General features: G+C 58.6%; 47 protein-coding genes, 1 tRNA gene and 1 pseudogene (1 of these 49 running past the window's edge). 17 read left to right on the top strand and 32 right to left on the bottom strand.

The genetic code is table 11. The features are described from left to right. From pepN to CLH61_RS00220, 6 genes are all read right to left on the bottom strand, one after another. Nucleotides 1-865: the 5' end (the start) of an aminopeptidase N gene (gene pepN, locus CLH61_RS00245; RefSeq protein WP_099612711.1), read on the bottom strand. It extends 1,775 nt beyond the left edge of the window; 865 of the gene's 2,640 nt are visible here — the first part of the coding sequence; it begins with the start codon at nt 863-865; its stop codon lies off the left edge, out of view. Nucleotides 866-912: 47 nt separating this feature from the next. Beyond that, entirely contained in the window at nt 913-1,755 is an 843-nt protein-coding gene (locus CLH61_RS00240; RefSeq protein ID WP_099612710.1) for a DUF2797 domain-containing protein, read from the bottom strand. A gap of 8 nt (nt 1,756-1,763) precedes the next feature. Further along, nucleotides 1,764-2,024, bottom strand: a complete 261-nt coding sequence (locus tag CLH61_RS00235) for a YeaC family protein (protein ID WP_099612709.1) — start codon at nt 2,022-2,024, stop codon at nt 1,764-1,766. 137 nt (nt 2,025-2,161) lie between these two features. Next, on the bottom strand, nt 2,162-3,040 hold the full coding sequence (locus tag CLH61_RS00230) for a rhomboid family intramembrane serine protease (protein ID WP_099612708.1): 879 nt from the start codon (nt 3,038-3,040) through the stop codon (nt 2,162-2,164). Nucleotides 3,041-3,043: 3 nt separating this feature from the next. Next, the gene (locus tag CLH61_RS00225) at nt 3,044-4,057 is read right to left on the bottom strand and encodes a metallophosphoesterase (RefSeq protein ID WP_099612707.1); all 1,014 of its coding nucleotides are present in this window, start codon (nt 4,055-4,057) and stop codon (nt 3,044-3,046) included. 2 nt (nt 4,058-4,059) lie between these two features. Then, the gene (locus CLH61_RS00220) at nt 4,060-4,944 is read right to left on the bottom strand and encodes an NAD(+) kinase (protein WP_099612706.1); all 885 of its coding nucleotides are present in this window, start codon (nt 4,942-4,944) and stop codon (nt 4,060-4,062) included. Nucleotides 4,945-5,161: 217 nt separating this feature from the next. On the opposite strand from CLH61_RS00220, the gene CLH61_RS00215 reads away from it, so the two are divergent. Continuing rightward, complete coding sequence (locus CLH61_RS00215) at nt 5,162-6,079, top strand: DUF1853 family protein (protein WP_099612705.1); 918 nt, start codon at nt 5,162-5,164, stop codon at nt 6,077-6,079. 33 nt (nt 6,080-6,112) lie between these two features. Here the strand turns inward: CLH61_RS00215 and CLH61_RS00210 are convergent, their stop codons facing one another. After that, nucleotides 6,113-7,372: a DNA repair protein gene (locus tag CLH61_RS00210; RefSeq protein WP_099612704.1), complete on the bottom strand. Its 1,260-nt coding sequence runs from the start codon at nt 7,370-7,372 to the stop codon at nt 6,113-6,115. A gap of 166 nt (nt 7,373-7,538) precedes the next feature. After that, nucleotides 7,539-9,611: an NADPH-dependent 2,4-dienoyl-CoA reductase gene (locus CLH61_RS00205; RefSeq protein ID WP_099612703.1), complete on the bottom strand. Its 2,073-nt coding sequence runs from the start codon at nt 9,609-9,611 to the stop codon at nt 7,539-7,541. Nucleotides 9,612-9,753: 142 nt separating this feature from the next. Here CLH61_RS00205 and CLH61_RS00200 point away from each other — a divergent pair, with 142 nt between their 5' ends. Further along, nucleotides 9,754-10,806 (top strand): AraC family transcriptional regulator, encoded by a 1,053-nt coding sequence (locus CLH61_RS00200; RefSeq protein ID WP_099612702.1) that lies wholly within the window; start codon nt 9,754-9,756, stop codon nt 10,804-10,806. Between the two features lie 335 nt (nt 10,807-11,141). Here the strand turns inward: CLH61_RS00200 and CLH61_RS00195 are convergent. Beyond that, nucleotides 11,142-11,218 (bottom strand) — tRNA-Asp (locus CLH61_RS00195). Between the two features lie 139 nt (nt 11,219-11,357). Further along, entirely contained in the window at nt 11,358-12,389 is a 1,032-nt protein-coding gene (locus tag CLH61_RS00190) for an AraC family transcriptional regulator (RefSeq protein ID WP_099612701.1), read from the bottom strand. Nucleotides 12,390-12,576: 187 nt separating this feature from the next. Between CLH61_RS00190 and CLH61_RS00185 the strand changes: the two genes are divergently transcribed. Then, complete coding sequence (locus CLH61_RS00185; RefSeq protein WP_099612700.1) at nt 12,577-13,455, top strand: MaoC family dehydratase; 879 nt, start codon at nt 12,577-12,579, stop codon at nt 13,453-13,455. 28 nt (nt 13,456-13,483) lie between these two features. Here the strand turns inward: CLH61_RS00185 and CLH61_RS00180 are convergent, their stop codons facing one another. The 3 genes from CLH61_RS00180 to CLH61_RS00170 are packed head-to-tail and all read right to left on the bottom strand — an operon-like array spanning nt 13,484 to nt 18,195. Next, nucleotides 13,484-15,079 (bottom strand): ATP-binding response regulator, encoded by a 1,596-nt coding sequence (locus tag CLH61_RS00180; protein WP_099613201.1) that lies wholly within the window; start codon nt 15,077-15,079, stop codon nt 13,484-13,486. Between the two features lie 45 nt (nt 15,080-15,124). Then, entirely contained in the window at nt 15,125-15,751 is a 627-nt protein-coding gene (gene fixJ / locus CLH61_RS00175; protein ID WP_099612699.1) for a response regulator FixJ, read from the bottom strand. A 35-nt stretch (nt 15,752-15,786) separates the two neighbouring features. Further along, the gene (locus CLH61_RS00170; RefSeq protein WP_099612698.1) at nt 15,787-18,195 is read right to left on the bottom strand and encodes an ATP-binding protein; all 2,409 of its coding nucleotides are present in this window, start codon (nt 18,193-18,195) and stop codon (nt 15,787-15,789) included. 309 nt (nt 18,196-18,504) lie between these two features. On the opposite strand from CLH61_RS00170, the gene CLH61_RS00165 reads away from it, so the two are divergent. Beyond that, nucleotides 18,505-18,879 (top strand): PilZ domain-containing protein, encoded by a 375-nt coding sequence (locus tag CLH61_RS00165; protein WP_099612697.1) that lies wholly within the window; start codon nt 18,505-18,507, stop codon nt 18,877-18,879. Between the two features lie 15 nt (nt 18,880-18,894). Here the strand turns inward: CLH61_RS00165 and CLH61_RS00160 are convergent, their stop codons facing one another. From CLH61_RS00160 to CLH61_RS00150, 3 genes are all read right to left on the bottom strand, one after another. Next, nucleotides 18,895-19,365, bottom strand: a complete 471-nt coding sequence (locus tag CLH61_RS00160) for a flavodoxin family protein (protein ID WP_099612696.1) — start codon at nt 19,363-19,365, stop codon at nt 18,895-18,897. Nucleotides 19,366-19,391: 26 nt separating this feature from the next. Next, complete coding sequence (gene recA, locus CLH61_RS00155; RefSeq protein ID WP_099613200.1) at nt 19,392-20,450, bottom strand: recombinase RecA; 1,059 nt, start codon at nt 20,448-20,450, stop codon at nt 19,392-19,394. Nucleotides 20,451-20,604: 154 nt separating this feature from the next. Continuing rightward, on the bottom strand, nt 20,605-21,102 hold the full coding sequence (locus CLH61_RS00150) for a CinA family protein (protein WP_099613199.1): 498 nt from the start codon (nt 21,100-21,102) through the stop codon (nt 20,605-20,607). 82 nt (nt 21,103-21,184) lie between these two features. On the opposite strand from CLH61_RS00150, the gene mutS reads away from it, so the two are divergent. Both mutS and fdxA read left to right on the top strand, forming a co-directional pair. Continuing rightward, nucleotides 21,185-23,821 carry a DNA mismatch repair protein MutS gene (gene mutS / locus CLH61_RS00145; RefSeq protein WP_099612695.1) on the top strand — a complete coding sequence of 879 codons (2,637 nt, stop codon included), beginning with the start codon at nt 21,185-21,187 and terminating at the stop codon, nt 23,819-23,821. A gap of 173 nt (nt 23,822-23,994) precedes the next feature. Next, nucleotides 23,995-24,318, top strand: a complete 324-nt coding sequence (gene fdxA / locus CLH61_RS00140) for a ferredoxin FdxA (protein WP_099612694.1) — start codon at nt 23,995-23,997, stop codon at nt 24,316-24,318. An 83-nt stretch (nt 24,319-24,401) separates the two neighbouring features. Here fdxA and CLH61_RS00135 read toward each other — a convergent pair whose 3' ends face one another. The 7 genes from CLH61_RS00135 to CLH61_RS00105 form a co-directional block, all read right to left on the bottom strand. Then, nucleotides 24,402-25,436, bottom strand: coding sequence for a hypothetical protein (locus CLH61_RS00135; RefSeq protein WP_099612693.1), 1,035 nt, complete (start codon nt 25,434-25,436; stop codon nt 24,402-24,404). Nucleotides 25,437-25,566: 130 nt separating this feature from the next. Next, nucleotides 25,567-26,517: a DegV family protein gene (locus tag CLH61_RS00130; RefSeq protein WP_099613198.1), complete on the bottom strand. Its 951-nt coding sequence runs from the start codon at nt 26,515-26,517 to the stop codon at nt 25,567-25,569. Nucleotides 26,518-26,675: 158 nt separating this feature from the next. Then, nucleotides 26,676-27,509 carry a metal-dependent hydrolase gene (locus tag CLH61_RS00125; protein ID WP_099612692.1) on the bottom strand — a complete coding sequence of 278 codons (834 nt, stop codon included), beginning with the start codon at nt 27,507-27,509 and terminating at the stop codon, nt 26,676-26,678. Nucleotides 27,510-27,723: 214 nt separating this feature from the next. Continuing rightward, the gene (locus CLH61_RS00120; protein WP_099612691.1) at nt 27,724-29,949 is read right to left on the bottom strand and encodes a PepSY domain-containing protein; all 2,226 of its coding nucleotides are present in this window, start codon (nt 29,947-29,949) and stop codon (nt 27,724-27,726) included. Nucleotides 29,950-29,971: 22 nt separating this feature from the next. Next, a complete protein-coding gene (locus CLH61_RS00115; protein ID WP_099613197.1) occupies nt 29,972-30,442 on the bottom strand; it encodes a DUF2271 domain-containing protein in 471 nt (156 codons plus the stop codon). A 72-nt stretch (nt 30,443-30,514) separates the two neighbouring features. Beyond that, complete coding sequence (locus CLH61_RS00110; RefSeq protein ID WP_099612690.1) at nt 30,515-30,916, bottom strand: PepSY domain-containing protein; 402 nt, start codon at nt 30,914-30,916, stop codon at nt 30,515-30,517. 76 nt (nt 30,917-30,992) lie between these two features. After that, a complete protein-coding gene (locus tag CLH61_RS00105; protein ID WP_099612689.1) occupies nt 30,993-32,297 on the bottom strand; it encodes a ferredoxin reductase family protein in 1,305 nt (434 codons plus the stop codon). 164 nt (nt 32,298-32,461) lie between these two features. Here CLH61_RS00105 and CLH61_RS00100 point away from each other — a divergent pair, with 164 nt between their 5' ends. Together CLH61_RS00100 and CLH61_RS00095 are read left to right on the top strand one after the other, a co-directional pair. Further along, complete coding sequence (locus CLH61_RS00100) at nt 32,462-33,127, top strand: response regulator (RefSeq protein WP_099612688.1); 666 nt, start codon at nt 32,462-32,464, stop codon at nt 33,125-33,127. Then, nucleotides 33,117-34,463, top strand: coding sequence for an ATP-binding protein (locus CLH61_RS00095; RefSeq protein WP_099612687.1), 1,347 nt, complete (start codon nt 33,117-33,119; stop codon nt 34,461-34,463). Before CLH61_RS00100 ends, CLH61_RS00095 begins: the two co-directional genes overlap by 11 nt. A gap of 93 nt (nt 34,464-34,556) precedes the next feature. Here CLH61_RS00095 and CLH61_RS00090 read toward each other — a convergent pair whose 3' ends face one another. Both CLH61_RS00090 and CLH61_RS00085 read right to left on the bottom strand, forming a co-directional pair. Continuing rightward, nucleotides 34,557-35,933 (bottom strand): solute carrier family 23 protein, encoded by a 1,377-nt coding sequence (locus tag CLH61_RS00090; RefSeq protein WP_099612686.1) that lies wholly within the window; start codon nt 35,931-35,933, stop codon nt 34,557-34,559. A gap of 134 nt (nt 35,934-36,067) precedes the next feature. Further along, nucleotides 36,068-37,696 (bottom strand): acyl-CoA synthetase, encoded by a 1,629-nt coding sequence (locus CLH61_RS00085; protein WP_099612685.1) that lies wholly within the window; start codon nt 37,694-37,696, stop codon nt 36,068-36,070. A gap of 157 nt (nt 37,697-37,853) precedes the next feature. Here CLH61_RS00085 and CLH61_RS00080 point away from each other — a divergent pair, with 157 nt between their 5' ends. Both CLH61_RS00080 and CLH61_RS00075 read left to right on the top strand, forming a co-directional pair. Next, nucleotides 37,854-39,344 carry a sensor histidine kinase gene (locus tag CLH61_RS00080; RefSeq protein WP_099612684.1) on the top strand — a complete coding sequence of 497 codons (1,491 nt, stop codon included), beginning with the start codon at nt 37,854-37,856 and terminating at the stop codon, nt 39,342-39,344. A gap of 1 nt (nt 39,345) precedes the next feature. Continuing rightward, the gene (locus CLH61_RS00075) at nt 39,346-40,008 is read left to right on the top strand and encodes a response regulator transcription factor (protein ID WP_099612683.1); all 663 of its coding nucleotides are present in this window, start codon (nt 39,346-39,348) and stop codon (nt 40,006-40,008) included. A gap of 36 nt (nt 40,009-40,044) precedes the next feature. Here CLH61_RS00075 and CLH61_RS00070 read toward each other — a convergent pair whose 3' ends face one another. After that, the gene (locus tag CLH61_RS00070) at nt 40,045-41,457 is read right to left on the bottom strand and encodes an aminotransferase-like domain-containing protein (RefSeq protein WP_099612682.1); all 1,413 of its coding nucleotides are present in this window, start codon (nt 41,455-41,457) and stop codon (nt 40,045-40,047) included. 184 nt (nt 41,458-41,641) lie between these two features. Between CLH61_RS00070 and CLH61_RS00065 the strand changes: the two genes are divergently transcribed. Genes CLH61_RS00065 through CLH61_RS00055 form a run of 3 tightly spaced genes read left to right on the top strand, consistent with a single transcriptional unit; the run spans nt 41,642 to nt 44,005 of the window. Continuing rightward, nucleotides 41,642-41,950 carry a hypothetical protein gene (locus CLH61_RS00065; RefSeq protein ID WP_099612681.1) on the top strand — a complete coding sequence of 103 codons (309 nt, stop codon included), beginning with the start codon at nt 41,642-41,644 and terminating at the stop codon, nt 41,948-41,950. Beyond that, nucleotides 41,950-42,756 (top strand): PhzF family phenazine biosynthesis protein, encoded by an 807-nt coding sequence (locus CLH61_RS00060; protein ID WP_099612680.1) that lies wholly within the window; start codon nt 41,950-41,952, stop codon nt 42,754-42,756. Before CLH61_RS00065 ends, CLH61_RS00060 begins: the two co-directional genes overlap by 1 nt. A gap of 52 nt (nt 42,757-42,808) precedes the next feature. Beyond that, on the top strand, nt 42,809-44,005 hold the full coding sequence (locus CLH61_RS00055; RefSeq protein ID WP_099612679.1) for a BaiN/RdsA family NAD(P)/FAD-dependent oxidoreductase: 1,197 nt from the start codon (nt 42,809-42,811) through the stop codon (nt 44,003-44,005). A 235-nt stretch (nt 44,006-44,240) separates the two neighbouring features. Here CLH61_RS00055 and CLH61_RS00050 read toward each other — a convergent pair whose 3' ends face one another. Then, on the bottom strand, nt 44,241-45,320 hold the full coding sequence (locus tag CLH61_RS00050) for a TolC family protein (RefSeq protein WP_133005111.1): 1,080 nt from the start codon (nt 45,318-45,320) through the stop codon (nt 44,241-44,243). 68 nt (nt 45,321-45,388) lie between these two features. Between CLH61_RS00050 and CLH61_RS00045 the strand changes: the two genes are divergently transcribed. Beyond that, on the top strand, nt 45,389-46,669 hold the full coding sequence (locus CLH61_RS00045; RefSeq protein ID WP_226595800.1) for an ATP-binding protein: 1,281 nt from the start codon (nt 45,389-45,391) through the stop codon (nt 46,667-46,669). Nucleotides 46,670-46,878: 209 nt separating this feature from the next. Beyond that, complete coding sequence (locus CLH61_RS00040; protein ID WP_004581714.1) at nt 46,879-47,565, top strand: response regulator transcription factor; 687 nt, start codon at nt 46,879-46,881, stop codon at nt 47,563-47,565. Nucleotides 47,566-47,688: 123 nt separating this feature from the next. Here the strand turns inward: CLH61_RS00040 and CLH61_RS00035 are convergent, their stop codons facing one another. Further along, nucleotides 47,689-48,417, bottom strand: coding sequence for a TorF family putative porin (locus tag CLH61_RS00035; protein WP_004581713.1), 729 nt, complete (start codon nt 48,415-48,417; stop codon nt 47,689-47,691). A 528-nt stretch (nt 48,418-48,945) separates the two neighbouring features. Then, nucleotides 48,946-49,176: a hypothetical protein gene (locus tag CLH61_RS00030; RefSeq protein WP_004581712.1), complete on the bottom strand. Its 231-nt coding sequence runs from the start codon at nt 49,174-49,176 to the stop codon at nt 48,946-48,948. A gap of 311 nt (nt 49,177-49,487) precedes the next feature. Here CLH61_RS00030 and CLH61_RS00025 point away from each other — a divergent pair, with 311 nt between their 5' ends. Next, entirely contained in the window at nt 49,488-50,855 is a 1,368-nt protein-coding gene (locus tag CLH61_RS00025) for a sensor histidine kinase (RefSeq protein WP_228152482.1), read from the top strand. An 87-nt stretch (nt 50,856-50,942) separates the two neighbouring features. Here CLH61_RS00025 and CLH61_RS00020 read toward each other — a convergent pair whose 3' ends face one another. From CLH61_RS00020 to CLH61_RS00010, 3 genes are read right to left on the bottom strand one after another with little or no spacing between them, the layout of a single operon-like run. Continuing rightward, entirely contained in the window at nt 50,943-54,140 is a 3,198-nt protein-coding gene (locus CLH61_RS00020; protein ID WP_099612677.1) for an efflux RND transporter permease subunit, read from the bottom strand. Between the two features lie 14 nt (nt 54,141-54,154). Continuing rightward, nucleotides 54,155-55,405 carry an efflux RND transporter periplasmic adaptor subunit gene (locus CLH61_RS00015; protein WP_004581709.1) on the bottom strand — a complete coding sequence of 417 codons (1,251 nt, stop codon included), beginning with the start codon at nt 55,403-55,405 and terminating at the stop codon, nt 54,155-54,157. Nucleotides 55,406-55,429: 24 nt separating this feature from the next. Beyond that, nucleotides 55,430-56,647: a TolC family protein gene (locus CLH61_RS00010; protein ID WP_099612676.1), complete on the bottom strand. Its 1,218-nt coding sequence runs from the start codon at nt 56,645-56,647 to the stop codon at nt 55,430-55,432. A gap of 275 nt (nt 56,648-56,922) precedes the next feature. Between CLH61_RS00010 and CLH61_RS00005 the strand changes: the two are divergent. Continuing rightward, nucleotides 56,923-57,671 (top strand): annotated as a pseudogene (locus tag CLH61_RS00005) (IS3 family transposase); the annotation flags it as partial.

The following is a 57,671-nucleotide window of genomic DNA, read 5'->3' as shown; positions in this document are numbered from 1 at the left end:
CGGTGTCCTGGCTGGCCAGCACGCAGGACGAATTGAAAATGTTGAGACCCTTGTTCTCCATCGCCCCCATATTGAAGTCGTCCACCGCAACGATCATGAAAATATCCAGGTCGTACTCGCGGCCGTAGATGTCTTCGTCCCAGCGCATGGAACGCTTGAGGGAATCCATGGCGTGGTCACACTTGTCTGCATTGCGCGGCTCGACGTACATCCGCAGGTCGATCTCACGTCCCGTGCAGGTGCGGAAGCTGTCCCGTTTCTCGACCAGATCACCAGCCACCAGGGCAAACAGGTAACAGGGTTTCGGGAACGGGTCCTCCCAGGTCACGAAATGACGGCCACCTTCCAGGTCGCCACGCTCAACGTCGTTACCGTTGGATAACAGTACCGGGTAGCCTGCCCTGTCCGCCTCGATCCGGGTGCGGAAGCGCGCCATCACATCCGGGCGATCCGGGAAGAACGTGATGCAGCGGAAGCCCTCCGCCTCGCACTGGGTGCAGAACATACCGGAAGACTTGTAGAGCCCCTCCAGGCGGGTGTTGTTCTGGGGCTCAATCCAGGTCACCACAGTCAGACCGAACTGCTCCGGGACTTCGGGGATGACCAGACGGTCACCCTGATTCTCGTACTGCCCGGGCTCCAGGTCCCGGCCATCCAGCTGCAGGCCTTCGAGTACCAGGCTGTCACCATCCAGTTCGAGGCGCCCGCTGGTATCCTCGGATTCCGGATTACGCCGCACGGCCAGGGTACTGTGAACCCTGGCCCCCTCCTCAAACAGCTCAAAGCGCAGATCCACATGGTCCACCAGGTAGGCCGGGACACGGTACTCGCTGAGATAAACAGTCTGCGGCTGATTGGTACGCATTAAACCTCTCCAGAAAACGGGATGATCGGGCTGTGCTGCCGGGCCGGTCAGGCTCTGGCGAAGACCTGCAGGCGAACCTGGTAGGCCGTGAACTTGCGGATGTTGATAACGCCGGTGTCGAGGATCAGGTACTGTCCCTTGACGCCCTGCAAGACCCCCTCCACCGACGGTTCCTTGTCCAGATTATGGGTTTTGATCTTGGCGGGCCAGACCTCGACGGGATAACTGAGACTCAGTGCCTCTTCCCTCACTTCACGCAAAGCGTCGGCACCGTGCTCCGCCCGCAGGTCCGCCAGCTCACCGGCGATCAGTCCGAGCAACCGGCTGCGCTCCGCGGGCAGGTCCAGCTCTGGAACGTCGCCTTTCAGCATTGCCCGCCAATTGGTGCGGTCCGCCACGTGTTGCTTGCAGGCAACTTCAACCAGTCCGGCCAGTTGCCGGGTGGCCACCCGCAACATCGGGATCGCCTCAACGGCACCTTGGTCAATCCAGCGGGTCGGCACCTGGGATGCCCGGGTAATGCCCACCTTCAGGCCCGAGGAATTGGCGAGATAGACCACATGCTCCGTCATGCAGTGGGTTTCGCCCCACTCGGGCTCACGGCAGGTGCCCAGATGGTAATGGCATTTTTCCGGGCTCATGATGCAGCTGTCACAGGCTGCCAGTTTGCGAAAGCAGGGAAAACAGTAACCCTGATTGAAACTTTTTTTGGTGGTGCGATCGCAATGGATACAACGGATCACACCGTCGTAATCCAGCCGCAGCGGATGACCGATCAGGTCATTCAGGGGGATCCGGGTATCACCTACCTTCAGGGTATAGTCCACCGGCTCTGCCGCGGATGCCGGCATCTTGCAGAGCCGGCCGGATACGTCAATTACAGCAGTCAAAAGTCACCTCAACCCCAGGTCTGGACAACAGGACCGTCACTGCCCTTGTCCTCGTCGGATCCACAGGACTTGCGCCGTCCGATATAGCCCACCCGCTCTTCCTCAGGAATCTGGTGCAGGTTTTCGTAGTAGATGACGGCTTCCATGCAGATTGCCCGCTGTTCCTCGGTCACCTGGCGGCCATCCGGCCATTTGCCCAGGGCAACGGCCTGGCGCAGGCTCTGGTACACCGCGGGGTCCAGACGCTGGATCAGTTCTTCGTAGGTCATTACGTTCTCCCGGAATAAACCGTCAAAATAAAATAGTTCAGACGGAGGTTGACACACTCAAATGATAATGATTATCATTGCCTCACCAAATGAAAACGGTCGTTTGCATTTGGTCTCTCTCATCAGGAGCTATACGCTCATTTATGCCCCGCCGCCCGGCGGGGTCTTTTTTTTGCGGGCAGTAATGCCCCAAGCAGCAATCCCGCCAGGAAGCCGCCCAGGTGCGCCTCGTTGGCCATCCGGCCGAGTCCCAGCCATTCGGTCAGCGGCGTAAAGCCGATCACCATCCAGACCACCGCAAACGTCACCAGCGCCGGAGGAAACTGGAACCGTGGCAGGCGACGCTGGCTGAGCCAGCAGTATCCCAGAATCCCGTACACCACACCGGACAAACCGCCAAACAGCGGGCCGGAAACCAGGTATTGCAGGCCGTTAGACAGCAGGCTGGTGACCAGGAACAGGGTCACCAGGCGGGCGCGGCCGTCAAACCACTCGACCTGACTGCCCAGAAACCACAGCATCACCCCGTTGAAGATGATATGGGTCCAGCTGAAGTGCAGGAAATCCGGCGTAATCAGCCGCCACAGCTGACCGGCGGCCAGGGTCTGCTCCAGGGCATCCAGGCGCTCTGCAAAGGTCTGCCAGCCAAACACCTGGGGGTCAACGAACATCAGCGCCGCCGCCAGCGGACTTCGACCGAGCGCGGTCAGCCAGGCCAGCACCACCGCCACCAGCAGAATGCCCAGCACCAACGGGGCATGGCGAGGTGCCGGTTGCCAGCGGCCACTGACGTAGACCGGGGACTCGTTAACCTCGTCCACAGCCTGCTGGACTTGCGGGTCGTTCAGATATTGCTCTAATGCCGCCAGAACCGCATCCGTATATTCCGGACTATCCAGCCACAGGACCTGAAACCCGCTTTCTTCGGTAATCCGGTGCCCAACCCCCTGGTCACGCAGCCAGTGACTGAAGCCCGCCAGGTTGATGGTGGTATCGATCTGCTTGACCCGGTACACAGATTACCTCGCGACGCTGTCTTCGGTATTCGGGCCGCCAGCCTGCTCGGGGCGGTCAACGTCTACCCAGACAAATTTGTCGCGGGATAGTTCGCGCTCGTCGTCCATCCGATAGGCTACCAGCTTGCCGTATTTCACCGCACTGTAGTCGATACAGGCCACATTGGGGGTGATCGGTGCCGGCTTACCTTCCATCCAGTAATGTCCGACAAAAACCGGCGGCTCGCTCAGCGGATAGCTGATCAGCTGGGCCCGCTCATGAGGCTCAAGTGGCCTGCGGGCAACTTCCGCCGGCAGCGGATCGGGCTGGAACACCACATCGGCATAGGTCCGTGGCTCGTCTGCCCAGAACTTGGTGCGGAAAAACTGCCGGACATAGCCGTCACGACCGGTGATGGCCATGCCCTCGGGCAGTCGCAGATCGGTACCCCGCAGCAGCGTATCCATCACCTGCCCGGCGAACGACTCGAGGGCCGCAGATGCGTGCAGGAAGTCCTCGTCAATGCAGGCGCCGCCCTGGGACTGTTTGAACTTGCTGATCAGATCTCCGTCCCAGCAGGCATGTACCACCCGGAAGTTCGCTTCCTCGATGAACAGCGGCACTGTATAGAACCACTCCAGGAAATCATTCCACTCATGGGGATAATGCTCGAACTGCTCGAGGGTCTCGCGGATCAGCCGGTCGTGACGGGCATTATGTTCCCTCAGCCACTTCTTGCCGCTGCCGGGGCGGGCGCGCGTGCAGTAACCCAGGGCATTGTATTCGTGGTTGCCCATGACCATCCGGGCAGAGCCATGCTCCACCATGTCCCGCACCAGGTGCAGGGCCTCGCGGATACGGGGACCACGATCGATGATATCCCCGATAAAAATGGCCTGCCGTCGACGGTGCTGGTAAACCCCGTTGATCTTGCGATACCCCATTTGCTCAAGCAGATGGGCCAGGGTATTGGCGCACCCGTGAATGTCGCCGATGATGTCGAAACCGCGGCTTGCGGCTCTGGTTGTTCCTGACATGCTCAACTCGCTGCTATTTCACTGGCCCAGCCCAGCTTGTCCCGGCATGTGGCGTAAAAATTATGGTCAGTCGGATGGATCAGACGGATTTTGAATGGCTTTTTGGTGATCCGGATAATGTCACCCGGGGCACAAGCCACGTTCATCTGTCCGTCAAAACTGATCTGCGGATAGGTTTCGTTGGTGTCCCCGATCACCAGTTTGATTTCGCTCTTGCCGTCCACCACGATGGGGCGACTGCTCAGGGTATGGGGAAACATCGGGACCAGCACCACCGCGTCCAGCTTGGGATGCATGATCGGCCCCCCTGCCGACAGCGAGTAGGCGGTTGAGCCGGTGGGTGTGGCCACAATCAGGCCATCGGAACGCTGGCTGTAGACAAAGTGACCGTCAATAAACAGGTCGAAGCCGATCATCCGGGTGGATTTGCCAGGGTGCAGCACGACATCGTTGAGCGCAGTACCGAAAGCCAGCGGCTGTCCGTCACGCTCCACGTTGCCGTCCAGCAGAAAGCGGGTCTCCTCGATGTACTCACCTTCCAGCACCTTGCTCAGCCGCTCCTCCAGATCCGCCGGAGAAATATCGGTCAGGAAGCCGAGCCGCCCACGGTTGACGCCCAGCAACGGTGTTTTGGACTTGGCCAGCTCACGGGCCGCCCCCAGCAGGCTGCCGTCACCGCCGACCACAATCACCAGGTCGCATATCTCGCCCAGCAGTTTCTTGCTGGCAACCTGCAGGCCATGGCCCGGCAGCATGGTGGCGGTTTCTTCCTCGATGATGACGTGATAATTGTTATCGATGAGATAGCGCTTGAGCTGGCGAAGGGATTCCACCACCTTCACACTGCCCATTCGGCCGATCACGCCAATGTTCCTGAACTGGTCCATGAAAATTCCTGTGGTAACTGGGTCCGGGGTAACTGGGTCCGGGGTAACTGGGCCCGGGGTAAAAGGGAGTGGTGCGCCCAACCCCGCTCCATAATGTATTCTTGCGACTCACAAGGTGGCATCTTAACGAATTACGGTGGCTTTCTGAAAACGAACCCGCCCATTTCACCCATCAATAACCACAGCTTAACCCAGGCAGCGGAGAAATACCCACACCATGGCAGCCGTCAAACCCCGCCACTGGCGCACTCCCGCGGTCAGGCACCTGGCCTGGCTGTGCCGAGCCCGCAACCTGGTGTCGCGGGGGCCGGTCTTTGCGCCCGCCGAGGTGTTGCCGCGCGACACACCGGCGCGGCTGGCCCTGCTCGACCGCTCACCGGCTCCACTGCTGAACCAGCTGGCCAGCGTGAAAAGCCGCAGGCTTGGCCACTACTTTGAGGCGCTGTACCGCTTCCTGCTGACCGATCTGCTGCACTGGCCGGTGCTAATGCACAATACGGCGGTGCGTTCTGCCGACGGCCGTACCCTGGGAGAGCTGGATTTTGTGGTGCGAAACATGGCCAGCGGCGAGGTGGAGCACCACGAGATCGCCGTCAAGTATTACCTGGGCCTTGCCCTGTCCTCACCTGATGACGGCCCGCACAGCCGTTGGTATGGCCCGAACGCGCGGGACCGGCTGGACCTGAAGTTCCATCGCATGTTCGACCATCAGTGCCGTATGACCGAGCGCCCGGAAACCCTGACCATGCTCCGCGCTGCCGGTATCCACGAGACCGTAGCGCCACGACTGTTCATGCCAGGCAACCTGTTCTATCCGGTAGCACCGCGCACGCAACCGGACCTGCCCGAGTGGGTCAGCAAGGATCACGAACGGGGACAGTGGCTCTATTTCAGTGAGCTGCCGGCGGCCACGCCGGCAAGCTGGACAGCGCTCACCAAACCGGACTGGCTGGGGCCCTTTCAGTCCCGGGAGATACCTGACCACGGAGTAACCCGCGAGATCCTCACGGCAGCTGAGCGCAATCACCGGCCGGTGCTGCTGGCCAGAATGGAACGGGGTTACGATGGGTACTATCGGGAGGTTAACCGCCATTTTGTCGTACCCGACAGCTGGCCGGGACCCAGCGTAAACTGAGCCCGGCTGCCCGCAGCATGACAACCGGGAAGGTCAGGAGGTTACGGCAACACTCTGGTGCGCCTCACACCGGTCATCCTGCCCGGGCCGGAACTCGGCAGGCTGGCTGACCCGCATAACGGGCTCATTGCATTCACCGCCATCATCCCCGGCATGGCGGCACACCGGATTCTCATAATGCTCCAGCCACTCCCGATAAGCCGGTTCATTCAGGCCACACTTTTCCGCAGCATAGCTCACCGGATTACCGAAATAGCGCTCGATATCGTCAAACGGCAGTGTCAGGTGACCGACACCCGGGTGATAAGCCACCAGGAAGACGGATTGCTCCTGCAACTGGCGCATTAACGAGTCTTCGGCTGGCTCACGGCTGCGCAGATCGTGATTTTCCTGCTCCAGCAAGGCGATCCGGTCGCCGCGCATTTCCAGCTCACGCTCCTTGCGTTCCAGCTGCTCCTGCAGCAACACCAGCTCGGCGCTGCTGGTTTGCTGATCCCGTCCGGACGTTTCTTCATTACCGGCCATCTGCTCCTGGATGGCAAGGTACTGCTCGTTACGCTCGGAGAGACGCTCCTTGAGTTGCTCGTTAGTCAGTCTCTGGCGCTCGTATTTCTGCTCCAGATCAGACATTTCGCTGCGCAGGGCCTGCATTTCCACGCGATGCTCGCGCTGGATATCGGCCAGGGCATCACGATGGACACTCTGCAGGGTTTTAATGCGAAGCCGCTGTTCCCGGATCATCTGGGCGAGACGGGCGCGCTCGCCGGAGCTATCCGGTTCGACAGGGGCTGGCGCGGGTACGGCCAGCACTGGAATGGCTTCCTCGACTGCCGGCGCTGGCTCGATTTTGCGGAACTTGAGCTTGTTGGCCTGAACAGCTTTGCGAATGGACTGGAAGTGGTTGCTGCCCGGTGTCATGTCCGGGTCCCACAACTCCTCGGCATAGCGTGGCTCCGGACACTGGCTGCGGCACACCAGGCGAATCGGGCCACCGCCAAGATCCGGGCCTTTGGCCCCCTCGGTGGCAAACCGCTCCACCGGGATATTCCAGTGGCTGTCTGCCCGACCCTCGTCATCGAAATAGATTCTGAAGAACACCAGGGACTGAACCAGCAGATCACCGCTCAGGGCAACGTAAACTGCCCGCACATCGGTTTCAGCCAGGTCCGACAACCCCACGTAACCATCCAGGAAAGCGCCAAACTCGCTGGCCGTCATCTGACGGGCAACTTTAACGCCCTCCATAAAGAATACCGCCTGGTACCCGTCATTTGCCTGGTCGGCAGGTCCCATTGTTCACTCCCGCTCTCTTGCTTCGCCGGGCCTCTGCCACGGTCGCCGAGATCGCTCCGGATCATCGGATTATTTATCGGGGTTCCGGCCGGGTGCAGCCGGAACCTCGTTCTCATTGTAGTCACAGGAGATTTAACGGGTAGAGAAAATCTGAAACGTTTTGTGATCAGATCTCCGCCGCCAACCGGCTGCCCTGGTCGATGGCGCGTTTGGCATCCAGCTCAGCGGCTACATCAGCACCGCCAATCAGGTGAACCGCCCTGCCCGCCTGCTCGAGTTCTGCCTGCATGGCCCGCAGTGGCTCCTGGCCGGCGCAAACAATCACGGTATCCACCGCCAGTACCCGATCCTCGCCGGCCGTGGCGCCTTTCGGAGTAACCGTGATGTGCAGGCCCTGGTCGTCAATCTTACGATAGCTGACGCCGGGAATCATCTGCACCTTGCGATTCTTCAGTGATGTCCGGTGAATCCAGCCCGTGGTTTTGCCCAGGCCATTACCGACTTTGGAGGCCTTGCGCTGCAACAGGTAAACCTCCCGCGCCGGCGCAGGGACTTCCGCCTCCACGCCCTGGATGCCACCACGGTGGGCAACGGTCAGGTCCACACCCCACTCCCGCATGAATTCATGGGCATCGAGGGCAGCAGAAGTACCCTGGTGGACAATGAATTCGGACACGTCAAAACCGATGCCGCCGGCACCAATGACCGCCACTCGCTGGCCGACAGGTTTGCGCCCAAGCAGTGCGTCCAGGTAGCCGATCACTTTCGGATGGTCAATGCCTTCAATCTCCGGAGTCCGAGGCACAACGCCTGTTGCCAGCACAACATCGTCAAAGCCACCGGCGAGCAGGTCGCTCGCATTTACCCGGGTATTGAGTCTCACCTCCACCCCGTGCTTGTCGAGCATGACACGGAAATAGCGCAGGGTTTCGTAGAACTCCTCCTTGCCGGGAATCCGCTTAGCGACGTTGAACTGACCGCCCACCTCGCTGCCATCGTCAAACAGGGTGACCCGGTGACCCCGCTCGGCAGCAACCGTTGCGAACGCCAGACCGGCAGGGCCGGCGCCCACGACCGCGATGGATTTGGGCGTTGCAGTCTTCACGTAGGCAAGCTCGGTTTCGTGGCAGGCCCGGGGATTGACCAGGCAGGACGTCAGCTTGCCGCTGAAGGTGTGATCCAGGCAGGCCTGGTTGCAACCGATACAGGTATTGATTTCATCGGCGCGATCTTCCTCTGCCTTGAGTACCAGCTCGGCATCGGCGAGGAAGGGACGGGCCATGGAGACCATATCCGCATCGCCGTCTGCAAGGATCTTTTCTGCCACCTCCGGCATGTTGATGCGATTGGTCGTCACCAGCGGGATACTGACCTCGCCCTTCAACCGCGCAGTGACTTTGGAGAAGGCAGCTCGTGGTACCGAAGTGGCAATGGTTGGCACCCGGGCTTCGTGCCAGCCGATTCCGGTGTTGATGATGGTGGCACCGGCTTTCTCGATTTCTTTCGCTAACCGGACAATCTCTTCCCAGGTACTACCATCCTCGATCAGGTCCAGCATGGACAACCGGTAAATCAGAATGAAGTTTGCCCCGACCCGCTCACGAACACGGCGGACAATCTCGATTGGCAGACGGATGCGGTTCTCGTAACTGCCACCCCAGCGATCGGTGCGATGGTTGGTATGGGCTACGATGAACTGGTTGATGAAGTAGCCTTCCGAGCCCATGATTTCGACACCGTCATAGCCGGCACGCTGCGCCAGGGCAGCACAGGCTGCATAATCCTCGATCTGCTTCTCGATGCCGGCTTCATCCAGCTCCCGGGGGGTAAACGGGTTGATGGGAGCCTGGATGGCCGAGGGCGCAACCAGTTGCGGCGAATAGGCATAGCGCCCGGCATGGAGAATCTGCATGCAGATCTTGCCATCCGCCTCATGCACGGCGCGGGTGATCACCTTGTGCCGATCCGACTCTTCTTCGGTGGTCATCTTGGCGGCGTGCTGAAAAACCCCGCCTTCCACATTGGGCGCGATACCTCCCGTCACGATGAGCCCGGCCCCGCCGCGGGCACGCTCGCCGTAGAATGCCGCCAGCCGCTCGAATCCGTTCTTCGCCTCTTCCAGCCCGGTGTGCATGGACCCCATCAGGGTACGGTTGCGCAGCCGGGTGAAGCCGAGGTCCAGTGGTTCCAGGAGATTGGGATAGCGGGCTACGCCCGGTTTCGGTGCCACAGTCGTCATAAGGTCTCCTCGCATGATCGGTCCGGGGCCATCGGCCCCGCAGTTATGGCCTCTAAATTAACCATCCCCGGCACCGCTAACAATATCCTCAGATAACAGTGTATTATCTCTGCATGACAAAACTGGCAAGGAACCCGGATCCATGACCGCCAGCCCGCGCCCTCAACGCAACAGCCTCGGCGATATCAGCGTACTCTACGTCGCCGTGATGGCCCGCGCTGTGGCGGCAATGCAGCACGACCCCGCCCCCTGGCTCGGCCAGTTCGGCCTGGACGACAGCTTCCTCGCCACGCCCCAGGCACGGATCAGCATTCCCCGCTACATGCGGCTGGGACAGGCGGCCATCGAGCTGACCGGGAACCGGGCACTGGGGCTGATGATCGCGGAACTGACCCGGCCAGTCGATGCCGGTCTGGCCGGGCTCGCCGCCCAGTGCGCAGCAAGCGCCGGCGAGGCCCTGGCCACCCTGATCCGTTACTCGCCACTGACCAGCCGAAACAGCCGCGGCATCCCGGTTATCAGCGACAACCGCTTACAGGCGGACTTCTACTCCATTCGGCCTTACAACCAGTACAATTTTTTTGTGGTCGACTCGGTACTGTCGGCCTGGACACAGTTATTGAGGATTTTCACCGGGCAGCAGCAGGTACTTGAACGGGTGCTGATCGAGTACCCTGCCCAGGGTCTGGAAACCAGGTTTGAGGAATGGTTCCAGTGCCCGGTCACCTTCGGGGCTGATCGCAATGGTCTGCTGCTGGCTCCCCGGGTTGCCGACCTGCCATCGCTGCAGGCACAACCTGCGATGTTCACTGAACTGTGCGCGCAATGTGATCGGGAACTGAAGAAAATTCGCCGTGGCTGGACCACCGGAGATCGGATCAAGGACATGCTGCCACCCCTGCTGCAAGGCGAGACGCCGGAACTGGCAACCGTGGCGGCAAAACTGGGGCTTGCGCCCTGGACCCTGCAACGGCAACTGGCCGCGGAAAACACCGGATTCAGGGAGCTTCTGGACGAAGCAAGGAGGGATCTGGCAATTGCCTATATCCGGGAAACCGGAAGCTCGCTGAGCGAAATTGCCTGGTTACTGGGATTTTCCGGCCCGGCGGCGTTTCATAAGGCATACCGGCGCTGGTTCGGGCTCAGCCCGGGAGAACATCGCAGGGTGCTTTCTATTAACTTTCCAGGCGCTTAACCGGATAATCCGGCACCGCAACTGTCAGTGCCCCGCGAATCGGGTGGTAGCCGCTATTACAGCTCCATCCCGTCGTCATAACCTTCATCGTCATCGAAATCTTCCAACTGGAACTCGATGAGTTCTTCTTCGTAATCAAGCATCACACACTATCCCTATCAAAATCACACGGATAGTGTGCAACCGGAACATGTCCCACGGGTGACAGTTTGGTGACAGGTTGATGACAACGATTTCCCGACCGGGATGACAGCTTGAAATAACGGGCTAGAAGGTGTTCAGAGCGAAAAGATTCGAAGAGAAACTGTTCAGGGATTGGCAAAGAAGGGAGGAAATGGCGGAGCGGACGGGACTCGAACCCGCGACCCCCGGCGTGACAGGCCGGTATTCTAACCAACTGAACTACCGCTCCGCGCGGGTCATCACCTTTTTGCGAGCAACCTGTCGTTGATTGCTCGGTGACAACGAGGGCGCATTATAAAGAGGACTGCGGGCATGTCAACGCTTTTTTCAAAGTTATTTGCCGCAGGCGCCAATCGTGGTGGGCGCGATTACATCGCGTCCACCACGGCGTCCTTACCCTGGGAGGTTTTCCGATACTCGATCGGTGTCATCCCCGACCACCGTTTGAATGCACGGTAGAAGGTACTGGGCTCGGAGAACCCGGTCAGATACACAATCTCGTCAATAGACTCATCGGTGGTGGCCAGCAACTGCCGGGCCAGGCGATAGCGGAAATCTGCCAGCACCTGGTTAAAGCTGGTTTCCGCCTCCGTCAGCCGCGTCCGGAGCGTGCGGGGCTTGATGTCGAGCCGCTCAGCCACCGCATCCAGGGTCACTTCCCCGCTGTCCAGCAGCTCGGCAACGATCCGCTCTACCTGGCCGACAATGTCTTTCTTCTCCAGCCGGGCGACCTGTTCGCTGGCAAAGCGCTCGTGAAGGTCGAGAAGCTCCGGCTCAGCGTGGGGCGATGGATGGGACAACAGACTGGCCGGGAAATACAGCCGGTTCTCAGGCGCATCAAAAACCACGTCACAGCCAAGAACCTCGGCCACATGCTCCCGGTTCTGCTCACGACTGTGCTCGAACTCGACCCGGGAAGGATGGAATTCCTCTTCAGTGATGGACTTGAAGAAGGTTACCAGCCCTTGCACAAAGCATTCGTTGAAATGGCGAAGCCGACTGACTTCCTCGGAGGCAGCGTCAAGAATCATGCACGCTTCGTCACCCTCGATCACGAAATCGGTATTGGCAGCATCACTCAGCAAGCGCTGATAGTTCTGCGCACGGCGTAACCCCTCACCGAAGGTGGGGCTGCTGAGAAACAGGTATTCCAGTACCTGTCCCTTGTAGGTAGGGAGCAGCTGGCCCAGGTGCAGGCCGATATCCGGGTCACCGGACACGTCTTCAACCACCTGCCAGAAATACAGCTGCGCGCTGTGGGGAGTGCGCAACTGATCCATGTACACGTAGCTTTCATCAACGCCCAACCGGGCAAAAATTGCGTCTGTATCAATTCCCTTGCGTTTCATGGCCTGGTAGATCAGGCGCAACATCACTCCCGCATCGCGAAGTTCCTGCATAACGTCCCGCTTATAGTTGTTTACAGATCCAACTGGCTTTCCGGACCTCAAGGCCGGTTAACCAAGTCAATGCCCAGCCCGGCCGGGTTTGCCAGACTGTTTTACTTTCGTCGTATATTAGAGCATATCGGGCCACGCTCGCACAGACGTACCAGAATCCGATCCTCAATAACCCGGAGAGACTGCGATGACAGCCGAGCTTAGCTACCATAACCAGCCCCCGGGGCTCTGGTCACTTTACGGTAAGGCATTATTACCAAAAGGCCAGCCCCCCGCCAAAGACCTTGTCCTGCCGGACCTGAAAGCCGAACTGACCGGCGTCAGCACCACCAATCGCCACCTGTCACGCTACCAGGAAATTTGCAGTTTCGAAGCTGGCACCAATGTCCCCATCACCTGGCCCCACATTCTGGCATTCCCGCTTCATCTCAAGCTGCTGACCGAAAAAACCTTCCCCCTGCCGTTGCTGGGGCTGGTTCACCTGCGCAATACCATTTGCCAGTACCGCCCGATCGGCGCCGGCGAGGTACTGGATATCGAAGTAAGGCTTGAAGGCCAGCAACACACCGGACGGGGGCTTGAGTTTGACCTGGTAACCGAGGTCAGGTCTGCAGGAAAACGGGTGTGGGAGGAAACCAGCACCAACCTGTACCGGCAATCGTCCGGCACTAGCCCGGACCGCAAGCAAGGTGCCGGTAAGCCCGAACTGGTGCGCTATCCGAATACCCTCGACATCAAGGCCGGGGAATCCATCGGGCGGCAGTACGGGCGGGTTTCCGGGGATCTCAACCCCATCCATGTGCATGCGCTGACCGCAAAGGCGTTCGGCTTCCCGCGGGCCATCGCCCACGGCATGTGGAGCAAGGCCCGGGTGCTGGCCCTACTGGAACAACAGGGCAGCTGGCAGGATGGTTCGGTGACGGTGACCTGCCAGTTCAAGAAGCCGTTCTTTCTGCCGGGCAGTGCCCAGCTCAATTGGCGGGAGAATGAGAGTTGCTGGGACTACCAACTGCTGAATGCCCGTGGCGACGCCCCGCACCTCAGTGGCGAGATCCGCTGGGGCTGAGGAAGCGCCAGGGCTGAACATGGGCCGGTCAGTCGTCCTGGCTGGCCGGCACACAGCTGGCGCCGGAGCCTGCGGCAACCGGCAAGGTGAAGAAGAAGCGGGCGCCGCCCTCTGGCTGGCGCTCAAAGCCGATATCACCGCCCTGGGCCTGAACCAGGGACCGACACATCGGCAGACCAATGCCCATGCCGTCTTCCTTGGTGGTGTAAAACGGCAGGAACAGCTTCTCTTCCGCGTCTTCCGGCAGGCCGATGCCATGATCGGTCACTTCAATCCGGACACAGTTCTCACCCATCATGGTGGCAGACACCTGCACAGGATCGGCCGCACCGGCACTGCGAGTCGCCTCGAGAGCATTGCGGATCAGGTTGAGGGCCACCTGCTGGACCTGGACCGGATCTGCCAGCACCTCCGGCACATCGTCAGCGACGGTGATCTCGATGCCACCCTCGTTGTTACGCATATCCACTTCGGCAAACTGCCGGGTATCTTCCAGAAGCGCCGGAATGGACAGGACTTCCTTGCCGGCGGCGGGCTTCTTCATGAACCGGCGGATACGGCGAATCACCTCGCTGGCCCTATGGGACTGGGCCTCGATCTTGCCCAGCGTTTCCGCGAGCAGTTCCTTATCAAGGGTTTCCGCAGCCATCATGCGCCTGGCCACGCGGGCATAATTGGTAATGGCGGTCAGGGGCTGGTTCACCTCGTGGGCCACACCGGCAGCCATTTCACCCATGGTGGACAGACGGGAAGCGTGAGCCAGCTGGTCGCGCTGCTCCTGGACCAGCTCCCGGGCCTCGTCCAGCGCCCGCTCGTTCTCCAGCTCCGCGGTAATATCCCGGAACACCACTACCGCGCCCCGCAACTTGCCGTTGTCACCTTCAAGCTTGGGGGTGGCGCGGTATTCGGCCGCAAAGGTCGAGCCGTCTGCGCGATGCATGGTGACACCGCGCTCATGCTCGGCGACTCCCTGATGGCAGGTCATCCACACCGGCAGGGATTCCTCGCCGGAATCCGCCGGATTCGGGGCGTCCACAAAATGCAGTTTGAAGAAATTCTGGCCGACCAGGTCATCCGCGTGATAGCCGGTAATCAGGGCCGCGGCGGGGTTGGCAAAGATGATGTTGCCCCGGGCATCCAGACCATAGATACCCTCACTGATGGCATTGAGAATTCGACTTTGATCGCTTTCCAGCTGCCGGTTACGCTTCTGCAGCTGCCGCTCGAGCTTGATGACCCGGGCATGGGTACGGACCCGGGCAATCACTTCCTGGGCCTGGAACGGCTTGGAAATATAGTCGGCACCACCAAGGGCAAACCCCTTCACCTTGGCGTCGACATCATCAAGCGCAGACAGGAACACCACGGCACTGTCGGCAGTCACCGGATCGGCCTTGAGCTGCTCACACACCTGCCAGCCGTCCATCTCCGGCATCATGATGTCGAGGAGGATGACTTCCGGGTGATTGCGGTGAGCAAGCTCCAGGGCTTTCTCGCCATCGTTGGCGATCAGCAGGCGATAACCTTTGTCTTTCAGTGTCTCATAGAGGACTTTCAGGTTCTGTGGATTGTCATCCACAAGCAGAACCGTCGCCTCTGTGGGCGCGCTGACAGTCTCAGTCATAATTCCATGGCCGGTTAAAAACATTACTGCATGATGCCGGCCGGATTAACGGGCGTCGATAAGGTCCTTTACGGACAGCACCATGCGAACAAGGTGCGCCAGGGAGTGAGTGCCCATCTTGTGCATCACCCGGGAGCGGTGAATCTCAACGGTCCGCTGGCTGATGTCCAGTTCAATGGCGATCACCTTGTTGGCCTGGCCGGCGATCATCCGGTCCATGATCTCGGCCTCACGGGGGGTGAGCGTCTTGATCCGGCGAACAATCTCCTGCTTCTCACCCAGTGACTTGCGCTGCTCACGGTCCTGGGCAAGGGCCGCCTCGATCTTCTCCAGCAGGGCTTCCTCGCGATAGGGCTTCTGGATGAAGTCCACGGCGCCCTCTTTCATGGCATCAACGGCCATCGGCACGTCGCCATGACCGGTCACAAATATGATCGGCAACAGCGAATGACGCTCGTTGAGCTTCTTCTGCAGCTCCATGCCATCCATACCGGGCATGCGGATATCCAGCACAATGCAACCGGCCATGGCATCCGAGAACTCGCGCAGGAACGCGGTGGCGCTCTCATAGGTTTTCACCGTCTTGCCATCGGATTTCAGCAGCAATTCCAGTGAATCACGAACCGCTTCATCGTCTTCCACTACATACACAGTTTGCTGGATATCAGTCATCAGTTCCCTCGCTTTTCCGGTGCCATTGCTTGTTGTTAATGGATGGACGGATCTTTGCCTTCAAATTTTGCGTGTTCCTGGCGCTCATGCTCGCGCATGCTGTCAAGCCGTTGCTGAATCATGCCAAACACGGACTGTTTGGGGTAGCGGCCGCGCTCATCGGCCTTGCCGGCCGGTTTGCCCAGCAGCAGGGTGACCGCTTCCTCAACCTTGCTTACAGCATAGACTGAAAACTTGCCCTGCCGGACAGCCTGCAGCACCTCGTTGTCCAGCATCAGGTTCTTGACGTTGGTCTGGGGCACGATCACCCCCTGGGTTCCGGTCAGCCCGCCGGTCAGCCGACAGGTCTCGAAGAAACCTTCCACTTTCTCGTTGGCACCGCCGATCGGCTGCACCTCGCCAAACTGGTTGACCGACCCGGTAATCGCCAGGTCCTGCCGTACCGGCACCCCGGACAGGGAGGATATCAGCGCACACAGCTCGGCCAGGGATGCGCTGTCCCCATCAACCTCACCATAGTTCTGCTCGAAGGTGAGGCTCGCCGAGAGGTGCATGGGATCCATCAGCGCAAATCGTGACGACAGCCAGGAACTGAGGATCATCACCCCCTTGGAGTGGATATTGCCACCGAGCTTGACGTCCCGCTCGATGTCCATCACCGCGCCATCGCCGTAATAACAGGTGGCGGTGATCCGGTTGGCCATGCCGAACTCGAAGCCGCCCGTGGACATGACAGACAGTGCGTTTACCTGGCCGACACAGGTGCCGGACGTGGAAACCAGGGTTGTGCCATCGCGGATGGAATCGTAGAACTGGTCACGAATACGGCTGCTGCGGTAACGGGCACTGGCCAGGGCCTGCTCCACGTGACTGTCCTGGATGAGCTTGGCGCCGGCCTGGCGGGCCCAGTAATCGGACTCCCGCAGCAGATTGGCGATGTCGGCAGCGTGGAGCGACAACCGGTCCTGATGCTCGGCCATGCGGGAACTGTGTTCGATGACCCGTGCCACCGCCTTGTTGCTGCAGTGCAACAGGCTCTTTTCCCGTACCAGGCTGGAGATAAACTTGGCGTAGAGCAACTGACTGTCATCGTTACGCCACATTTCATTCTCGAAGTCCGCCGTTACCCGAAACAGCTCGGCAAACTCGGCGTCGTACTCCTGCAGCAGCATCCAGGTGTCGCGATCACCGAACAGCACGATTTTGACATCCAGGGGAATGGGCTCCGGTTCCAGGGAGATGGTTCCGGACAGCGTCAGCTCCCGCTCGAGCGAATTGATCTGCAATGACCGCGAACGCAACGCCCGCTTGAGCCCGTCCCAGACGAACGGCTGCTCCAGCACCTTGATGGCATCCATCAGCAGGTATCCGCCGTTGGCGCGGTGGATACTGCCGGGGCGGATCAGCGAGAAGTCAGTAAACACAGTACCCTTGTAGGTCACGCTCTCCACGTAACCGAACAGGTTGTGATAGGTGGGGTTATCTTCCACCACTACCGGCACCTCGTTGGTTTTCTGGTGCACCAGCAGATTGACCAGGTAACGCCGGGGCATCTTGCGATCCAGGGATGCGTAGGCAATCGCCGCCTGTTCCTCGTTGTCTTCCAGGAAGATGTCGAGGCTTTCCGCCAGATCCTTGCGCACCGCCTCAAGATAGGCCACAACCTCCGGCAACTCGCCGTACTTCTTTTCGAGATCATCAAGCAGGTGACCGGAGATGCCTTCCAGGGTCTCCTGGTTCAGCGCCTGTTGCTTCTCGGCATACTCCTGCTCCCAGTCGGCCAGTTTGCGCAGGGACTGCCGCAACTTCTTCTCCAGCCGATTAATAGCATCCTCGAAGCGGGCGCGCTGCTCATCCGACAAGGCATCGAAGGTTGCCTGGGTATGGGGCTCATCGCCGTTCATTGCCACCAGGCGATAACCACCCGGAGTGGTGACCGTCAGGCTGATCTTCTTGCGCCGGGCCTGCGCCGCCACTTTCTCCAGCTCATCTTCCTGCTTCTTGCCGTATTCATTCTTGAGCTGCTCGGCACGCTCCAGAAAGCTGTCAGAGTCGAAGGTCTGCGGGATCACTTTCATCAACCGCGTCATCAGCCGGTCCATATCCTGCTTCAGCAGGTGGCCCTGGCCACCGGGCAGCTTCAGAACCCGGGGAATGCGTGGCTCCTCGAAATTGGCCACGTAACACCAGTCGTGGCTCTGGTGCTCGGTATCCACATGATGCTCAAGGTAACGGAGCATCATGGTTCGTTTGCCAAGGCCGTTACGGCCCACCGCATAGACGTTATAACCGCCATGGGGCATCGCCAGGGCGAAGCGTACCGCTTCCTGGGCCCGGTTCTGACCCACGATCTCGGCCAGGGGTTCCAGCTGCCGAGTGGTTTTGAACGGAAGCTCCTTGAGGACACAGGCTTTGTATAACTGGTGCAGTGGCAATGACTTCAAGATTGGATCCTGTTGATGGCGTTAGGTTACGGCGGGACATTGTAGAATCTGGCTCCGCCAATGTCCCGTGCAAGCGTGGAATTTACGCAAAAGCAGACATTCTACAGCCCGGAAACTGGCCTGCCATGACTATTCCAGAATAAATCGCAACCGATCCGGGCCATGACAAGCGAGAGCGCCGTCACAAAACCGAGAGGTACTATTTTTAAGGCCATGATTGGAGAACTACACTTCCCTTCCCGGAATTGCAATCCGGGAGCCGTCACTGACAACAACAATCAATCCTGACAGCACTGGACGCTTTTCGTTATGACTGACTCTGTCGAACGCAGAATCAAGGAACGCTATCCCGCTGAATGCCTGAAGGTTGAACTCAGCGAACGTGGCTTTTTCGGTCGTGGCCGGCCCTCGGTTCCGGTCAGTTGCCTCGACCTCAACCGCTACGGCATGGCGGTGTTCAGCACACGCCCCTTCGAGACCAATGCCCGGCTTTATATCCGCTTTGAGGGCAAATACATCCACCAACCGAGAGTCGCCGCCCTGGTGGTGAACTGCCACCCCTGGCGCGCCGGGTTCCGGGTAAGCATCCGTTTCAGTTACTGCTCGGAAAAGCGGGGCTACTCACGGACCGTCGACAATGCCCTGTCGCGCATCGAAGGCTTTTACAACCGCTTTGCCAGCTGACCTGCCCGGCGCGGGTTACAGCAGACCGGCATCCAGGCTGGCCGCAACGTACATGCCCAGTTCGCGGCACTGTTCCTCGAATTCATCGCGGTATTCGCCACGACAAATCAACGGCTCCTGGAGCAGACGCCAGCGCAGCCCGGTGGTGATGGATTCGATAGCGCGTCGGGTTCCGGTGCCGTCATGTCCGGCCCGGATGTAGAACGCAAAAGGCAGGCCCTGAGTCTTCTCCAGACAGGGGTAATAACTGCGGTCAAAAAAGTCTTTCAGGGCACCGCTCATGTAACCGAGGTTCTCGGTGGTGCCGAGGATGATGGCATCGCAGGCCAGGACGTCATCCGGGCCCGCTTCAAGAGGCGGCAGTACCCGGACCTCGACATTCTCGATGTCCGGGTGCCTGGCCCCCTCCGCAACCGCGTTGCGGAGGGTTTCGGTATTTGGAGAGGGTGCATGGGCAACGATCAGTAACTTCCTCGCTCCAGCCATAGCACTCACCTCCAGTCGGTATCAGATCAGATCAGCTCTCCGCTGGCCTCGGCCGGCGTTTCCGCCGCGGCCGCAGCCGCGTCCTTCTTGCTGACCGGCTTCGGCATCAGCTTGTCACGGACCTTGGCTTCGATCTCGTTGGCGATATCCAGGTTTTCTTCCAGGAACTTGCAGGCGTTGGCCTTGCCCTGCCCGATCTTGTCGCCGTTGTAGGCATACCAGGCACCGGATTTATCGACAAAGCCTTCCTTCACGCCCATATCGAGCACTTCGGCCATGTGGTAAATGCCCTTGCCGTACATGATCTGGAATTCGGCCTGGCGGAACGGCGGCGATACCTTGTTCTTGACCACTTTGACACGGGTCTCGTTACCTACAACCTCGTCGCCGTCCTTCACGGAACCAATGCGGCGGATATCCAGGCGTACCGAAGCATAGAACTTCAGCGCGTTACCACCGGTGGTGGTCTCCGGGCTGCCGAACATGACGCCAATCTTCATCCGGATCTGGTTAATGAACACCATCAGGCAGTTGGCGTTCTTCACGCTGCCGGTCAGCTTGCGCAGCGCCTGGGACATCAGGCGGGCCTGCAGGCCGACGTGGCTGTCACCCATCTCACCCTCGATTTCCGCCTTCGGAGTCAGGGCCGCGACCGAGTCAACGACGATGACATCGACCGCATTGGAACGCACCAGCATGTCGGCAATTTCCAGTGCCTGCTCACCGGTATCCGGCTGGGACACCAGCAGTTCATCCACGTTGACACCCAGCTTTTCAGCGTAGATCGGGTCAAGGGCGTGCTCGGCGTCTACGAAGGCACAGGTCTTGCCCTGCTTCTGGGCTTCGGCGATCACCTGGAGGGTCAGCGTGGTTTTACCGGAACTTTCCGGACCGTAGATTTCAACAATCCGGCCGTAAGGCAGGCCGCCAATACCCAGTGCCACATCCAGGCCAAGGGAACCGGTGGAAACCGCAGGAATGGCTTCTCTGGGCTGGTCACCCATCTTCATCACGGCACCCTTGCCGAACTGGCGCTCAATCTGGCCCAGTGCTGCGCTCAACGCTTTCTTGCGGTTGTCTTCCATCGTTGCAAAATCCTCTTCGCCGTTGCCATCGCGGTGGCTGTCATTTGGACTCAGGGATATCCCGGTCAGGCCTGCACAGACCAATCCCTGTATATTTGAACAGTATTAAAACATAACCCGGAGACCAGACCAACCCCCTTTTCAGGGGGAAACATCAGTCATCCGTCACAAATCCGGTAACTCCCTGCAACACATACAAAACTGCCTGCCGGCGCACCGCATCGCGGTCACCGTCAAAGTGGCAGATGCTGGCGCGGATGTCTTGCCGGCTACCCCAGGCGAACCACACCGTGCCAACCGGTTTGGCATCACTGCCACCGCCGGGGCCCGCGATACCGCTGATGGCTACCGCCACATCGGCATCCGTCGCCTGCAGGGCTCCGGCCACCATCTGCCGGACAACGGGCTCACTGACGGCACCGAACTGTTGCAGGGTATCCGCCCCTACCCCCAGCAAACGCCGCTTCGCCTCGTTGCTGTAGGTGACCAGGCCTGCCACCACATAGCCCGAGGAGCCGGCACGGTCGGTCAGCACCTTGGCCACCCATCCCCCGGTACAACTCTCGGCGGTGGCAATGGTCAGGTTGCGCGCCGTGAGCAGCTCGCCCAGCCGTTCACCGGCAGCGGCGAGTCCGGCTTCTGTTGTGGTCATGATGATCTCCTTCATTTCATCCCGGGCGTTATTTTCTTACAATCCTTGGCCTCACAACCAGCCAACCGATGCGGAAGCGTTCATGTCAGCAGCCCAGACCGATCTCTCCAAGCACACCCCGATGATGCAGCAGTACCTCCGGATCAAGGGCGAGCACCCCAACGAGCTGGTGTTCTACCGCATGGGGGACTTCTACGAGCTGTTCTACGACGACGCCAGGAAAGCCGCCGAGCTGATGGACATCACCCTGACCGCCCGGGGCCAGTCCGGTGGCAATCCGATTCCCATGGCGGGCATCCCCTATCACTCGTCTGAAGGTTACATTGCCCGTCTGGTCCGGGCAGGTCAATCCATCGCGATCTGTGAACAGATCGGCGACCCGGCAACCAGCAAGGGGCCGGTCGAGCGTCAGGTGGTTCGCATTGTGACCCCCGGCACCCTGAGCGACGACGCCTATCTGGAGGACCGCCGCGACAACCTGCTGGCAGCCATTTACAGCCATCGGGAACAGTTCGGCTTTGCCACCCTCGACATCTCCAGCGGTCGCTTCGCCGTCGCCGAGCTGGACAGCACCGAGGCGCTGCAGGGCGAACTGCAGCGTCTGCGTCCGGCCGAGATCCTGATCAGCGAAGACTTTCCCTACCAGGACCTGCTGGACGGCTTTACCGGCATCCGCCGCCAGGGCCCGTGGCTGTTTGAAGCCGATGCCGCCCGCCGGGTCATCACCCAGCAGTTGCAGGTCCGCGATCTGACCGGCTTCGGCTGCGAAGACCTCACCCTGGCGATTTGTGCCGCTGGCTGCCTGCTGCAGTATGCCCGTGAAACCCAGCGCACAGCCCTGCCCCACATTCGCAAGCTGACCCGTGAACGGCGCGAGGAGGCGGTCATTCTCGACGCCACCAGCCGTCGTAACCTGGAAATCGACACCAACCTGATGGGCGGGCACCAGCACACCCTGGCCTGGGTGATGGACCGCACCGCAACCGCCATGGGTGGTCGCCAGCTGCGGCGCTGGCTGAACCGGCCGCTGCGGGATGTGGACACCGTGTGCCAGCGCCAGCAGGCAGTCGCCGCGCTGCTGGACGGCTTCCACTACGAGCCGGTCCACGAGCTGCTGAAAGCCGTTGGCGATATCGAGCGGGTACTTGCCCGGGTCGCGCTGCGTTCTGCCCGACCGCGGGACCTGGCCCGGCTGCGGGATGCCTTCCTTGCCCTGCCAGATCTCCAGAGCACCCTGCAGGCGGTCGGTTCCGGCCACGTGAGTGCGCTGGCAGCGACCATTGGCACCTATCCGGAACTTGCCGACTTGCTGGAGCGGGCCATCATCGATAACCCGCCGGTGGTTATCCGGGAAGGCGGGGTGATTCGCGACGGGTTTGATGCCGAACTGGACGAGCTGCGCAATATCAGCGAGAACGCCGGCCAGTACCTGCTGGATGTGGAAACCCGCGAGAAGGAGCGCACCGGCATCAGCACCCTCAAGGTCGGTTACAACCGAGTCCACGGCTATTACATCGAGATCAGCCGCGCCCAGTCGGAGCAGGCACCGGCAGACTACATCCGGCGCCAGACCCTGAAGAACGCCGAACGCTTCATTACCCCGGAACTCAAGGAATTTGAAGACAAGGCCCTGAGCGCAAAGAGCCGGGCCCTGGCCCGGGAAAAAGCGCTGTACGACGAGGTTCTGGAGACGGTGGCCGCCGAACTCGCCCCGTTGCAGGATGCCGCCCAGGCGCTGGCGGAGCTGGACGTGCTGAGCAATTTTGCCGAGCGTGCCACCAGCCTGCGGTTCTGCGCGCCGGAGTTCAGCACGGCGCCGGGTTTTGATATCGAGGAGGGCCGCCACCCGGTGGTGGAACAGCTTCTCAGTGAGCCCTACGTCCCCAACGACCTGCTGATGGACAATCAGCGCCGGATGCTGGTGATTACCGGCCCCAACATGGGCGGTAAGTCCACCTACATGCGCCAGGCAGCGCTGATTGCCCTGCTGGCCTATACCGGCAGCTTCGTGCCGGCGAACCGCGCACGTCTGGGACCGGTGGACCGGATCTTTACCCGCATGGGCTCGTCGGACGACATTGCCGGTGGCCGCTCCACCTTCATGGTCGAAATGACCGAAACCGCCAACATCCTCCACAATGCCACCGAACACAGTCTGGTGCTGATGGACGAAGTGGGCCGCGGCACCAGTACCTTTGATGGCTTGTCCCTGGCCTGGGCCACCGCGGAGCAACTGGCGAAGGAAATCCGCTGCTATACCCTGTTCGCCACGCATTATTTCGAACTGACCCAGCTGGCTGACCAGCTGGAACACGCGGTAAACGTGCACCTGACTGCCACCGAGCACGATGACTCCATCGTGTTCCTGCACAACGTCCACGACGGCCCGGCCAGCCAGAGTTATGGCCTGCAGGTGGCCAAACTGGCCGGGGTACCCCAGGATGTAATCCGTAACGCCAAGGCACAGCTGGCGCACCTCGAAGGCTCGGCAACTCCGGCACCCGCCACCCTGGCGGCGCAACCCGCCAGCCAGCCAGCGACCGTCCCGGACAAATCTCGCCGAGACACGGTTGGTGAGCCGGCCTGGCAGGGGGATATGTTTGCCAGTCTGGAGCCCAGCAAGGTGGAGGAAGCGCTGGCCGCCCTCGACCCGGACGAACTGACACCCCGCGAGGCCCTGAACCAGCTCTATCAGCTCCGTGAATTGCTGACGAAATGACCCGTGCCGGAATTCAAAACAAGGAGTTACGGGATGGTGGAAAAAGCGGTGAAGTTGACCAGGGTCATAAGCATATAGCAGTGCAGCGCTTGCGGCAGATAGGGGCGATCCCTACAATATCGCGCAATTAATATTACACTGATGAGACTGACCACCGAACCAGGGATCTGACTATGGCTTTTATCGTTACTGATAACTGCATCAAGTGCAAATACACCGACTGCGTTGAAGTTTGCCCTGTTGACTGCTTCTACGAAGGCCCGAACTTTCTGGTAATCGATCCGGACGAGTGCATCGACTGCGCCCTGTGCGAGCCCGAGTGCCCTGCGGAAGCCATCTTCTCGGAAGACGAGCTGCCCGCCGATCAGGTCCAGTTTGTTGAAATCAACGCCGACCTGGCCGGCAAATGGCCGAACATCACCGAAAAGAAAGATCCCCTGCCGGATGCAGCCGAGTGGGATGGCAAGCCCAACAAGCTGCAGTATCTGGAGCGCTGAGCGGAGCCATGGCGATCGCCTGAAACCCGCATACAAAAAAGAGGCATCCGCGGATGCCTCTTTTTTTCGCAAGCTGAAACGAATCAGCCTTGCTGCGAGAGAATCTTGCCCACCGCCGCCGACTTGTAGAAGGGCTGCAGGCGTCGTCGCAGCAGCGCCTCGAGATACCCTTCATCCCGCAACACGTCCACCAGCGGCAAGCCATGGGCCTCGATTTCGGACATCACCAGGGCCCGGGTCACACCAATATCCTGCAGCAGCACCCCGAGTGGCTGGTCGCCATAGCGGGCAAACAGGTGCTCCACCACGGCAAGGGCACAGGCACGGAAATAGGGAGTCTGGCGGAAGGTCAGCCAGAATTCATAGCCAAGGACCACGAATTCCTGCAGCTGGACGTCACCCAGGCCGTCGTTCAGGTCCGCCAGGCTGCGCTCTTCCAGTGAGATCCAGGCCGCCATCACACTGTCCCGCAGCTCATCGTCGGTCAACGCCTTGTGGAGAAACTGTTCACTGCGGGTAATCAGGCCGGGCAGACTATCCGACAGCCAGGCCTTGAGTCGCCGCTCAAAGGTCTCGTCGAGCCCGGGCACCGCCTTGTTCGCCATGCGCTTGCCGAACTTCATCATGGACCCGACCCCGGGCACCGCCTTGGTAATCAGGTTATCCTCATACAGATAATTCACCAGGCCGTGATACACCACGTTGGACACCAGCTCCTGATAGACCGGGTGCGCCATGACTTCACGGATAATCTGCTCCCGCTGCTGGCGAAGCTCCAGGGCTTCCTCCAGAAATGCAGTGGCCTGCTCGCGGCTGATAATGTCTTTCAGGGGAGTTTCGGCCTGTACCGCGGAATTCAGCACCTCCGTGGCCATGTCCGCAGCCAGCTCTGGCAGCCCCGCGTCCAGCTCCATGTCAATGACAATACGCTGGATAACCGCCATCACCTGCTCCACAGAACTCACCCGGTTGAGAGTGACCGATTCGGTGAGCGCGAACAGCTCATCCAGTTCGTTAGCGACGAACTTCTTCAGCTTGGCCCCCTTGAGAGCCGCCAGCTCGTGTTTGACATGTTGCTCCAGAAGGGCTGAAGCAATATCGGTGTTAGCCTTGGTCATGATGTGGTTCCGGAGGTTGACTGCCAGTCTGTGGATTCAGGGTTGAGGCTAACACGGCACCGGCCCGCGCCAATTTGCCCGAAAGGACGGATTGCCGGAGCAGTTGGGCCAAGCGAGAGTGTGATCCGGGTTACTGAAAATCGCTGAACTGATGAGGCTCGGCGGCCAGCGACAGGCAAACACTGCCCGGCCCGATATAAATGCTGCTGGTTATGCCCATCTGGGACAACAGCAACTCTACCCCATTCCGCTCACAGGCGTCCCGAAGCCTGTTCAGAGCGGGCAACTCCTCGATCTCGGTCCAGGACAGGCCGCAGGACAGGCTCACATAGGGAGTCAGCAGGCCAGCGTCAACCCGGCCGGCAGCGTAGTTCATGACCTTCTCGACCGCAGTATCGAAGTTCCGGGTTTTCGCCACCGGCTGCCCCTCGGCACCCTGACCAAAAATGACCGGGGTGATGTTCAGTGCCTTGCCCAGGAACGCCACGACGGCCGAGATGCTCTTGTCGCCACGGCGGCGCGCCCGTTCGCGGATGTAGTGCAGATCGCGAGGGATTACGCAGGTATACATCCGGTCGGTAAAAGCCTCGACCTCCTGTCGCAACACGTTCTTGGACAGCTTCTGGTCAATCAGCCGGAGGGTGTGGGCTGCCAGCAGCCCCTGGCCGGCGAAGATCTGCTTGCTGTCGATCACCCGCATGGAGAATTTTCCCGGCACCCCGGCGGCCGCCCTCGCCTGCTGACAGCTTCCCATCACTGTGTTGTAGGCATCGGTAGCATTCTGGAAAATCAGGCTTCGCGACCGGGTTACGGTTTCACAGATGGCAACATCAAACTGGGTGACCACCTTTTCCATCAACAGATCATGGATCTGGCCAGCGGAAAAGGCTTCAGTCTCGGCATGGTGGCCTTTCTGCAGGAGGCCGCTCTGATAGAACTCCTGGGTTAGCACCGGGTCGTGGTTGTCGATAAATACCTGATTGTCGATCTTTGCCGTTACGGGGAGAATAAACAGATCATGCTTGCGACTGAACTCATAGGGCAGGTCACAGGCAGAGTCCACAATAAGACCAACGCGCATCGGGGCCTCCAGGGTCATCAGGCTGGCCGGACTGCCGGGCCAACCGTCTTGTCATTGTTATTGTCAGAGGCAAGATGTAACACAATGCCATCACAATTTCAGCCGCCCGGAACAAACTGACCCCAAAAGCGTCATATCCCATCGGGAGCTTGCTGGCGTCAGGCGGGATAGCGACTGTCCTGCAGTTCTGCCAGGTTCTCCCTCAACAGGTCACGGTTATCCTGTTGCCAGGGCTGGAAACCGGTGCGCAGGTACGCCAGGAACTCGGGCAGGCAGCGCCGCAGGACACCTGGCCTGCCCCACAGGAAGTTGATTCCCCCAAGCCAGGTCCTCAGGCTCCATAACTTGCCGTCGGTTTTCAGCAGGCTGCAGGTATTGAGAAAGGTGTACTTGAAGAAATTCCAGGTCACAAACAGGAACACTACCTTGCGCAGGCGCTCGTTACCCACGCACTGGCGGTAAACATCGAAGGCAACGGACTTGTGCTCGGTTTCCTCAATGGCATGCCAGCGCCACAATCGCTGCATCCGGGGACTGGCACCGGCCATCCATTCCGGGTGCCGCAGAATCGCATTAGCCAGCACCGCGGTGTAATGCTCGGCACCACAGGTTCCCGCCAGTTGCCGACTGGCCGGCAGCCGGCCTACCCACGCCATGTGCTTGCGGAAGCGCCGGTCAATCGCATCAATCTCGTAGCCACGGGCCCTCAGTGCCTCGTTGTAACTCTTGTGTTCGCGGCTGTGCAAAGCCTCCTGGCCGATAAAGCCCCGGATCTCCTGCTTGAGCTTGGGATCGTCAATCCTGTCCCGATACAGTCGCACCGCGTTGATGAACTGCTGCTCACCGTCAGGGAACTGAAGGGACAACGCGTTGAAAAAGGCGGTACGAAAGGCGTCATTGCCATGCCAGAAGGATTTCAGATCCTCGCTGACATCAAAGTGGATGTGCCGGGGTGCGACAGACACCCCTTCCGGGGTCGAGCTGACTGACATGGTGGCCTCCTGTCGTCAGATTATTGTTATCAGCGCATTGAACTTCGTCTAATTTTTAACCGGAGACGCCAGTTTAACCTCACCCGGATTCTGCCGAAAAGAAAACGACAGGATAGATAAGACAATTTGTCACGATATGACAAATTGTCAATGCAGTATCGGATATTCGCATGCGAATGGCTCACGGCAAGCCGCAAGCCTGGCCACGCCCGACTCAGTACACATCCTCCAGATAACGTCCCTGTACTCTCAAATCATCCACATCCAGCCTCAAAGGCTGAAGAATCTCTTCGAAAACCTGTTTCACCCCGGCGGCCATCTCTCTGCCGCCACACACCAGAACCTGGGCACCGGTATCAATCATCTGCCGCAAGGCCGTTTGATCCTGCAGGAGCCGGTCCTGCACGTAGGCCCTTTCAGCGGATCTTGAGAACGCGGTACTCAACCCCGTTAGCCGGCGATCCTCAAGGTAGTGCCCCAGTTCCGGCTGATAGAGAAAATCCGAAGTCGCACTTCGCCCGCCCCAATAAAGGTACATGGGGTTGCGGGCGGTATTGTTCCGGATAAATCCGGTCAGCGGACCGATCCCTGCACCGGCACCAATCAGAATGACGGGCACTGTGCCAGCGACCGGGCGAAATCCCGGGTTCTGGCGGATGAAAGCCTCAACACTGTCACCCGGTTTCAGGCCATGCAGGTAACCGGAGCAAAGGCCACCGGGCTGTTTGCGGACGCAGATCTCAAATACACCGTCACTGGCCGACGAAGCCAGCGAGTAAAACCGTGCGTCCTGCCCTTGGGGTGGCAGGATGCCAAGCAGGTCACCTGCCTCGAACGCTGGCAGGCTATGGCGGCGAGACCGGGAGAACCAGGACCGCCATCCCCGCCCCGGGTCTGCCAGCCTGAACCGCAAGATACTGGTCGGCGCCTGCACTGCCAGCCCGTAATCCACACGTTCTGCAAGCTCCAGCCGCACGGTGCGGGGCGGAACCGGATCATGGCTCAGGGACAGCGGAGATCCGATTGCAGTGCCAAGCTGGTCACCCCACTCGCTGAACCGGCCAGCGGAGCAGCGGTCAATCAGCTCAACGGGTTGTATCCGGCTCAGTCCCTTGCCGGCAAGCGCTTCATCAACCTCCAGGGCAAACTGGCAGAAGTTCGGGAACTGACGGTCACCAAACCCCAGTACGGCATAGTTCAGCGTGCTTCCGGCGCGGAAGTCGCGAAGCCGGGTCATAAACTGCCGGGCCGAGGCTGGCGCATCACCATCACCGTAGGTGGAGGTCAGCAGGAGCAACATAGAAGCCACTGGATAAGCGTCCGCCAGTGCGTTCATCTCCGCACAATGCACCCGGAACCCCGCCTTGGTCAGGCCCGTCTGCAGCGCCCGGGCAAAGCCCCAGGTAGCACCGCCCTCTGACCCCACCAGAACAACGACATCGGCCTCATCGACAGCCACGCGGTGCTGGACCTTTACCGACGACCACCGCCGCTGCCACCAGATAATAGCTCCGGTCACCGACAGCACCGGCACGGCAAGCGCAGCCACACCGAGTATCAGGCCCAGCCACCACAGGCCCTCTCCGGTATGCAACCTCATGATCCATTGCTGGACCGCGCTGCCGGTGGAGCGGGGCTGGAACTGCAGTAGCTCACCGGTAGCCTGATCCACGAATCCGGACCCACCCGTGGTGGTCAGGGAGTACACGTCCCGGGGGTCATCGGGATAGGGAAACACGAGTTCCCGGAGATCGCCAAGATCAACCTCTGTGAGTGCCTTAAGCCGGTCAACCGGACGGGGTTGCCCCCCGGAAACTTCGGCCGGGAAACCTGGCCCCGGGTCGGAGGCCTCTGGTAGCAGACCAAATCGCTGGGCCGACAGGAAACTGCCGGTCAGCGCCGACAACAACAGCCCCAAAACCGCCAGCCGGGCCAATTCGGCATGGAACCGTTGACTGCCGGTGCCGGCCAACGGCCGCATCAATGCTCTCCAGCCACCACTCCGGCGGGCCAGCAAAACCATGCCCGACAGGCAGACAAACAACATCAATGCGGCCGAAATGCCCGCCACCATCCGGCCTGGTGTATCCAGCAGGAAGGAGCGGTGCAGGTCCCGGATCCAGACAAAGAACGCCGCTGGCTGGTAGGCCGCCAGACGCTCGCCGGTCAACGGGTTGACCAGGTCGGCCCCGGTCTGGCCATCCCGGCTGTAGTAAACGACCACTTGGCCGGAGAGGTCACGCACAATCTGTTCAGTGCCCGGATAGTTCTCCGCCACCCGTCCTGCCAGCTGGGCAACGCTGATCTCCCCGGCCGGCGGAACCACCGCGCCGGCCCGGTCCAACACCGGCGCAAGGGCCAGCATTGAACCGGTAACAGCCAGTGTCACCAGAAACACCACCGCAAACAGAGCGGGCAGACCGTGCAATTTACGCAACATCACGCTGGCTCCTGGCTACCCGTTAAAAATCGTAGCGGAACAAACGAACGTAACCCCGCCCCGAGACTGGCGTGCCCGCCCCGTCGGTGGTCAGCGGTAATGCAACATCCGCCCTGTTGTCACGCATATCCTCCACCGCGGTATCGACGCGGACTTCGTAGCCGCTGTCAATCAGCGCGTCATCAAGATCAAGCGTGATTTTCAGGGTGCGTCCGCTGGTAATGCTGGCTCCCGTCAGCCCGTCATATTCCGCGGGGTCCAGCCTGCTGCCACGGGCCCAGCCGCTCAGATGCTTGTAATACTTTGACTTTTTCCCGGCTACCCAGAGCGTCCCCTGGTACGCCCCGGACGCATCCGTAAGGTAAAGGGCTATATAGGCGCCATCGCCACCGTAGTCGTATAGCTCGGTTGTGAAGGTTACTTCACGTGCCTGCGCCAGCGCGGGCAAGGCAACTGCTACAGCCAGGCCCAGAGCAAGAAGAATCTTTTTCATACCGTACCTCGTCATACCGTATTTCCGTTATCACGTTGAATTGCAGAAACAGCGGTCAAAACAATGGGCGGGTTATTCCACCGTCACTGTTGGGCGCCCCTTGACGATGCCATTACGGGGAACCGGACGATCGGCCTGAGCCTTGTCCCCGGCTTGGCGATCGCCCTGGTCCTGCCTGTTGTTATCGTCATCGTCATCGTCATCGTCGTCTTCCCGTTCCAGTTCCATCAGTTCGAGGGAGGCAGGTGCAAACGAAGCCTCTACACGCCGCCCCTCCGGGGCCAGCCCCTTCACTTCATAGCATCCGTCATCCACCTTGATGCGGTAGACCGTCCAGCCCTCCGCCTCCAGTTTCTGACGCAAGTGTTCCCGCGGCTGCCAGTCAGCCACCGGATCGTCACAGTCATCGTCCGCCAGCACCGGTGCACTGAGGCACAGAACTGCGAGGCTGATAATCACCGGTTTGGTCTTCATGGGATGTCTCCTGTTGAATCCACACCACCTATTCTGGGGCGCAGACCTGACACTGGCCTGAACGCCCCGGGAAGGGTTAACGGAACTGGAAGGCTTCCTTGTGGAAGCGTGACAAACGCAACGGTGCCGTCCGCAATCCCCGCTCCAGGCTCTGCCCCAGCCCTGCCGGGCCGCAGAACCAGACCTCAGCCCTGGCACCCGGGCTTTCACTGGCCGACAACGCTTCTGCCGAAAGGCTCTCCCCTTTACTGCTGTCGTGAATCTGCAGCTTGATGCCCGGATAGTCCCGACAAAGGGCCTGAAGCCGCTCGACCACCGGGTCCCGGTCAGCGTTACGGGTGCAGTAGTGCAGATCCGCTTCAGGTGCGGGCTGGTGGGCAGCACTCGCCGCTTCTAGCCAGGCGAGAAAGGGTGTTACACCAATGCCTCCGGCAATCCAGATCTGGTGGGCCTTGCGATTTCTTCGATTGAAATCGAAGCAACCGTAGGGACCTTCCACGGTCACCGGCTGCCCCACGTCGATTTTATGGGCCAGGTTGCGGGTGAAATCGCCAAGCGACTTGATCAGGAAAGTGACCCGGCCGTTACCGCTATCGGCGCTGGCAATGGTGAAGGGATGAGAGCCCTCCAGCCTGTTGAACGTTACCAGGGCAAACTGTCCCGGCCGGTGCCCCTGCCAGGCCCTGCCGAGGTCCAGGGTGACCTCGGTGATGCTCGGTTCCGGGGAATTGATGGCCACAATCTTGCCCTGCACCTGACGACGTCGGCCGACCCTGCCGGCCAGCGAAAGCACGCTGGCGAGGCTGCCGCCTGCCAACAGGGCTGCCATCAGCCAACCGATGGGTTGCTGCCACCAGTCCAGTGGAGCCAGCCAGGCCGCATGGAACGCAAGTAGCAGGAAAAGCGCAGGCATTGCCCGGTGCAGATAACGCCAGTACCGGTAGGGGAACTTACGCCACAGCGTGATCAGCACCATGGCGAACAACAGGTAAATGGCAAATTCACCCACTTCTTCAGCCGCATCGCGCATCGCCTCGATGAAACCGCTGTAGTGCAGGTCATCGAGCCGGCTGATGCCGCCAAAGATCGCTTCGATGACATCGTCACCCATCTCGATCAACCAGTGCGCCGCCGCGAAGGCCACGGCCAGAATGCCTGCCCACTTATGGGTGCGATAGATCTTGTCCAACCCGCCCATGGGCCGCTCAAGCCAGGCCGGGCGAAGGGCCAGCATCATGGTCAGGGACAACAGGGCGATGGATAACCACCCGCTGAGCAGCAGGCCCTGGTCATAGACGGACCAGTGCCCGGCGGATGTCGTCAGGTTCCATGCCCACAGGCCGGTGACGACAAGAACGAAGGGTATAATCAGGCGGATCATGGTGTCTCCTCGGATCAGCTCCCGGAATGATTGCGGTCAGGCTACCGCGCAAACCTGACAGCCAGCTGAAGGTGATCCGGGAACAGGGCAAATCCTTGACTATTAAGGCTGCTGTCAGGTTCCGGCTGTAGTATGTTCTTCGGAAACCGCATCAAAGGTGGGCTATGCGAATATTGCTGGTGGAGGATACTGTGGGCCTGGGTGAGGCTGTACGGGACCAGATTACCGACGATGACCATGCCGTGGATTGGGTACAGTCCCTGAGGTTTGCTGAAGCCAGCCTGCAGACCACCGCCTACGACCTGGTCCTGCTGGACCTGATGCTCCCGGACGGTCATGGCCTCGGTTTTCTGAAAACCATCAGAGCCAGTGGCAATACCACCCCGGTAATCATTCTTACGGCCAGGGACCAGGTATCCGACCGGATTGAGGGCCTGAACGCCGGTGCCGACGACTACCTGATAAAACCCTTTGATCTGTCCGAACTGTCCGCCCGTGTAGCTGCCGTGGCACGACGTTACCGGGGCAACCCGAATCCACTGATACAGGTGGGCAACCTGGAGGTGGATCTGCACGATCATCGCATCCAGCGCAATGGCCAGCCGGTAGAACTGACTGCCCGTGAGTGGGCCTTGTTCGAGGGCTTCATACAGCGGCCGGGAATGCTGCTGTCAAGACAGCAACTGGAAGACAGGCTGTATGCCTTCGGGGCCGAAATCGAAAGCAACACCATTGAAGTCTATGTCAGCCGCCTACGGAAAAAACTGGGGCGTGACGCCATCGTAACGGTGCGGGGCATGGGCTACCGCCTGGAAACCCATGAATCGTAACAGCAGCCTGCAAAAACGCCTGGGTATTGGCCTCACCCTTGGGGTCACGCTGCTGTGGCTGCTGGGCGTGGCGGCGTCTGGACTGGTGGCACAGCACGAAATGAACGAAGTCTTCGACAGTGCCCTTGAAGAGACTGCGCAACGCATTCTGCCGCTGGCCGTAACCGACATTCTGAATCGCGAAACCGATACCGGAAACCGCACTGCCCCTGCCCTGAAAGAGCATGACGAATACCTCACCTACGTAGTCAGGGATCGTCAGGGCAGCCTGCTGCTCCAGTCCCACGATGCCGACCTCCGTGTATTCTCAGCACGGCCCCGCGAAGGTTTCACCAACACTTCCACACACCGGATCTATGGCGCGTCGGCAGTCAGCGATACCCTCTACATCGAAGTGGCCGAACCTCTGGCACACCGACGCGAAGCCGCTCTGGAAGCCGGCCTGGCGTTACTGGCGCCCTTGCTCTTCCTGATTCCGGTCAGCCTGTTCGGGGTCTGGTGGGTCGTCCGGCTCTCCCTGCGAAGCGTGGTCGAGTTCCAGCGCTCGATCGAATCCCGGGGGGCAAGCGATCTCTCTCCCGTGGACAAAGGCCCGCTACCGGAAGAGTTCAAACCAACGGCGGTTGCCGTCAACCGGCTGCTGGCCCGGCTGAACCGCGCGCTTGACGCGGAACGGAGTTTCACCGCCAACAGCGCCCACGAATTGCGCACCCCGCTGGCCACAGCCCTGGCCAAGGTACAACGGCTGAAAACACAGCTGGCGGATCAACACCTGAAAAAGAATGTGGTTGAGATTGAAGAGGCGCTGCGCAGCCTGTCCACGCTGTCCGGCAAGCTGCTCGAACTTGCCAAGGCCGAAGGCGGAGGCGCGATTTCGCAAAAGCCCCATAACCTTGTGCCAATACTTGCGATGATCGCCCGCGATTTCGAACCCCGGGCGCCCGGCCGCATTCGCCTGACCTTGCCGGAGCATGAGGTGAACTCCCTCCTTGATCCGGATGCCTTTGCCATTCTGGCCCGCAACCTGATCGAGAACGCTCTGAAACACGGCTCGGCGCAACACCCCGTGGATGTGATCATGACCGACGATGGAAGGGTGCGAGTCTGCAACGGCGGCGCCATCGTGCCACCTGACCAGTTGGCCCTGCTACGAAACCGGTTCGCCCGCTACGACACCGAGACAGGCGGCTCCGGCCTGGGGCTCGCGATTGTGGATGCCATCGCTTCAGGTTCCGGTATGCCCCTGCATTTGCGATCGCCGGCAACAGGACGCTCCGACGGCTTTGAAGCAGAGGTGAATGTGACTCCCGCGGGGCTTCGCGAGCATAGCCACTAACCGCAGCCGGACAACAAAAAAAAGGAGGCACACAGGCCTCCCAAGGACACACAAGGGGCAGACAGCCTCCGGTCAGCTCCGGAGGCTCTCCGTTCAGTGTTCTTCTGCGGCGACAGTACCCGGGGCTTCCGGATCAGCAGTGAAGCCCAGCAAGCGGGTACGCTCGATGAGGAAATAGAGTACGGCACCGGTGGCGAGACCCCAGCCTGCACCATAGACCGCCAACACCACACCCATGGTGCCGGCAATGCCGCGCTCGGTGTTGTTCTCCAGTTGCTCCAGCCCCACCATCAGACAGATGTAACCGGTCAGCAGCAGGGTCAGCGACAGGGCAATCGGCAGTACCGGCTGGAAGAAGCTCACCAGCGGCAGGATAAACAGGGCAATAAACCCGGTAATCCAGAAGGTGCCGCCGCCACTGTAGATGGAGTCCATGGCGTTGCGGCCGTATTTGTAACGTTCTGCCATGGTGGCGGTCACGGCAGTCCAGATCGGGCCAGCCAGGCCCGGATAGGGCGCAAAGAAAGCGTGCATGCCGTTGCGGATGGCGGTCACCAGGTGCACCCGGTCGATGCTGTTGTCGATATCCTCGTCCTTGCGCAGGTGGTCGACACGATTCATCAGGGACTGGCCCACGACGATGTCTCCGAAGGCAATGACATAGGCAATCACCGCGGTCGGAATGGCGTACATGAACACGCTGGCATCCGGAAAGCCGACAACAAACGGCAGGTAGTTCCACAGTTCGCCAAAGGCCGGTTTGGTGATGCCCCACTCCACATTGGGCACCGCATACTCACCGGTGGCAAAACCAACCAGGATAGCCACCACCATTCCGGGCACCATGCCGTAGTTGGCGATCTTGCGGGCGATGGAATTGCTCTCCACAAAGCCCTTGAACGACACCGAAAACATCAGGTAGAGACACACCAGGCCGCCCACGATCAGGGAGATCGGCGTGTTGGCCAGGCGACCACCCGCCTCAATCTCGCCCATCAGCGCCGCAATACCGGCACCGATAATGATGCCGCCTTTCATCGACCGGGGAATCAGCTCGACCAGCTTGCTACCCAGGCGGGTAACCCCCAGTACCAGGAAGATGATGAACACCAGGAACTGCAACGCAAACAGCGCCTGGATGGCCTGCGGGCCGGGTGCGTAATCGGCCAGGAACAGCAGCACCACCGGAATACCCGGGGTAATCCAGCCCGGCACCAGTGGCACCCCCAGCAGGGCGGGCAGCATGAAACCGATCCCACAAACCACCACATAGGCCAGGGCGACGTCATAAGGAACGCCGAGATACTTCTCCAGCAGGGGAATCATTGCCAGGCTGACCACAAACATGATCAGGGCCTGGACCATCTCCGCAAACTCCCAGCGGTAATGGACAAACGGCAGGCGGACTTTGAAGGGGCCGGCTGGCCAGTAAGGTTGCTCTTCGCCGTTACGGCGATGGAAAATTTGCATAATAAAGCCTCCTGACACACGCACGCGTGTGTCTGATGTTGTTTTTGTAACGATCAGAATGCTTTGACGAGCGCCCCGTGACGGGGCGCTGGCAGGTGCGCCGGCTTACCCGGGCCTGGTTATCCCGACCCTAGTCAGTCGAGTTCTTTAGCCTGGTCGCGCAGCACGAACTTCTGGATCTTGCCCGTTGAGGTTTTGGGCAATTCCGAGAACACCACGGTCTTCGGCACCTTGAACCGCGCCAGGTGTTCGCGACAGAAGTTGATGATGTCGTCTTCGCTCACCTCGCCGGCTTCCGGCTTCAGGGTAACGAAGGCACAGGGCGTTTCCCCCCACTTCTCATCCGGACGGGCCACCACGGCCGCTTCCAGAACCGCGGGATGGCGGTACAGGGTGTCTTCCACCTCGATGGTGGAGATGTTTTCGCCACCGGAAATGATGATGTCCTTGAGGCGGTCCTTGATCTCCATGTAACCGTCCTCGTGCCACACCGCCAGGTCACCGGTGTGGAACCAGCCGCCACGGAACGCTTCCTCGGTGGCCTTGGGGTTCTTCAGGTAACCCTTCATCACGGTGTTGCCACGCAGGAAGATCTCACCAATGGTCTTGCCGTCTTTCGGTACCGGCTGCATGGAATTGGGATCCCCCACCATGGTGCCGGCCAGGGTGTGATAGCGCACGCCCTGACGGGCCTTGATACGGGCACGCTGATCCAGCGGCAGCTCGTCCCACTCGGACTTCCAGGCGCACACGGTGACCGGTCCGTAGACCTCGGTGAGGCCATAGACGTGGGTTACCTTGATACCCATTTCCTCGACTGCACCGATCACCTGGGCGGGGGGCGCCGCGCCCGCTGTCATCGACTTCACTTCATGGTCGATCCCGGCCTTGGCGGCGGCCGGCGCATTCAGCAGGGCGTTCAGCACAATCGGTGCGCCGCACATGTGGGTGACCTGATGGTCCCGAATCAGCTGCAGGATCTTTTCCGGATCAACCCGGCGCAGGCAGACATGGGTACCGGCCATTGCAGTGATGGTCCACGGGAAGCACCAGCCGTTGCAGTGGAACATCGGCAGGGTCCACAGGTAGACCGGGTGCATACCCATAGACCATACGGTCTGGTTACCCAGCGCGTTGATGTAGGCGCCACGGTGATGATAGACAACACCCTTGGGGTTTCCGGTGGTGCCGGAGGTGTAGTTGAGGGAAATCGCATCCCACTCATTGGCTGGCAGGCTCCAGACATAGTCCGGATCTCCTTCCTGCAGGAACGCTTCATAATCCAGGTCACTGACCTGGACACCCTCGCCATACTCCGGATCGTCCACATCGATCACCAGCGGCTTGTTTTCCAGGCGGCTGACCGCATCGCGGATGACTTCGCCGAATTCGCGATCAGCGATCACTACTTTGGCCTCACCATGTTCCAGCATGAAGGCAATGGCTTCGGCATCGAGGCGAACATTGAGGGTGTTGAGAACCGCTCCGATCATCGGCACACCAAAGTGGCACTCGACCATCGCAGGAATGTTGGGAAGCATGGCCGCCACGGTATCTCCACGGCCAATACCACGGCCGGCCAGGGCCGAGGCAAGCCGGCGGCAACGCTGATAAACCTGTTGCCAGTTATAGCGGATGGCGCCGTGGATCACCGCCGGATAATCCGGATACACATTAGCGGTGCGCTCGATGAAATCAATCGGAGACTGAACGGCGTAATTGGCATCGACGGGGTCGAGCCCCTGCTCATAGATCGAGGTCATTGCGGCATTCCTCAGTGAACTCTGTTGTTCTTATGGTGTATTCAGGGAGCTGGCTAAAAAAGCTATACTCTCGGTTTGCGGTGATAGTATTTCATAGCATAAATACTAGAAATAACACCTAGGTATTATAGTAATACCACTATAACAAGATCGCTTAATGACCAGCCACTCAGAAAAATATAGCAGCTACCTGAGCGACCACGACCCGGATGCCGGCCTGGTGCTGGATGCCCACGGGGCCATTCTCGCCGCCAACCGGGCGGCGAACCGGCTCGCAGACAGCGAGCCGGCCCTGGTACTGCCCACCAATACCGGGGCACTGATCACCGCCTGCCTGCGCCAGCAGCGTGCCATCAGTGGCGTGGAAAGCCGGTTTTCCGGAGCCATCCTGTTATGGACCTTCATTCCGGAACCGGGTGCCGGGGTGGTCATCGCGCGGGGGCGTGACGCCACGGAAGAAATCCGGGCACTGGACGAAGCAACCCGCTCAAGCCGGCTCTATCGCCTGATCACCGAGAACACCACCGACCTGATCTCCCGCCACGCCCCGGACGGCCGCTTTATTGACGCCACTCCGGCGTCCTGGCGGTTGCTGGGATACTGGCCGGAAGAACTGCGGGGCAAGCGGCTGGAAGAGGTGTTCCAGGTCAATCAGGCAGAAGCCCGCCTGGAGGACGTTCGCAATCGCCTGCGGGATGACGGCTACGCCACCCTGACCCTTGAAATCCGGCACCGGGACGGCAGCAAACGCTGGTTCGAGATTGCCAGCCGCGCCATCCGCGAAACCTACACCGGCTCGGTAGTGGAGGTCATCAGCGTGTCCCGGGACATCACCGCCCGGGTCGAATCGGAAGAACACAACCGCCGGCTGGCCGCTGAACTGGCCCACACCACGCGCCTTGCCACCCTCGGGGAACTGGCGTCAAGCATTGCCCACGAAATGAACCAGCCGCTGGCCACCATCGTCAATTTCGCCAGCGCCAGCCAGCGCTATCTGAAACAGTCCCGGGAGCACCCCGAGTGCCTGGACCGGGTCGAAGACGGCCTGCAACGGATTACCCATCACGCCAACCGGGCCTCGGAAGTGATCAAACGCCTGCGGGCTTTCCTCAGCAAGGGCCAGAAGCGCACCGCGCCCGTTCAGGTCAACGAGCTGGTCAGCAATGCCGCGCGACTGTGCCAGTGGGATTGCGACAAACATGGCATCGCCATCCTGCAACAGCTGTGCGCCAGCGATCCGGTCATCACCGCCGATCCGATGTTGCTCGAACAGGTACTTATCAACCTGATCCGCAACGCGGTGGATGCCAACCTGGAGGCAAGGCAACCAGGTAACGGTGAGCCGCCGGAGCGCCACAGCACGATCACCCTTACCACCTGCGTCAACCGCGAACAGGAGACGCTGATCGTGGTCACGGACCAGGGCACCGGCCTGGATGAACAGGGCCGCCGCCAGATGTTTACCCCGTTCTACACCAGCAAGCCGCAGGGCATTGGCCTCGGCCTGTCAATGAGCCGCTCGATCATCGAGGGATTTGGCGGATTCCTTGACGCCTACCCTGCAGATACCGGCGGGCTGCAGATGATCTGCCGCTTCCCGCCTTCCACCAACAAGAACAAAGCTGTGATTGCTCCGGAGAACTCCTGATATGACCGATGCCACCACCGTCTATGTCGTCGACGACGATGCGGGGATGCTTGAATCCACCCAATGGCTGCTGGAGTCGGTGGGGCTGACTGTGCAGGCGTATGCCGACGGTCGCCAGTTCCTCGATGCCATTGGTGACCAGCAGAATGGCTGCGTCATTCTTGATATCCGCATGCCCGGACTGGGCGGCCTCAATGTGCAGGAAGAATTGCAGAAACGGGGTTCACAACTGCCGATTATCTTCGTGTCCGGCCACGCCGACGTCCCCATCGTGGTGCGGGCATTCAAGTCCGGCGCGTTCGATTTCATCGAAAAGCCATTCAACGAACAGCTGCTGCTCGACAGCGTCCAGCAGGCCGTCCAGTTACACCGGGAGCGGAATAACCGCCCGCCGCAACCGGAGCACGCCACCACCGACCTGCTGGCCACCCTGACCCGCCGGGAGCGGGATGTTTTCCTGCCACTGGCCCAGGGCTACACCAGCCGCGAAATTGCCGACCGGCTGAACGTCAGCATCAAGACCATCGACCTGTATCGGGCCCGGGTGATGAAACGACTGGGTGCCGACCGGCTGCCGGACGTTACCGGGCTCGCCATCGCGGCGGGCCTGGTTGACCCGCTGGACCTGCGGGCCAACGATCGGGACAGCGAAACGGCATCCTAGCGTTCCTGATTCCTGGTGGCTGACGGCTGGTGACAGTCAGCCGCCATCCGCCAGCTGACCGGCAATCTGCCCCAACCTCGCGATGGCAGCCTCGATTCGCGCCGACCAGGGGTTGGCACCGTTCAGGCGTATGCAGTTCTCGTATTTGTCGGCGGTCGAGAACATCCGGCCGGGAGCAATGTTGATGTGCTCCGCTCGCGCCCGCTGGTAGAGTTCGGTACCCGACACCTGGGCCGGCAGCTGCACCCACAGGATAAAACCGCCCTGGGGCCGACTGACGGCAGTGCCTTCCGGGAACGCGCGGCCAACGGCAGCCCGCATCCGCTCCACCGCGTCACGGTATTCCTGGCGGGCCCCTCGCAGATAACGGTCGTAGCCGCCCTGCTCCAGCAAATGGGCAACCGCCAGCTGGGGTATCGACGAGGTCGCCAGGTTGGCAAAATACTTGTGCTGGCGGGCCGGGGCCATATAGCGGCCGGGAATCATCCAACCCAGCCGGAGCCCCGGGGAAATCGTCTTGGAAAAGGAATTGCAGTAGATCACGTTATCTGAGCGATCGAAGGCCTTGACCGGACGCGGCCGCTCGCCGGTGTGATAGAGATCGCCGTAGATGTCGTCCTCAATCAACGGCACACCGGCATTATCCAGCATCGCCACCAGTTGCCGCTTGCGCTCGTCGGGCATCCGCGCGCCCATCGGATTACTGTGGTTGGCCACCACCACGCAGGCTTTCACCGGCCACTGGTCGAGCGCTACCTGCAGGCCTTCAAGGCTCAGGCCGTCGGTGGGATGGCTCGGCACCTCGATGACCCGCAACCCGACCACATCCAGCGCCTGCAGGATGCCGGGGAACGACGGTGACTCCACCACCACGATGTCGCCCGGGCTGGTAACCGCCCGCAAGGCCAGGATGATGGCTTCCTGGGCACCGTTGGTCGCAAGAATCTCGTCCGGGGTCACCGGTACGCCGAGCGTCGCCATGCGCTGGGCGATCTGGCGCCGGTACACGGTTTTGCCGGGGAAGGCATAGTCGAGGGTTTCCAGGCTCCGTCGCGCCGCCCACAGCGTTGCCTGCTGGATCTGCCGCACCGGCAAAAACTCCGGCCCGGGGATGGCAGCGGCCAGCGGGACCATCCGCTTCTGTTCATCGACACACAACTCCAGCGCCATGTCCCGGGCGCTCACCGGTACCGGGCGGGACTGGTGGGTGGGCATGGCCGGCTCTGGGACATCACCGCGGGGCAGGCGGACAAAATAGCCACTGCGTTCACGGGCCTCGAGGAAGCCCCGGCCCTCCAGGGTCTGGTGGGCGTGCAGCACTGTCGAAATACTCACCCCGAACTGCCGGCTCAACACCCGGACCCCGGGCAGCCGCTCGCCATCCCGATAGACGCCTTCGCGAATCAGGGCCTGAAGCTGGTCGGCCACCTGGTTGTAGAGAATACCCATTGCGTAATCCTGCCAGAACGGTTGCACGAGAGGGCAGTACAGATGGCCCGGAAAGCAACCGGTACAGAAGGTTTACGGGATCAACTGTACCGGTGCAAAATCAGCTTAGCTGGTTCTGTTATGGCTGTCACTTCCGTCGGAGAATGGACCAACCATCCACGGAAGAGGAAAGAGGAGCGACACCATGACTGCTGCTGTCCACGCCCTGCACCATCCCGAACCGTTACCGCTCGCCAGCCGCAAGGATTTGCTGGGTGTCGGCGAAGCCGATCCGGCCACTGGAATCCGCCACAGCCTGCCAGCGCTCCACGGCCTGCTGAGTGATCTGGGTTTTCATATCATCACCTGCAACCCGGGCCACTGGCTGTTGCGGCTCCACCAGGCATTGCCGGAACTTCACTTTTATACTGAAGCGGAACTGGCCCATTTTGCCCGCCACCGCGCCCGGCGCTATGCCCAACACTATGCCCGACAGAATCTGAGGAGAACCTAATGCCTACCCTGCCAATCTATCAGGTTGACGCCTTTGCTGACCGGGTCTTTACCGGCAATCCGGCGGCGGTAATGCCGCTGGAGCACTGGCTGGAGGACACTGTTATGCAGGCCCTCGCGATGGAAAACAACCTGTCCGAAACGGCGTTTTTTGTGCCCCTGACCGCAGGCGACGACGCCGACTTTCACATCCGCTGGTTCACCCCGGCGGCGGAAGTTCCGCTCTGTGGCCACGCCACCCTGGCCAGCGCCTGGGTTATCTTCAACAAGCTGGGCTGGCCGGCCGACGGCATTTCGTTCCACTCTCTCAGTGGCACGCTGCGGGTCGGGCGACGCAATGACTGGCTGGTACTGGACTTCCCGCGCCTGGCCTTCGAGGAGCAGCCGACACCGGAGCTGATCCGGGAGGCCCTGCCAGACGCCCCGGAAACGGCGTTCTATGTGCCCAATGACACCAACTATCTGGTGGTACTGGATTCCTGGCAGGACGTTCAGGGAGCAAGCCCGGATCTCGCCCGCCTGAAACAGCTGGGTAACCAGGGCCTTATCGTGACGGCGCCCGGCGAGGACTGCGATTTTGTCAGCCGCTACTTTGCACCGGGCGTCGGCATTGATGAGGATCCGGTGACCGGCTCCATTCACAGCGTGCTGGTGCCCTACTGGGCTGCCCGCCTGGACAAGGCAACGCTGAACGCCCGCCAGCTATCGGCCCGGGGCGGTGAGTTACGCTGCGAACTGAAGGGAGACCGCGTCGAGATTGCCGGGCGCGCTGCGTTCTTCATGGAGGGCAGTGTCAACCTGCCCTGACCCCGACGTAACCGGTATACTGCCCGCCATTCATTCACGGTGGCGGGCAGTCATGACATCAGCTTCAACATCCCAGTACGACGTAATCATCATCGGTGCCGGCGCCGCCGGGCTGATGTGTGCAGCCACCGCAGGCTACCGTGGCCGCAAGGTGCTGGTGCTCGATCACGCCAATAAACCCGGCAAGAAGATCCTGATGTCCGGCGGCGGCCGCTGTAATTTCACCAACCTCAACAGCACCCCGGCCAACTTCCTCTCGGACAACCCCCGCTTCTGCATCTCGGCCCTCAAGCGCTACACGCCCCAGGATTTTCTCGAACTGGTGGACCGCCACGGGGTTGAGTACGAAGAGAAGGCGCCCGGCCAGCTGTTCTGCAAGGACAGTGCGAAAGACATCCTCAACCTGCTGCTTACCGAATGTGAATGGGCGGGCGCGACCATCCGCATGAACACCGGCATCAGCCAGATCGAAGCCCAGGACACCGGATACCGGCTGCTGACTAGCAGTGGCGGCAAACTGTCCTGCCAGTCGCTGGTCATTGCCACCGGCGGCCTGTCGATCCCCACCATGGGCGCCACCGGCTTTGGTTACGACCTTGCCAGGCAGTTTGACCTGACGGTTCTGCCAACCCGGGCCGGGCTGGTGCCGTTCACCCTGCATCCGGAGTTAAAGGAACAGTTATCGCCGCTGTCCGGCGTCAGCTGCCCGGTGGATGTGAGCTGCCACAACCAGCACTTCCGAGAGCCCATGCTGGTAACCCACCGCGGCCTCAGCGGGCCCGCCATGCTGCAGATTTCCAGCTACTGGCACCCGGGGGACAGCCTCGCCATCAACCTGCTGCCCGCCTGCCATATCCGTGACGACCTGCTGGCGCTGCGCAACAGCAAACCCCGGAGCACCGTTGGCCAGTACCTGGCGCAACACCTGCCGAAGCGGTTCGCTCAGGCTTTCAATGACCTGAACCAGTGGCAGGGGCCGCTACAGGGTTACCGCAACAGCGACATCGACGAGGTTGCCAGCCAACTCGGCCAGTGGTCCATCAAACCCGCAGGCACCGAAGGCTACCGTACTGCCGAGGTTACCCTTGGTGGCGTCGACACCCGCCAGCTTTCCTCCAAGACCATGGCGGTGCTCGACCGTCCCAACCTGTACTTTATCGGTGAAGTGGTGGATGTCACCGGCCACCTGGGCGGCCACAACTTCCAGTGGGCCTGGGCTTCTGGAGTAGTCGCTGGACAGCATGCCTGAATGCGTCGAAACTCCCAGTCAAGCCAGTTTTCGGACTCTAAACTCTCATCGCAAGCGGCGATCAAACTAAGGTATCTCGTTCGCCGATATGACAGCAAGCTACGGTCGCAAAGCGAACATTCAGGAAGGTTCATGAGTTTTGGTCCAAGTGGTTTTTTCGAGTCTTCGGGCATTTGGAATGGAACTTTCTGGTGCTATCCAAAATGCCCGAAGACTTGACCATTGAATTACCTCTTTAATTTAACGCATTGATAGTACGCACCGGTATCAGGGCTTCGTATCCGGCCGAGGCACTATATAGATCACGGATCACCCCAGCTCGACGGAGTTTGACCCCAGTAAGCTGTCTTGCGCTATTTATTGCGTCCTCCAGTCTGCCAGTGCCACTGGCCAGCTCGTTCAGACTGGCTTCCCAGTGCGCGCGCTGGTTTGGCAAGTGTCGCTCGTTGAGGATGTTCAGGCGACCATGGCCGGCCTCAACGCTTGCCCTCAGTTTAGCGATCGAAGCCCGCCATTCCCGCTGAGCCTGAGTGGCCAGCCATCGTTTTTGTGAGGCTTCGGCAGTCGCCTTTCGAACGGCGCTGTGCTGGCGCTGCCCACTAAATGGAATCCGAACGCCAATGCCGACGACCCAACGTTTTCTCTCGTCAGCCCACAGGCTGTTATAGCCGGCATTAGCTGTGAACGTAGGTCTACGATCGACTTCGGCAACATCCAGCCGCGCGCGCGCCTCGGCTTCCCTTGCCTCGGCTGCCCGAATCAGCGGATGATCTGGTTCCAACTGTCCATCGGCGAACAGAAGCGTTTCAGATGCCTCCGTCAGTTGCAAACTGGCCCCCGTCGGACGACGCCCAAGCAGAGGAATCAGGTCGCTGGCTAGCCCGGCCTTTTCCGCTTGCAGCTCTACTAGTCTGGCATCTAGAGTGTCCAACTCCGTTTTGACCCTGAGCATTTCACTTTGCGAGCCGATGCCATAGTCAAGCCTCTGTTCCGTTACGGTGGCCAGTTGCTCTACCAAAGCGCGTGTCTCATGATGGAGATTGATCGCTTCATTGGTATACCACCAATATGCATACGCCTCCTTAACGCGAGCTGTCAGCTGCCTTATTAGCCACTGAGTCTCCTGCTGGGCGGCAAGCATTCCGGCCTCCGCTGCCTTGCGAGACGCCGACAGATGATCCGGCCAGGGCAGCTGCTGGCTTACCTCAAAGCGATGCCCAACTGTATTAGGTCCCTCTAGAGTTTCAGGCGCAATGCCATACTTGATGACCGGGTCGGCCCAAGTATCTGAGCCCTCCACTTTGGCTTCTGACATTTCGGCGACAGATCTTTGCGCGCCCAGGCACCTTGCTTTTATTGCTACTGCCAGCGGGCATTGCGCTAATGGGGCTTGCATGGCTGGTTCACGGCCTCTTACTGGACCGGATGTCCCGGGAATTCGTCGAGACACGTCTCAAGGATGAGGTCGCCTTTCTGGAGCATCAGATTCGTGATTCTGGCGGTCAATTGGACAGTCTCCAGACTGGTGACTATTTTCAGGAAGTCTTTCACCACGCCTTCGCCATACATTCTCCGTCCAGAACGATCATTTCCCCGGATTCCTGGGCACCGGTGTTAACGTCGTTAATAGAATCAGCAAAGGATGGGACCGTTCGTGTTCGGGATGCGGACACCGTCGAAGGCCCAAAGAGCATTCTTGCGTACCGAAAGTCGTTCCGGATCGGCGATACGCCGATTGTAGTGATCGTGTCCGAGGATCTTGGCGCACTGAAACGCAGCCAGGCAGAGTTGCACGGGTGGACGGCCATCGTCTCTATTCTGCTGATTCTGCTGTTGGTCGTTGTGATCTGGTTCGGTATCAATCTGTCCATGCGCCCTGTCGTCGAACTGAAGGCCACGCTGAAGCGACTTCAGGATGGCAAGGTCTCGCGGATTCATGTCCAAGCACCTGAGGAATTTCGACCGCTGGTCCAGCAGCTCAACCAATTGCTCGACTCGCTGGATCAACGCCTGGAACGATCAAGGGATGCGCTGGCGAATCTGTCTCACAGCGTCAAAACCCCCATTGCGGCCGTCCGGCAGATTCTTGAGGACACCAGTCGTCCGCTCTCCAACGATCTCCGCCTTCAGATGACCGCGAGACTCAATGACATCGACAAACAGCTTGAAGCCGAGATGCGCCGAAGTCGCTTTGCAGGGCCACAGGTTGGGAAAAGCGCTTACCCTCTGAAACAGGCACGGGATCTAGTCTGGATGCTGGGGCGACTATACCCGGAAAAGTCCTTTGAACTGTCGAGCTCCCTGCCGGAGGACGCCCGCTGGCCGATCGAGGAGCACGACCTGAATGAAATCATGGGCAACCTTCTGGACAATGCAGGCAAATGGTCGGAACGATGCGTGGAGCTGTCACTCGTTCAACACTCCGGAAATCTGCAGATCGGCGTAACAGACGATGGGCTCGGCGTCGCGGACGCTGAAATCGGCAATCTGGGTCGACGGGGGTTGCGGCTGGACGAGCAGACCCCAGGCCATGGCCTTGGGCTGGCGATTGTTCGAGAAATTGTCGAACGCTACAGTGGAACCCTCAACTTCTCACCTGCTCCGAAAAGTGGGTTGTCCGTGATAGTTGACCTTCCCAGGGCGGTCCCGGTGATCAATCGTTGACCCGGCCACCTGGTATGTGGTTAAGCGATCACATGTGGATAGTGTTTGTATAGAAAACTTTCCTCACCGTAATGCCTTTTTCAAGCTAGATTCAGCTTCGTCTGTTGTTATAGCGGGTCGCTTGAAGTCCGGTCTCTTAGCTAATTTTGATTTGCTCTCGAGAAGGGCGACAGCCACAATTTTCCAACATCCAGAGACGGCGCTTATAGATGAAGGTTCTAATTGTCGAAGACAACGCGGTACTCGCAGAAAAAATCTCCGTTTGGCTTGCGAAGGAAAACTTTACTGTAGATGTTGCCCAAAACGGAAAAGAGGCAAATTTCTTCGTAGAGACAAGCAGTTATCAGGCGATCATTCTGGATATAGGACTGCCCGACGAGAACGGGCTTTCTTTGATGCAAAAATGGAGAAGCAGTGGCAGAGATGAAGCTATTCTTATTTTAACTGCCCGCTCCAACTGGACAGAGAGAGTTGAGGGCTTGAATGCCGGGGCAGACGATTATCTTCCAAAACCCTTCGAATTCGATGAACTAAAAGCTCGACTTAGCGCCATAATACGAAGAAAAGACGGGCGAGCAACTGATAAGATCATCGTGGATGGTTTTCTACTTAATGCAACCTATAGAACCCTAACAACTCCCGATCATAAAGAGTTCAGACTAACCGCAACGGAGTACCGCCTTTTACAATGCTTTCTTCGCTCTCCTGACAGAGTTTTCTCACAGGACGAACTTGTTGAAGCACTCTATAATATCGAAAGGTGCCCAACCAGAAATGTCGTTCAAGTCTACATAGCCAGGCTCAGAAAGATACTCGGAAAAAAACGAATAAAAACATTGAGAGGACAAGGATATTACTTTGCAAGAGATTCTCTTCAAAAAAGGGTTGAAGCTTAAATGATTTTACTGTGATTTAACCATTTTCCTCAAGGACCAGGGCTCGCCAGATAAATGCGCTGGCCCACAAACCGGGCCAGCTTTCTCAACGATTAACCATTTCGGTGAAAAATACCAAATAGATTAAAAAGACTTAGTCCAGCCCAGCCAAAACTTCGGGTCGTCCGAACTGACCGAACCAAGTGCGTTACTTGAATCGATATCAGCGTACTCCAGATTAACACTAAAAGCTCCAAAGCTTCCCGCATCTTTGGTGACGTTAACAGCTGCATGTCCGTAGCTCGCCTCGCCAATAGACGCCTTGCCATCATCAGTGAAATCATAATAGCCAATCAAAACACCTGTGCTGAAATCGTCTTCCAGTGGCACATCAACTGATGCGTAATAATAGATATCGCCTGGAACGAACAGCCCTTCGCCGCTTACGTCGCTGTTTGCTGTGTAAGCAACACCTATAGATACAATGCTGTAACTCAACTCTCCGTATATTTCGCCAAAATCAATAGATTCAGGAGCATCAGGGTAAGAGTAATAAATGTAGCCAACATCGTAACCGATATCCTCAATTACACCGGAGAAGCCAGCATAAAGATCAAGCTCGTAGCTCGTCCCATCGCCGAAATCCACATTGGAGCCCCAGCCGCCAACATAAAGCCCCGACGCATGTTCGTAGTCAAGCCCGCCTTGCGTCGCCGTTGAGCCATCTGTTTGTGTCACACCGCGAAATAAGTAGTTGCTTGTTATGCCCAAATTAGCACTAACACCTGCGCTGGCAATTAACGGGACCGCTTGGAGAGTTACGAGCAAACCAACACTTAGCAAACAATCTTTAGTCGAGATACGTCTTTTCATCGTTTTTACCTTCTATTTGGGCAGCTTAGTTATTTGCGCATTGAATAACGCACCTATAATGCATACACGTTTTGTGCCACCTTTTAAAAAACTTATTCTATGAGCAATTATTGTCAAATCAGGGCCGCAGTTCATAAAAATGATTAAATATTTAACAATTCAATGCAATAAGCACTCTGCTTCAAGTGTTGCATTGCTCGTCGATAGTGCGCTCATCAATAATGCGCACCAAATAGGAACAAGAATTGAAAAAACGATGACTAAAATAGAACTATTTTTAACTTGGTAATTCTAGATTAGATATGGTTTTATGAAAAATCGAGGGAGGTCTGAATTAGCCATGAATACTGCAAAATATCTTAGTTAAGAATGCAGCTTTCCAACATTTTGCGCTCTGTCTTCCTTACGAGATTCATCAATACTAAAGCGCGACTTTCGCAATTTTGGGAAAATTAACAAAATCTACCATTAAATTAATCTTGGAGCCACATAATTGCCCGTCTGGCTCCAAGTAAACAACGATAAATGTTATTGCTTTTCCAAGAGATCCCCAATCAACTCTTTAATCAATCTATGTTCTTCCTTCAGTTTTTTGATGGTCTCGCTCTCTTCCACACGATACTGGGAGGAACGTTCATCTATGCTCTTATTAGGATAGCTTCTTGCCTCGTTGTATCTGTCCGCTTGCCCTCCTGCGTGGGCTATAGAAGCACCACTTGCCACGAAAGAAGCTACTATAATCATGGATACTTTCTTCATAAAACGGCTCCGACATTTTTTTCAATTAGACCAGCAACATTCAATGGCCTTGGGTGTTTAGTAGAACATCGAAACTTTAAACACACTTGAAAATATATGCTGATGAAACGTTTTTTTTCAGCGGCTACCACAAGCTCAAAAGCCATTTAGGTCGGCTTTGATTTCATGACACTAAATCAAGTTATTCAAATGCCTAAGAACGATAAGACCAAGCCAGACCGATCTGAAGACCAGAGCGTCCCTCGCTCCGGCTCGCACCCGTTGCGGCACGCTTCGATTCCAACTATGCTTTCCGATCAGAGCACCTCTATGTGCCTTCAACTGAAGCCTTCCGCTCAATCGACAAAAGCACCTTCATGACAGCGCAGAAAAGCATCCGAAAAACTGTCCTCCAATATGGCATCGCTTTCAGCCTCTTGTATTTTTTACTAATTTTTTTCTCGCACACTTATGTAATAGAGCAGCTTTCGAACGAGTCCAGAAAACATCGCCTTGACAAGGAGGTGGAGAGTTTTCAAACCATCATTGAAAACGAAGTTCCGACGCCCGACGAGATTGGCAGCATGATTGATCGATTCCAATTGCTACTGGAGCACGCCCTCGTCGTCGAAGTGAAAGACGGAAGCATCATTGCCAGTAGCAACATAGATCAAACAACGTTGCGAATGGTTTCAAGAAAGCCGGCGGGCTTTGTAGAAATATCCCAAGGTGCAGATGGCCTTCTTGGATTGAAACGAGGTTTCGGAATTGACAGCCCGCTTTCGTCAGTCACCATCCTGGAAATGGAAAGTGGACTCGCCGAGCGATCCAGTGGGGCTCACCTGACCTTGCTGGCTGCCTCCGCATTATTACTTGTTGTTCTCTTGGCTCTGGTAGGCACCACTACTTACCTCGCTTTGAAACCGATCGAACACATCAAGGAAGACATGAGGAGACTGCAATCTGGCAAACAACCTCGTTTGAATCCTGACGCACCAGAGGAGTTCAGTCCGCTGATCAAACAGTTCAATAACCTACTTGAACTAGCAAGTCGTCGCCTTGACCGCCACCGCCGCCTCAATTCCGATCTTTCTCACATGGTCAAGACCTCGATCTCTGCCAATCTCGCAATCTTGTCAGACACTGGTTCATTACCTCCGTCCCGCGACGACATAGAGTTCATGACCTCCAACCTAAAGGATCTAAGCCGGTCCTTGAACTACCGCATGAGCAAGGCAGATATCTCCGGCAGGCAGATGGGGCAAACATGTTTGCCGATTGAAATAGCGAACAACGTCATTTCTGTCATGGAAAAAATCTTTCCCGATAAGAGTTTCCGTATTAATACATCCTTGCCGAATAACTTCAGTTGGCCCATGGAGCGTCAGGACCTATCAGAGTTATTCGGTAACCTGCTCGAAAACGGCGGGAAATGGAGTCAGGCTGAGATTGACGTTTCAATAAGCCAGACCGATTCCGGGCTAACGATAGAAGTTGCAGACGACGGCCCTGGGATTACTCCAGAAGCGGCCTCAAAAGTGATGGATAGAGGTTCCCGGCTTGACGAAACCGTTTCTGGATTTGGATTGGGACTGTCCATCGTGTCCGAAATACTAGAAGACAATTTCGGACGGATGAACATTGGCCCCTCAGAAACAGGGGGCGCCAGAATTACAGTTGTGCTTCCTTTCCCAGAGTAGAGCACAACCATAATTCCTCCGCCCCGCTATGACGGAGGGATTACCCTCCCCTGCTCGCGATCAAAACTGTGTATTTCCACCTCTCTTCTACCGTTGCATATCATCGAGTTTAGACCTTGAGAAGCGCGTGAATAGAGCCGGCAAAACAAAAAGCGTTAGGAAAGTCGCAGTCACGAGGCCACCTACAATCACGCTGGCCAATGGCTTCTGGATTTCCGCACCCACGCCCGTCGACAACAGCATCGGTATCAAACCGAGCGCCGAGGTTATTGCTGTCATCAAGACAGGACGCAAACGGGAGACGGCACCTTCAAACACCGCGGTATCCACGTTCAATCCATCCTGTATTCGCTGATTGATGCTTTCGACCATAACGACCCCGTTGAGCACCGCCACACCAAACAAAGTGATAAATCCAACGGAACTGGGCACTGAGAGATACTGGCCGGAGATCCAGAGTGAAAAGACGCCACCAATGACAGCAAGCGGCACGTTGACCAGAATTAACAGTGCCTGACCGACCGAACTGAAAGCAAAGTACAGCAGCAGTGCAATCAGGCCCAGAGATACAGGTACCACAATGGTCAATCGTTTCTGAGCTCGCTGCTGGTTTTCGAACTGACCACCAATATCCACCGAATAGCCGGGGGGAAGGTTCACTTCTGACGCGATGGTATCCTGAATATCGGCAACCACACTGCCCATGTCACGACCCTGCACATTGGACTGAATGACCACACGGCGCTGAACGTCGTCGCGGCGCACCTGGGGCGGGCCAGACTCAATAGACACATCGGCCACATCACCGAGTCTCACCCAGGCTCCGGAAGGCGCCTGCAACCTGAGATCAGCAATGGCATCCCGGTCTTCCCGGAAACGTTTGGCCAGGCGCACATAGATATCGTACCGCTCATTTCCGTTGATGATCTGGCCCGCGGCGGCACCACCCAGTCCGTCCCGGACGACACTCATCACATCAGACACGGCGAGTCCGTACCGGGAAAGTGCCTGACGGTCTGGCTGAACCACCAACTGCGCTTCACCGGCAATCTGCTCCATGGCCACGTCCCGGGTCCCCTGAACAGTTCGGACCGCCGCTTCGATCTGCTGACCTTTCTCGGCCAGCACCTTGAGATCCGGGCCAAAGAGTTTGATGGCCAACTGCGCGCGGACACCTGACAACAATTCGTCAACCCGAGTTGCAATAGGCTGAGAAAAGTTAAACAGTAGCCCCGGGTGCTGTTCGAGCTTCGCCTCAAACAGGGCCTGCAATTCATAGCGATTACTGGCGCTGGTCCACTCGGCTGTTGGCTTAAGGCCGATATAGATCTCGATGTTGTTCACGGGCTCCGGATCGCCGCCTATTTCCGCCCGCCCCGCCCGGGACAGAGCGTAAGTCACCTCTGGAAACTCCATCAGCATGGCCTCCAGTTTTGGCGCCACTTCAAGCGCCGTATCGAGGCTTGATGAGGGAGCCAGAGTCACCCGGAGGTTGATCGTTCCCTCTTCCAGTTCAGGCACGAACTCAGTACCGAGTCGTGGCACAATCAGCGCCGCCAGCACAACAAGAACAGCCGACGCGCCAACAACCACGCGGCTATGCTTCAGTGACCAGGCAAGCCCCATGCGATAGAGCTTTTCCAGGGGTTTTAGAATGAAGCTTTCCCGCTCCCGGATACCCTTACGGAACATGTATGACGCCAGCGCGGGTACAACCACCAGAGCGACGATCACAGCGGACACAATGGCCAGCATGATGCTGATCGCCATTGGCTGGAAAAGCTTGGCTTCCACACCTTCAAAGCTGAACAGAGGCATGAAAACGACCAGGATAATCGCCGTCGCGAAAAAAATTGGTCGCGCCACTTCCCGGCCTGCCTCCTGCAGTCGAAGCGCAATGCCATGGTCATCGTGTGACGCGTCCAATGGGTCAGGGTCGTTTTTCACCAATTCATCCCGACGGGCGTCATGCTCAGCATCCGGATGCGTCAGATGTTTGAACATGTTCTCGACCATAACAACAGAGCCGTCCACCAGCATGCCAATTGCCACAGCAATGCCGCCCAGAGACATCAAGTTGGCCGAGAGACCGAACCAGGCCATGATCATCAGCGCAATACCGATAGAAATCGGTATAGAAAGCAGCACGAGCGTTGTTGCCCGAAGATTCATCAGAAACAGGGCAAGCACGATCGCAATAAACACAAAAGCCAACAGAAGTGCATTGGTCACCGTCTCTACGGCCTTGGTCACCAGATCCGCCTGGTTGTAATAGGGCTCAAAACGAACCCCACTCGGAAGCGCCTGATTTATGCGATCAATGCGGGCCTCGATGCCGTCGATGGTGGCTTTTGTATTGGCCCCCATTCGTTTGAGTACAATGCCAGAAACCACTTCACCCAGTTGTTCAACCTGACCGTCTTCATCCTTCCGGGTCATGGTCACCGCACCCTGGCGAATTTCAGTGCCCAGCGCTACCTGGGCGACATCGCTCACCGTCACTGTAATGCCATCACTGGTTTTAACGGGCACTTGACGGATCTGCTCCAGCCCCTGCTCGCCATTACCCAGCCAGCCCATACCGCGAATAACCAACTGCTCCTGCCCGCGGCCCATATACCAGCCCCCAACATTGGAGTTGTTGTTCTCCAGGGCTTCCATGACATCGTTCTGTGATAAGTCATAGGACAGCATTCGCGCCGGGTTCAGGTTAACCTGGTACTGGCGGACCTCTCCGCCAAACGACAGAATCTCTGTTACCCCTTCAGCAGGTATCAGCAACAGCTTGACCAGCCAGTCGTGCAAGCTGCGTAATTCCATTGCGTCGTACCCCGAATCCGGGTCCGCTATCAGCAAGTACTGGTAGACCTGGCCGAGACCGGACGTATTCGGGCCCATTTCAGGCACCCCGACCCCGTCCGGAATCAGCTCCCGCGCGGCCTGCAACCGCTCGAACACCAGTTGGCGCGCGAAATAGATATCCGTGCCCTCTTTAAAGACCACGGTGACACCAGACAACCCGGTTTTGGAGATGGACCGAACCTCCTCAACATCCGGCAACGCATACATCACCGCTTCAATGGGATAGGTGATCAGTTGCTCGACTTCCTCGGCCGCAAGTCCGGGCGCCTCTGTATTAACAGCGACCTGGACGTTTGTAACGTCAGGGAAAGCATCAAGATTCAGTTTTGGGATCTGAAACGCGGCCGTGGCGATAAGCACTGCAAGCGCAATAAGAACCAACAGGCGGTTCTGAACCGCCCAGTCGACAACTCGGTTGAACATAATGGCTCCCGGAATCAGTGGTTGTGTGGGTCAAAGCCGCCTTTGGCAATTTCAGAGGCCACAAAAAATGCGCCCCGCGAAACGATCCGTTGGCCTGCAGTCAGGCCCGAAATTTCACGGAGTCCGCCAATTGCGCGACCCAGTTCCACTTCCACAGGCTCGTACTCCCCTTCAGCCTCTTCCACATAGACCGTCCAGTCGCCATCGGCGCCTCGCATCAACGCACTCTCCGGCACCGCAAGCACCGGCTCCGTGGTTTTAAAAAGGAAATACACATCTGCAAACATTCCGGGATGAAAACGATCTTCCGGATTGTCCAGCTCCAACCGAACAATTCGCGTGCGGGTCACAGCGTCAATGGTATGAGCTTCCTGGGATACCGTTGCCACAGCTACTCGGCCTGCAACTCTTACTTCCGCTTCGGCCCCTTGCTTAAGGACAATGTCGGAGTTTGCTGGCAGGTGAGCCTCTACCCAAAGTTCGCTTTCATTAGCCAGAGTCACCAGCGGTTGGCCTGCCTCAACTCTTTGTCCTTGCTCAAACTCATCGGTCAGCACTGCGCCATCCACGCGAGCTCTGAGCGTGTATTCACCGAGACTACCTACGCCGCTGGCCTTCAACGCACCAATGTCATCATCGTTTAGCCCATAAGCAAGCAGAGTCGCCCTCGCCGCTTCAATATTCGCTTTCGCCGTATTGAACCGCTGATCACCAACCACGGAACGACCCAGCCCGCTGATTCGCTCCCATTCAGGAAAAGCCTTCCTGTAATCAGCCTGCGCCTGTGCCACCGTCTCACTGAACAGGGTTACCAGTTGCTGACCTTTGGTTACGTGCTCACCCAATTCCACGTGACGTCTCAACACCACCGAGGCAACCCGGGGGGACACGTGATAGCTGGTATAGCCGTTGGTCAGCAGCTCACCGGGAGCGTAGATTTCATAGTCAACGCGCTTGCTCTCGAGGGTTGCTACCTCAATGCCGGCGAGCTCTTTCTGTTTGGCATTGATGCTTGCGGTAGTTGATTCTTCATGACCACCATCGCTCTCCTCTTCGTGGCCATGACCTTCTTCCTCTTCATGCTCACGTTCTTCAGCATGCCCGCCCTCATGCTCATCCTCTTCACCGGTACCTTCTCGATGATCGTCGCCACCGGCGGCATGATCATGGCCCGCCTCGTTATGCGCATCTTCCTCGGCCTGCACCAATGAAGGGGGAGCTATAAACAGCGTCAATACAAATACTGAAATCAGAGTTTTTTTCATGATGACTATCCAGTTTCCAGAATATTATTGGAAGGGGGTGATCAGTTCGCCAGACTGGCTCAAGAGTTCAATCAGGCCCAGCTGCGCCAGCTTTTCCAGTTCAATACCGGTTTTCAGGCTCTCCGCGCGCTGGCCTAACGCCTGGAGATACTCAGAGGTGGAGAGGTCGCCGACCTGCCACTGCTTCTCAAGCAAATCGGCACTTCGCTGTACACGCCCCTGGGATAGTTCTTTCCATCGACGAAGTTGCTTGTCGTATCGCTTCCAGGAAGCGCGAGCGCCTGCCAGGTCATATTGTTGTTTCCGGTAGAGCGCCTGAAACCGCGCTTCGGCCTCCAGAGCCCGTCGATTCGCGGCCCGGATTTCAGCGCTGTAGTTATTACGGACGTTCAGAGGGATCGAGAATGTCAGGCCAACCACGTTCTCGCCGCCGTCACGCCCTCCGCTCAGCCCTACTGTCGGCGATGCTGTGGCTTTGCGTCTCGCAACCTCTGCCTCACTTTTCAACACCTGCCACTTGGCTCGAGCGGCTGCAATTGACGGGTGTGCCAACAGATCAGCCTCACCAATCTGGGACTCCAGCGCTGACCAGATATACTCGGGGATTCCCCCATCCTGAGGCCTCCAGTCCGGCAGACGTTCTCTAACCTGAGTTTCTGCCCGATCAACTGCGGCCTTTGCCTGGGCGACTTCGCTCAACTGACGGGATAGATTTAAAAACAGAAGCTCTGCGTCGGCACGCCCCAGATCACCTGCCTGCTGGCGCTGTTCAACCTGGTCCAGCAAGGCATCCAGGCGCTGCTGTTGGGATTCAGCAATTTCCTCAAACAGCGTAGTAGCGCGCCACTCGACAAGCGCAAACAATGATTCAGACGTTTGTGTCAGAACTGCTTCGCTCAAGCCAGCTTGCGCAGACAGCCTGATCAGCTTTGCCTTCTCCTGTAATGCGCCCTGTTGATCAGACCAATCGATCGTTTGTGACAGCCCTGCCTCAAAGTTATTCTCACTGCCCGTTCTGTCTGCTCCTACGGACAACTCCGGGTTATACAGCGGTTGTTCGCTTGCCTCAGCGTCCTCTTTCCGCGCTGCCGCCTGCTCTGTCGCTGCCAGTACCTCCGGGTGCTTGCTTATCTGGCCAGTGAGCCAATTCGCCCAATTAACAGTCTCAGCTTGACCGAACAGAGGAATGGACAATAGTACTGAACACAGCAACGCCCGAGGCGAGTGCTTGCTTGCCTTCATCGACTTTCTCCCGAAGCGATTAATAGCCAAAAATCATAGGTGTAAGGCGCCTATGACGAGGCAGGAAAAGATCGAGATAATAAGTGCAAACTTTGAAATGAGTTTGAATTCGGAAAAAAAGTTCAGATATGAGTCGCTAAAAACTCTTTGTAGCGCTTCTCAATGAGGCTAAGAACGGCAGCTCGCGACCAATCGCCGCGATGCCACCTGTAGTGGTTCAATGATTCCGGACACCAACGTAGGTGGTAAGATCGCCACCATAAACGAGGTGTCTGATGACCAGAAAGCGACGTTCTTTTTCTCCTGAGTTCAAACAGGAAGCAGCCAGCCTGGTGCTGGATCAAGGTTACACGATTCCGCAGGCCAGCGTGTCTCTGGGAATTGGTGAAAGCGCTGTTCGGCGTTGGGTTCAACAACTGACGGACGAGCGTAAGGGCGTCACTCCGAAAGGCAAGGCGTTAACCCCGGAGCAGCGACGTATTCAGGAGCTGGAAGCCCGCTGCAATCGCCTGGAGCGAGAGAAAGAAATATTAAAAAAGGCTACAGCTCTCTTGATGTCGGACGAGATGAATCGTACGCGCTGATAGACCGGTTGGGGGAGCAGGAGTCAATTGAACTGGTCTGTGAAGCGTTTGATATCAGTCGTTCCAGCTATTACGAGTACCGCCAACGGCGGAACCGTGTAGATGTGGAGCGCCTGGCCCTGAGGGCTCAGGTAAACCGCCTGTTTACCAAGAGCCGCAGCTCTGCCGGCAGTCGTACAATCATAGGCTTGCTCCGCGAGGAAGGCGTTGTCGTTGGTCGCTTTAAAGTTCGACGACTGATGAGCGAGTTGGGGCTGATCTGTAAGCAGCCAGGCCCTCATGCCTACAAGCAGGCTACCGTTGAACGACCAGATATCCCGAACCATCTGGACCGGGAGTTTGCAGTAGAACGGCCTAACCAAGTCTGGTGTGGTGACATCACCTACAGTGTGCCCGGAGTCCAGGGCGAGCATGGAAGCTCAAATGGACCACGAGTCTAT

This window comes from Marinobacter profundi (assembly GCF_002744715.1).
Classification (GTDB): domain Bacteria; phylum Pseudomonadota; class Gammaproteobacteria; order Pseudomonadales; family Oleiphilaceae; genus Marinobacter; species Marinobacter profundi.
Note: the sequence above shows the minus strand (reverse complement) of the source record. Positions and strands in the feature narration are given on the sequence as shown.

Excerpts from the sequence above, each read along its gene's own strand:
- CLH61_RS00115 (WP_099613197.1), bottom strand. The coding sequence starts at position 30,442 with ATGAAAAAGATTCTTCTTGCTCTGGGCCTGGCTGTAGCAGTTGCCTTG.
- CLH61_RS00090 (WP_099612686.1), bottom strand. The coding sequence starts at position 35,933 with ATGCAAATTTTCCATCGCCGTAACGGCGAAGAGCAACCTTACTGGCCA.
- CLH61_RS00215 (WP_099612705.1), top strand. The coding sequence starts at position 5,162 with ATGGCAGCCGTCAAACCCCGCCACTGGCGCACTCCCGCGGTCAGGCAC.
- mutS (WP_099612695.1), top strand. The coding sequence starts at position 21,185 with ATGTCAGCAGCCCAGACCGATCTCTCCAAGCACACCCCGATGATGCAG.
- CLH61_RS00105 (WP_099612689.1), bottom strand. The coding sequence starts at position 32,297 with ATGATCCGCCTGATTATACCCTTCGTTCTTGTCGTCACCGGCCTGTGG.
- CLH61_RS00100 (WP_099612688.1), top strand. The coding sequence starts at position 32,462 with ATGCGAATATTGCTGGTGGAGGATACTGTGGGCCTGGGTGAGGCTGTA.
- CLH61_RS00015 (WP_004581709.1), bottom strand. The coding sequence starts at position 55,405 with ATGAAAAAAACTCTGATTTCAGTATTTGTATTGACGCTGTTTATAGCT.
- CLH61_RS00220 (WP_099612706.1), bottom strand. The coding sequence starts at position 4,944 with ATGGACCAGTTCAGGAACATTGGCGTGATCGGCCGAATGGGCAGTGTG.
- CLH61_RS00110 (WP_099612690.1), bottom strand. The coding sequence starts at position 30,916 with ATGAAGACCAAACCGGTGATTATCAGCCTCGCAGTTCTGTGCCTCAGT.
- CLH61_RS00070 (WP_099612682.1), bottom strand. The coding sequence starts at position 41,457 with ATGGGTATTCTCTACAACCAGGTGGCCGACCAGCTTCAGGCCCTGATT.
- CLH61_RS00010 (WP_099612676.1), bottom strand. The coding sequence starts at position 56,647 with ATGAAGGCAAGCAAGCACTCGCCTCGGGCGTTGCTGTGTTCAGTACTA.
- CLH61_RS00150 (WP_099613199.1), bottom strand. The coding sequence starts at position 21,102 with ATGACCACAACAGAAGCCGGACTCGCCGCTGCCGGTGAACGGCTGGGC.
- CLH61_RS00225 (WP_099612707.1), bottom strand. The coding sequence starts at position 4,057 with ATGTCAGGAACAACCAGAGCCGCAAGCCGCGGTTTCGACATCATCGGC.
- CLH61_RS00065 (WP_099612681.1), top strand. The coding sequence starts at position 41,642 with ATGACTGCTGCTGTCCACGCCCTGCACCATCCCGAACCGTTACCGCTC.
- fixJ (WP_099612699.1), bottom strand. The coding sequence starts at position 15,751 with ATGACTGATATCCAGCAAACTGTGTATGTAGTGGAAGACGATGAAGCG.
- CLH61_RS00235 (WP_099612709.1), bottom strand. The coding sequence starts at position 2,024 with ATGACCTACGAAGAACTGATCCAGCGTCTGGACCCCGCGGTGTACCAG.
- CLH61_RS00055 (WP_099612679.1), top strand. The coding sequence starts at position 42,809 with ATGACATCAGCTTCAACATCCCAGTACGACGTAATCATCATCGGTGCC.
- CLH61_RS00075 (WP_099612683.1), top strand. The coding sequence starts at position 39,346 with ATGACCGATGCCACCACCGTCTATGTCGTCGACGACGATGCGGGGATG.
- CLH61_RS00060 (WP_099612680.1), top strand. The coding sequence starts at position 41,950 with ATGCCTACCCTGCCAATCTATCAGGTTGACGCCTTTGCTGACCGGGTC.
- CLH61_RS00050 (WP_133005111.1), bottom strand. The coding sequence starts at position 45,320 with ATGTCAGAAGCCAAAGTGGAGGGCTCAGATACTTGGGCCGACCCGGTC.
- CLH61_RS00160 (WP_099612696.1), bottom strand. The coding sequence starts at position 19,365 with ATGGCTGGAGCGAGGAAGTTACTGATCGTTGCCCATGCACCCTCTCCA.
- CLH61_RS00165 (WP_099612697.1), top strand. The coding sequence starts at position 18,505 with ATGACTGACTCTGTCGAACGCAGAATCAAGGAACGCTATCCCGCTGAA.
- CLH61_RS00080 (WP_099612684.1), top strand. The coding sequence starts at position 37,854 with ATGACCAGCCACTCAGAAAAATATAGCAGCTACCTGAGCGACCACGAC.
- CLH61_RS00030 (WP_004581712.1), bottom strand. The coding sequence starts at position 49,176 with ATGAAGAAAGTATCCATGATTATAGTAGCTTCTTTCGTGGCAAGTGGT.
- CLH61_RS00135 (WP_099612693.1), bottom strand. The coding sequence starts at position 25,436 with ATGACCAAGGCTAACACCGATATTGCTTCAGCCCTTCTGGAGCAACAT.
- CLH61_RS00045 (WP_226595800.1), top strand. The coding sequence starts at position 45,389 with ATGGGGCTTGCATGGCTGGTTCACGGCCTCTTACTGGACCGGATGTCC.
- fdxA (WP_099612694.1), top strand. The coding sequence starts at position 23,995 with ATGGCTTTTATCGTTACTGATAACTGCATCAAGTGCAAATACACCGAC.
- CLH61_RS00180 (WP_099613201.1), bottom strand. The coding sequence starts at position 15,079 with ATGACTGAGACTGTCAGCGCGCCCACAGAGGCGACGGTTCTGCTTGTG.
- CLH61_RS00185 (WP_099612700.1), top strand. The coding sequence starts at position 12,577 with ATGACAGCCGAGCTTAGCTACCATAACCAGCCCCCGGGGCTCTGGTCA.
- CLH61_RS00120 (WP_099612691.1), bottom strand. The coding sequence starts at position 29,949 with ATGTTGCGTAAATTGCACGGTCTGCCCGCTCTGTTTGCGGTGGTGTTT.
- CLH61_RS00210 (WP_099612704.1), bottom strand. The coding sequence starts at position 7,372 with ATGGGACCTGCCGACCAGGCAAATGACGGGTACCAGGCGGTATTCTTT.
- CLH61_RS00125 (WP_099612692.1), bottom strand. The coding sequence starts at position 27,509 with ATGTCAGTCAGCTCGACCCCGGAAGGGGTGTCTGTCGCACCCCGGCAC.
- CLH61_RS00130 (WP_099613198.1), bottom strand. The coding sequence starts at position 26,517 with ATGCGCGTTGGTCTTATTGTGGACTCTGCCTGTGACCTGCCCTATGAG.
- CLH61_RS00020 (WP_099612677.1), bottom strand. The coding sequence starts at position 54,140 with ATGTTCAACCGAGTTGTCGACTGGGCGGTTCAGAACCGCCTGTTGGTT.
- CLH61_RS00095 (WP_099612687.1), top strand. The coding sequence starts at position 33,117 with ATGAATCGTAACAGCAGCCTGCAAAAACGCCTGGGTATTGGCCTCACC.
- CLH61_RS00040 (WP_004581714.1), top strand. The coding sequence starts at position 46,879 with ATGAAGGTTCTAATTGTCGAAGACAACGCGGTACTCGCAGAAAAAATC.
- CLH61_RS00200 (WP_099612702.1), top strand. The coding sequence starts at position 9,754 with ATGACCGCCAGCCCGCGCCCTCAACGCAACAGCCTCGGCGATATCAGC.
- CLH61_RS00205 (WP_099612703.1), bottom strand. The coding sequence starts at position 9,611 with ATGACGACTGTGGCACCGAAACCGGGCGTAGCCCGCTATCCCAATCTC.
- CLH61_RS00190 (WP_099612701.1), bottom strand. The coding sequence starts at position 12,389 with ATGCAGGAACTTCGCGATGCGGGAGTGATGTTGCGCCTGATCTACCAG.
- CLH61_RS00035 (WP_004581713.1), bottom strand. The coding sequence starts at position 48,417 with ATGAAAAGACGTATCTCGACTAAAGATTGTTTGCTAAGTGTTGGTTTG.
- recA (WP_099613200.1), bottom strand. The coding sequence starts at position 20,450 with ATGGAAGACAACCGCAAGAAAGCGTTGAGCGCAGCACTGGGCCAGATT.
- CLH61_RS00085 (WP_099612685.1), bottom strand. The coding sequence starts at position 37,696 with ATGACCTCGATCTATGAGCAGGGGCTCGACCCCGTCGATGCCAATTAC.